Raw genomic sequence first — 57671 nt, forward strand, 5'->3', positions numbered from 1 at the left:
TGAACGCCTTCGCCATCACCTTCGCAGACCGCATGCCAGCCGCCGAGGACCGCTGACATGGAAACCGCCACTTACACCGTTCGTCGGACAGTCCCACGACTGCGTGAAGCTGATCTTCGTCCGTTCCGGTTCGGCGGTGTTGTTCAGCGAGTTCGGGCAGAAGCCCGTCAACGTGGGCGACGCGGTGATTCTCGGGGCGAACGTGTTGTGTGGCTCGGAGCCCGATGGGCATATCACGGTCACCACCATCTACCTGGACACCGACTATGTGATCGATCAGGTGTTCTGGCAGCACGCCGGGCTGTTGCAGGACCGGCTCGAAGCCCAGGGACTCGCCGAGACGGTCTACTCAGAGCCCGCGCAGATACTCCGCCTGGGTGAGGATCGCGCGGGGATGCTGATGCCGTGGCTGGATGAGCTGGTCGAGCGGAGCATCGACGGCGGCTTCGCCCGGAACTTCTACCGGATGCAGGCGGTGTGGTTCAGCATCGCCCACGTGATCGCCCCGTTCGTCAAGGTCTCCCCGGTGCGGATATCGGCGTCGCAGCGTGCGCATATCCGGCCCACGCTGCCGCGGCATCGTCAGTTCGCGCCGTTGCGAGCGGAAGCTCGCCAGGCCGCCGAGCTACTGCGCAACGCGCCCGCGGAACAGTGGACCCTCGACGCCCTGGCCGCGAGGGTGCATCTGTCGCCGTCGCAGCTCAGCCGGGTGTTCACCGATGCCTACGGCAAGACGCCGTTGGCGTATCTGACCATGCTGCGCGCCGAGCACCTTGCCAAGTCGTTGCGGGAGACCGATCTGCCGATCGAGGCTGCGATGCGGCGGGTCGGTTGGCGCAGCCGCGGACACGCCGCCCAGCAGTTCCGCAAGTACGTCGGGCTCACGCCTACCCGGTATCGGCAACTGACCTTTCGCGCGACCTGAACGCCGCTCCCGATCTGAGCATCACGAGCGGGATATCGGGAGCATCCCGGCACCGAACCCCACCGGGCTGGAGATTCCCGGTAGGCCGGTATGTCCTACGTCAGGCGCACCACGAGTTCTCCTGACGGCCAACCTACCGACCTCGTAGTTCGCTGACCGTCTCGACATACCTGCTGGATCTCCTGGCGCACCTCGTTGGTGCACCCGCCGCTCCCGACCGGAGCGCGTGGTCGATGCCGGGAGGAGGCCAGAGCAGATGGCGACGAGGCAGGAAGCTCGCGAAGCACGCGAGGCGAAGCTCGATGAGCTGCACGAGCGCCTGACCGGCGCCGTGGAACAGCTCGTGTCGGGGCCGGATTGGGCGCGGGCGTTGGCGTTCGCGGCGCGGTTCCGGTCGAGGAGCTTCAACAACACGCTGCTGATCTGGGTGCAGCATCAGGGTGCCTATGCGCAGGGCCGGGTGCCGGAGCCGTTCCCGTCGTATGTGGCCGGCTACAAGCAGTGGCAGGCCCTCGGACGGCAGGTGGAGAAGGGCCAGCCCGGCTACCAGATTCTGGCACCGGTGACCGGCAGGTTCGCCTCTGCCAACCCGGCGGATGCGGAGTCCTGGCGCCGTCTCGGGAAGGGTGAGAAGCCGCGTGCCGGTGAGGTGGTGCGCTCCAAGATGGTCGGCGTCCGGCCGGCGTATGTGTGGGACGCGAGCCAGACCACCGGTGACCCGATCCCCGAACCCCCGGCACCGCGGCTGCTGGAAGGCCAGGCGCCCGTCGGGTTGTGGGACGGCCTGGCGGCGCAGGTAGAGGCGACCGGGTTCTCGGTGCTGCGGGTGCCGCACGAGGGGATGATCCACGGCGCGAACGGGATGACCGACTACACCGCGAACACCGTCGCGGTGCGGGAGAACATGGACCCCGCCGCGCAGGTCAAGACCCTCGCCCACGAACTCGGCCACGTCCTCCTGCACGGCCCCGACGCCGACGAGGCCCGTCAGCACCGCGGCATCGGAGAAGTCGAAGCCGAATCCGTCGCGCTGATGATCGGCGCCGCCCACGGGATGGACACGTCCGGGTACACGATCCCGTACGTCTCCACCTGGGCAGCCCGCGTCGACGGCAAAGAGCCGGTCGAGGTCGTCAAGGCCACCGGTGAGCGGGTCCGCAAGACCGCCCTGGCGATCCTGGACCAGCTCGACACCGCGCAGGTCGGTGACGGCACTCCACCGAGTCTGGAGCGGGACGCGACCCACCGCGAGACACCCGCACATGCGCGACCGGCAGCCGAGCCGACTGCTCCGCGGCGGGTGGCGTCGTTGCCTGAACCAGGTGCGCGACCCTGCCCGGTGCCGGCGTTCGAGGGGCGGGGGCTGTGATGGTCGAGCACGGCGCCGTCTCCTCAGTGCTGTTGCGGATGAACGGGGCATGGCCGCTGTCGGCGGCCGCGCGCGAGTTCGCCCGTGCCGGAGTGCCGGTGTTCCCGTGCGCCCCGTATGGGAAGCGGCCGGCGACCGGGCATGGCTTCCACGACGCCACCACCAACCTGGATCAGATCGAGGCGTGGTGGCGGCAGTCGCCGGGCGCGAACATCGGCGTGCCCACCGGCGCCGCCGCGGGCGCAGTCGTGGTGGATGTCGATGTCCACGGTCCGGTCGATGGCCGCGCCAGCTTTGACCGCGCCGCCCGCGCCGGGCTGGTGAAGGGTTGGGAGCTGCTGGTGCGCACGCCCACCGGCGGGATACACGCCTATTACCCGGCCACGCCCGGCCAGGAGCAACGGTCGTGGCAGGCGGCCCGCGCGGGGATCGACTTCCGTGGCGACGGCGGCTACATCATCGTCCCGCCCTCGCTCCGCTCGATCGAGGGCACCACAAGCGGGTACCAGGTCGAGCAGGTCAACACCGGCCCTACGCGGACTCTGGATGCGCAGGGTTTGCGGGATTTCCTCGACCCCCGCCCGACACCGAGCCGTGCTGCTTCTGGCGGTGTGGATCGGGACGTCGATGTGTCTCGGCTGGCGGCGTGGGTGGCGGCCCGTGGCGAGGGTGAGCGGAACCGCGGCCTGTTCTGGGCGGCGTGCCGACTCGCGGAGAACGGGCTCCCGGCGTCGGATGCGCTCGATGTGCTGACCGCGGCCGCCGGTCACGCCGGGCTCGGAGACCGCGAAGTCGCCACCACGGTCCGCTCCGCCTACCGCACCGTCCACCCCGCACCCGCCCGACGTGGCGCACGCGATGGGTCGTCGCGGGTGCGGGGTTCCTCGCCGCTGGCCGCGGACGGTTGGTTCAGCCGCGATGTCAATCCGACTCCGGGGCCGTCGAGGGTGCGGGGGCTGTGATGACCACCCCGATCACGAGCAGCACGGTCGCGGGCAGGACCGCGGGGCGCCGGTGGGCGGTGGTGACGGCGGTGTCGGGGACGGTGTTCATCGCCGCCGGCGCGTTCTGGCTGTCCTTCACCGCGCTGGCCGACCTCGCGGCGCGGTCGGGTGTGGGTGCGGGTCAGGCGTGGGCGTGGCCGCTGATCGTGGACGGCATCATCGTCGTCGCGACCGTCGCGGTCGTCGCCCTCGCAGGTCAACGGTCGGCGTGGTATCCGTGGGTGCTGCTGATCGGCGGCGCCGCGGTGTCGGTGACAGCGAATGCGATCCACGCCGTGGTCGCCGCCGACGCCGACGTGCCCGGCGTGCTCGCCGCGTCGGTGGCGGCGGTACCGCCGGTGGTGCTGCTGGCGATCACCCACTTGACCGTCATCCTCACCCGCCCCACACCCGGCACCGGCGGCCCCGCGGTCTCGGGCGGGACACCGGCAGCGATGAGCACCCACCCCACACCCGGCACGGGCGGCCCCGATGAAGCAGTCGGCCTCGCGGCGTCGAACCGTTCGGTCCTCGACGCACCGCCGCCGTCACAGCCGCGGGAGCTGACCGCACCGCACACCGCGGGCGAGCCAGCTCATAGGGCGGGCAGGAACGTGCCCGACACGTCTACGTCCGCACCGGCACCGGAGCGCAGGGACCGGGCGGCTGAGCTGCGGGATGAGGGCTGGTCGAACAAGCGCATCGCCCGCGAACTCGGTGTGCATCCGTCCACGGTCGGGCGCTGGTTCACGGCTGCGCACCTTCCTGACAGAAGCGATGGTGAGGAGGAGACCCGATGAACGGGAACCCACACGAACAACACGAACAGCACGAGCGGCGACGGGCGATCCCCGAGCCAGTGGACGAGCGACCGGCACCGGTCGAGAGGACGGGCACGCCGGATGCGGTGGAAGCCGCGACGGTGGCCCGCGAGGACCAGGACAGCGCGCCCGCGCATCAGAGGCGGGCGCGGGGTGTGGAGTGGGTGCGGCCCACGGACCTGATCGCCCGGCACGGGGCGACGCTGTCGGGGCGGGGTATCGACTTCGAGGCCGAGCTGGGCCGCCGCGCCCGCGCCCCGATCGCGAACCGGATGCACGACCTCGCCGACCGGGCGCGGCGGTTGCCGCCGCTGTCCGCGTTCGGCCGCAGCGGTGCTACTCCCGAGGGGCCGGTGCGCTCGGGTGTCGGGATGACCAGGTGACCGGCCATGACCACCACGACACATCACGACCACGGCGGTGAGCCGGTGGAGGACTTCACCACGGGTGAGGGCCTGCGTGCCCTGCTGGACCGGCTGTACGAGGCGGGCGAGGGCGCATGGGCGTCCGACCCCGTGGCGCGGGAGCTGATGGCCTACGTGGCGCAGAAGTACACCCCTTTGGCGCGCAAGCACGGCCTCGATCCGTGGGAGGCCGCGACGGCGGCGTTCGATGCGATGCAGTACGCCTCTACCAGGCGCGCGGACGATCCGTGGGCGATGGTCACCCACGGGGTGCGGATCACCTGCATCTTCGAGGAACGCGCCCAAGGACTGCTCTGCTCGGTCCACCAAGCCCGCCGCCCGCACGTGTCCGCGTTCCACGACCCCGAGCGGTTCGGCGACCGGGACAACCCGCTGACCGACTATCACCCGGCCTTCCACGTCACCGACCCCACCTCGGCGGACACCGAGACCGACGCCCGCACCGATGCGGACGACAACGGCGGTTCCGGCGGCGGGTCGGATCGGGCGTGCATGTCCGCGGGATCGGCGGCCGAGGACGCCATCGCCTTGCTGTGCCTGCTGGGCTGGGCGCCGGAGACCGCGCGGGCCTCGGTCGAGCACGTGTGCGGGGCGCTGATGCGGGCCGGCACCCGGCAGTCGGCGTACGAGGGGCTGCGGCGGGACCGGCACGCCCGCGTCCTACTGGACCTGCCCGGCCGATCCTGGACCGTGCTGCTGCGGGCACTGCTCGGCAACCCCCACCCCGCCTACGCCGCCACGAACGCCGGGAAGGGCGTGCTGCTGCGGCTGCTGATCGGCGAGACGCTGCCGGTGCTGCTACGCGACGACGACCTGGTGCTGGCCCTGTCTCTGGCCGCCCCAGCCCATCGCGACCGGAAGCGCGACCGTGATCGTGGCGGGGGTGATGGGGTGTGAGTGAGGTGCAGGCCGGCGGAGTCCAGCTCGACCGGGTGGTGGACTCCATCATCGTCGGGACACGGCACCGGGCCGACCTGGGCGACATCGACGCCCTGGCCGCCTCCATCGCACGCGAGGGCCTGCTGCAACCGCTGACGGTCACCATCGACGGAGTGCTGGTGTGCGGGGCACGGCGGTTGGCGGCGATCAAGCAGCTCGGTTGGCGCACCGTCAACGTGTGGGTGAGGAGCGGCTTGTCGGATCGTCTCGGGCAGTTGCTGGGCGAGCAGGACGACAACATGCTGCACAAGCCGCTGACTCAGCTCGAAGCCGCCGCCCTGTACCGGGAGCTGAAACAGGAGATGGCCCAGGACGCCGCCCGCCGGCAGGCCGCGACCCGCTTCACCAGCGACCATCAGCCCGGAAGCGACGGTGGTGGACAATGTCCACCACCGTCAACCGGGTCAGACAAGCAGTTCGGTAAGACCCGCGAGCAGGCCGCCGCCATGATCGGCGGCGGCGCCTCGTACAAGACCTTCGAGCGGATCGGCTACCTCGAACGCATCGCCGCCGACCCCGCCCAACCCGAACCCCTGCGCGCGCAAGCCACTGCGGGGTTGGAGCAGATCGAGGCCGGCGCCCCAGTGCACCCGATCTTCCAAGCCGTCCGCGACGCCGCGACCATCGCGCAGGACGTGAGGGAGGCCGACCTGCACCAGATGGCCGACGAGGCCGTCGCCCGCGCCACTGCCGCCAAGAAGCAGAAGGGCAAGACGCCGGTACCGCGTCCGGTGCCGCTGATCGGCGGGGATGGTGAGCCGGTGCGGTATCCGGTGCGGGCGTTCATCCACACCTGGGGCGAGCTGACCGAGTGGTGGACCCACTACGACGTCGCTCAGCTCGCCGCCGAGCTGAGCGAGGAGCAGATCGCGGGCTTCCTGGACACGGCCGAGGGCACAAGCGGGTTCGCCGAGGAGCTGCGCGCCGCCCGCGACCGCGAACCGGCCGACGACGCGCCCTCGGTCAGAGGGCACCTGCGCGCCCTCTGACCATCCCGTCCGCCTGCCCGGTCCTCCGGGTGGCGCGAGTGCACCTCTCGGGTATGAAGAACCCCTTGGCCTCGTCTGATACTCGTTCCCGTCACCGGATCATCGCACTCATCGCTGCTCTCGTGGTGATCGTGGTGCTGGCCGGGGTGGGCGTCTACGGCCTCCTGACCGGACCGCCCACGAGCGATCGCGACCACGACCACGACCACGACGGCGACACACCATCGGGTCCGGTGGTCACCACTCCTGGTGAGCCGACGCCGACCTGGACACCGCGGCTACCGACCGTGGAGGCGTCGGATGACCCGGAGACCTTCGCCCGCAACGTCGCCGAGGCGTTGTTCGCCTGGGACACCGCCTCGGGGTTGATGCCCTTGGACTACAGCGCAGTGGTCCTCGCCGTGGGCGACCCTTCGGGTGCGGAGCAGGCCGGACTCGCCTCCGACGTCGCCGCCTACCTCCCCTCGCGGGAGGCCTGGCTGGAGCTGCGCCAGTACGCCACCACCCAGCACCTCACGATCCAGAACGCCTTCGTCCCCGAGGCGTGGGACACGGCAGTGGAACAGGCCCAACCCGGACAGCTCGCCGAAGGCACCAACGCCTACACGATCGAGGGCACCCGCCACCGCACCGGGACCTGGAACGACGAGCAGGTGACCTCCGAGCATGCGGTGGCGTTCACCGTGTTCATCGTCTGCGGCCCCACGTACGACACCTGCCACCTGCTGCGTCTGTCCCAGCTCGACAACCCACTGCGTTGAGAACCAGGGGGCCGTCGTGTTGAAGAAGGTCGCCGTCGCCGCGCTCGTCCTACTGTTCTTCGGACCCGCCCTGGCGTTGCTCTCGGTCGGGGTGCTGATGAACCCCGCCGCGACCGCCACCGCCACCTGCACCGTCAACGGGAGCGGAGTCACGGTCGGGGAAGTCCCCGACGAGCTGGAGGTCACCACCGCCAACGGTGAGACCTTCACCCTGAACCGGCAACAGCTCACCCACGCCGCCACGATCATCGAGACCGGCTCCGGCATCGACGGCGTAAGTCGCGACGGCCTCGTCATCGCGTTGATGGCCGCGCTCACCGAGTCCACCCTGCGGATGCTCTCCAACACCTCCGCCTACCCCGAGAGCGCGAACTACTCCAACGACGGCGACGGCTCAGACAACGACAGCCTGGGCCTGTTCCAGATGCGGCCGCAGTCAGGGTGGGGCACCGTCGCCGAGCTGATGGACCCCGTCTACCAGGCGCAGGCGTTCTTCGGCGGCCCCACCGGACCCAACCACCCGAGCCCCAGGGGGCTGCTGGACATCCCCGGCTGGGAGGAGATGGACAAGGGCGAGGCCGCCCAAGCCGTCGAAGTGTCCGCCTACCCGGACCGGTACCGGAACTACGAGCCGGTCGCCGAGACCATCCTCACCACCCTCACCACCACGCCGAACGGCACTGGTGACGGCGCGGTTGTTCCGGTCGCGCAGACCGGCGGGCCGGAGTCGGCACGGGTGGTGTTCCCCGTCCCGGAGGGCACCTGGGTGCTCACCTCCGAGTACGGGCCGCGAGTGCATCCGATCACCGGGGAGGACTCCTTCCACACCGGCACCGACTTCGCCGCCCCGGACGGCACCCCGCTGCTCGCGGCAGCCGATGGCACCGTCACGGTGGCGGAGTTCTCCGGCGGATACGGCGGGCTCATCGTCATCGAGCACACCATCGGCGGCCAGACGGTCGCGACGGCGTATGCGCACATGTGGGAGCACGGCATCCACGTCCAAGCCGGCGACACCATGACCGCCGGGCAGCACATCGGCGACATCGGCTCCTCCGGCAACTCCACGGGTCCGCACTTGCATTTCGAGGTCCGCATCGGCGGCACTGATGGGGAGCACACCGACCCCGCCGCCTGGCTCAACTCCCATGACGCGGCCGACCTGCGCGAACCCGAGACCGGCACGCCGGGCCAGGACTGTGAGCCCGAGAACGGAGGTGCGCCTGGTGGGGCGCCGGAGCCGTTCGAGGGCGACCCGAACCAGATGGTCGACGACCCCACCACAGGCGGGCAGATCACCGCCCGGATGCTGCACCTGTACACCCAGACCATCGCCGCGTTCCCCGACACGAGCTGGGCCTGCTACTCACCGCGCCCCGGCACCGTCTCCGAGCACCCCCTCGGCCGCGCCTGCGACGGCACCTTCGGCAACGCCATCGGCTCCCACCCCACCCCGGCACAGCGTGAACTCGGCTGGGACGTCACCAACTGGATGAAGACGCACGCCGAAGCCCTGGGCGTGGAGTACCTGATCTGGGACGGCCGCATCTGGTCGCTCGCCCGCGACAGCGAAGGGTGGCGTCCCTACGACGGCGGCGGGATGCACGACCCCGGCGACGTGACCGGCGGACACTACGACCACCTGCACGTCACCGTGTCTCAGAATCCGTGATTTTCGCTTACATCTGATGCACGAATCATGCATCAGATGTAAGCGCCGGATCGGCCACCGTCCCGGTCACAGCGGCCGCTGAGGCGGTGCTGGCGATCCGCGCGAGTGCCCTGGTCAGGCGTCGTTCCGCAGGACCCGGCGGGTGGTCCCGGAGCGGCTGGGCCCGCGGGTCGCACCTCCCGGTATGAGGGCTATTCCGGCAGTTCGATCATCGGACACCACCAGCATCACGTCTGCCCGCTGCGCCCGCGAAGGGCGCGCCCGTGGTGATGCGGCATGAACGTGTTCCCGGACTTCGACGGGCTCGGCGGCATCGGCGACCTCCGGGCCGTGATCGGTGCGCTGCTCACGTTCGTGCTGATCGTCGCGGTGCTGATGCTGATCGTGTCCGCGATCGTGTGGGCCATCGCCGCCGCGAACGGCAACCATGCGATGGCCGGCAAGGGCCGCACCGGCGTCCTCGTCGCCCTCGGCGCCGCCGTGCTGGCCGGCGGCGGAGTGGCGTGGATGAACTGGCTGCTCGCCCTCGGCGACCAGCTCTGACGTCACTCCATCACCACCACTGATGCCGTCTCGGCCCTTGCCGGGCGGGGCGGCATCCGTCTGTTGCGGGCCTCTGAGCGGTGGGACTCGGCGAGTGGATGTGTGGGCGCACCTGACACGTGAACCCGTCCGTGTTCCCCGCCCTCGCCGGCGGGTCCGCATCTGTCAGGAGCCCATCGTGTTCGACCTTGCCGCCACCCTTCTCACCGCACCGCTCGTGCTGCCGATGGATATCGACATCGACCCCAACAGCGACGGCCTGCCCGGTATCGCGCAGTTGCGCACCATCGTTGGCGCCATCATGACCGTCGGCCTCATCCTCTCCGTCCTCGCTCTCATCGTCAGCGCGATCGTGTGGGGCTTCGGCGCCAACTCCTCCAACCCCCACCTCGCCGGTAGGGGCAAGGTCGGCGTCCTCGTCTCCTGCGGCGCCGCGGTGATCTGCGGCGCGAGCGTGACGCTCATCAACTTCTTCTGGAACGTCGGCCAGCAGGTCTGAACACCTATCCATCGAGCTAGGAAGCAGGTTCTGTGATGGGTGTCTGCGACGTCCCTGTCATCTCTTCCGTCTGCGACGCGGTCGGCGAGGGCGCCGCGTCGCTGGTGGCGGCGCCGTTCGATTGGCTCGCCCAAGCGATGGGCGCCGCCGCCGGCTGGCTGTTCGAGGCCGTCTGGACGGTCTTCGACACCACCACCCTCGTGGACGTCACCAGCCCGGAGTACGTGAGCGTCTACAACATCCTGTTCGGCATCGCCGTGTTCGTGATGCTGATCTTCTTCTGCCTCCAGCTCATCACCGGACTCATCCGACGTGACCCCACCGCGCTCTCCCGAGCCGCGTTGGGGTTGGCGAAATCGGTGCTCGGCAGCTTCGTGGTCATCACCCTCACCGCCCTGCTGCTGGAGATCGTGGACCAGCTCTGCGTCGGGATCATCCAGGCCGCCGGGGAGACCACCGAGAGCATGGGTGACAAGATCGCCCTGCTCGCTGCCGGCCTGGTCGGGATCAACATCGCCGCCCCCGGTGTCGGGGCGATCATCACGATCTTCCTCGCCGGTCTCGCTATCGCCGCCGCCGCGATCGTGTGGCTGTCGTTGCTGGTGCGGAAGGCGTTGCTGTTGGTGGCGATCGTGTTCGCGCCGCTGGCGTTCTCCGGTGCGTCGTGGGACGCCTCGCGGGGGTGGATCAGCAAGTGGGCGATGTTCGTGATCGCGCTGATCGTGTCCAAGCTCGTGCTGGTCGTGATGTTCCTGGTCGCGATCACCCAAGTCAGTGCCCCGATCGATGGAGACCTGGCCTCGATCAGTGATCCCATCGCGGGGATCGTGCTGATGGCGATGGCCGCGTTCGCGCCCTATCTGACCTACAAGTTCATCGCGTTCGTCGGGTTCGACATGTACCACGCCATCGGCTCCGAACAAGACGCCAAGAACGCCCTCAACCGCCCCGTCCCCACCCCCTCGAAGCCGCAGGGCGGCGCGGAGCCGAACAAGGTCCTCGAAGGCAACGACGACGGCGGTGGTCCTGGAGGTGGCGGGGGTGGTGGGAAGAAGCCACCGGAGCCGAAGAACGCTGCACCAGCGTCCTCCAGCGGCACCGCTGGCGCAGGCGGCAAGACCGCCGGCGGCAGCTCGTCAGGAGCCGGCGCGGGTGGCGGGGCGGGCGCTGGGGCTGGCGCTGGTGCGGCGGCGGCTGGTCCGGCGGCGGCCGCGGTGGTGGCCGCGAAGGTCGCCAAGGACGCCGCCACCGCCGGACCGAAGGCCGGCAAGGCCCTCGGCAACCAAGGTGAGAGCGCCGCCGATGCCGCGGGCCAGACCGGCAGCACCCCGCCGCCCGCGCAGGCACCACCGCCCTCGACGCCGGCTCCCAAGACGCCCACAGGCGGGTCGTCCGGATCGTCGCAGGCGGAGTCGCGTCCGCCGAGGCAGCCCCCGCCGCCGTCGCCGAAGCCGACCGGAAAGCAGTGAGCTGCCATGCCTGCGAAGCAGAACGAGCCCACGGGGTCGTCGGGCGAGCTGGTGCCGGTGAAGTTCTCCCGTCTCACCCGCCGTGGCGTGCTGCTGGGGCTGTCGCTGGCGCAGCTCATCACCCTCGCCATCGGCATCCTGTCCATCGTCGGTGCCCTGTACGCCGGGGGCGGCATCCTGCTCGCCTACACCGCGCCCATCTGGGTCATCGCCGCCTGCTTGACGTGGATACCCATCGCGGGGCGGCCGGCGGTCGAGTGGTTGCCGGTCGCGTGCTGGTGGCTCTGGCGCACTACCGGCGGACAGCTCCTCTACCGACGCCGGATCGTGAAACCGCGGCCGGTGGGCACACTTGCGCTGCCCGGCGACCAGGCCAGGCTGCGGGAGTACACCGACCCCGAAACGAACGCCGGGATGATCCACGACCCCACCGCCAGCACGCTGACCGTCGTGTGCGAGGTGACGCATCCCGCGTTCGTGCTCCTCGATCCGGGCGAGCAGGAACGGCGGGTGACCTCGTGGGGTCGTGTCCTGGCCACCGTGTGCCGCTCCGGGCGCATCGCGACCTTGCAGGTGCTGGAACGCACCTTGCCGGACTCCGGCACCGGGCTCGCCGAATGGTGGGCCAGCCACGGCACGGCCGACGACTCCTGGGCCGCCCAGACATACGCCGAGCTGATCGAGCGGGCCGGTCCCGCCGGCGAACGGCACGCGACCACGCTGTCGCTGGCGTTGGACATGAACGCGAGCGCGCGGCAGATCAGGACCGCCGGCGGCGGCCTGCGTGGTGCGGCCGCGGTCCTGCGGCAGGAGATGAACACCCTGGTCGCGGCGTTGCGCTCGGCCGACCTGTCACCGTCCGGCTGGCTCAGTCCGGGGCAGATCGCGGTGATCCTGCGCAGCGCGTATGACCCGGCGATCGCCGCCACCCTGGAGCGCCACGGGCAGCTCGGCCAGGACTTGGCGACCGCCGGCCCGGTGGCGGTCAACGAGTCCTGGGGTCGCATCCGCACCGACTCGGCGCACCACGCGGTGCTGTGGGTCTCCGAGTGGCCCCGCTCGCTGGTCTATCCCGGCTTCCTCTCTCCGGTCCTGCTCTCGACGGGCATCCAGCGCAGCTTCTCGTTGCTGTGCACGCCGATGCGCTCCGACGCCGCGGCCCGCGACATCCGGAAGAAGAAGGTCGAGCACATCTCCGATCAGGCTCAGCGGGCCAAGATCGGGCAGATCGAGGACGCCGCCCAGACCGCGGAATACCACGACGTTCTCCAACAGGAGGCCGACCTGACCGCCGGCCACGGCGTGCTCCGCTATACCGGCCTCATCTCCGTCTCCGCCCCCACCGTCGAAGAACTCGACGCCGGGGTGGCGGCGATCGCACAGGCCGCCATCCAAGCTTCCTGCGAGACCCGCCTCCTGGTCGGGCAGCAGGCCGCCGCGTTCACCGCCGCCGCGCTCCCGCTCTGCCGCCGTATCTGACCCCGGCCCGTGCGTGGGTGGGCGGGTGCACCTGACCGGTGGCCCCCGAATCACCGGGGGTTCTCGCCCACGTTGCCAGGGAGGCCGTCATGCCCACGTTCCACGACCCGCTCGCCGATCCCGCCGAGGCATCTGAGGCGATGCGCGGTCTCGCCCACGCCAGTCGCGTGTTCGATGACCCGGCCGACACCTACACCGTGTTCGGCGACCTCACCGCTGCCATGCGATCGCTGAGGCAGGTGCTCGACCAGCTCGCCGCCACCCACCTCGCCCACCGGGACAGCGCGCACCACGACGACGGCGACCACCTCGCCGGGGACCGCTCAGCCCTCGCCGCCGCGGACGAGCTGCACCAGGCCGGCACCCTACTCGACCAGGCCCACGACCACCTCAACGCCGCGTTCTCCCACTCGGGTCGCATCGCCTGGCACCCCGCACCCCCACAGACCGGCCTCGATCATGACGCCCCCGTGCCCACGACGGTTACCGCTGGGACGCTGCGGCTGACGGTCTGGCCGGACACCCCGGTGGGCGAGCATCAGCGCTACGCCTACCGGATCACCGACACCACCACCGGGCAGGAGCTGGAGGGCCGGGACCTGTTCACCGGCATCGGCCAGCCCGTCGACCCCGACCACGCGATCCGCGACCTCGCGACCTTCCTCGGCGCCGCCGGTGAAGCCCGTCAGTACGCCCTCGACCACCCCGACAGCACTACCGAGCACGCGGGGCTATTCCCGGAATGGGTGGCCGAGGGAGCCCGCACCAACACCGACGCCCTCACCGAACTCACCGAGCTGGTCGAACCCACCGAACGGACGGCTCCGGCCGAGGTGTCCAGGCCCGAGCGGCAGTGGATCAGCGTGGTGTTCCTCCAAGGCGAGGAAGCCGACGAAGTGCTGGACCTAATCGACCGGGACGGCACCGCCGCGGGCATCGAGCACCTGAAGGGCTGGGACTACGGGGAGGAGACCACTCAGGCGGCGCTGGAGAACGGCTACGTCTACGACGAGCCTCCGACCGGGGCGCTGGATCGGGTGGTCACCGGCGAGGATGGCTACGCCTTGACCTATAACCCGTTCGCCGGACACGTCAGCCTCCTGCGCGAGCACCACGCCCCGCCAGCCGACGCGCTCGGCGACGCCGGTGTGGTGTCAGCGCGCGAGGCGGTCGACGGGCTCGGCGGCCCCACCTCCGAGCCGGCGCCATCGCCGGCGCCGAAGCAGCGGGCGGCGTCCGAGCGGTCGCGCAGGGCACCTGATCCGTCCTGGTTCGCGCATCCCGGCGTCGCCGCGGTGAAGCAGTCCCGAGGACTCTCGCTATGACCGAGAGTGAGCCCGAGCGGCTGCACACCTCCGTCCTGGTCGCTCCCGCCGCCGAGCGCCGTCGGCTGCGCAAGCAACGCCGACAGGCCGCCGCCCGCCTCCAAGCCGAACAACGCCAGGCCGAGAAGCAGGCGGCGCGAGCGAGAGCCGAAGCCGAGAAGGTCGAGCGGCGCGCGACGACCTATCTGCCGGCGGCCGGCGAGCCCGGCCCGGCCGCGCTCCGGTCACCGGGCCGGTTCCGGCTACCCCGGCACCAGGACACCAGCGCGACGTTGGCCGGGGCGTATCCGTTCGTCGCCGAAGGCGGCCTCGGCTCCGATGGGGTGTTCGTGGGACAAGACCTCTACTCCGGCGGCAGCTTCGTCTACGACCCGTGGGTGCTGTATGCCCGCGGGATCATCACGGCACCCAACATCGTCCTGGCCGGGATCGTCGGCTCCGGCAAGTCCTCCCTCGCCAAGTCCCTCTACACCCGGTCCCTGCCGTTCGGGCGCCGCGTCTACATGCCCGGTGACCCGAAGGGCGAGCACACCGCCGTCGCCGAAGCGGTCGGCGGACGGGCGATCGTCCTTGGCCATGGTCTGAATACGAGACTGAACCCGCTCGATGAAGGCCACCGGCCCTCCGGTCTCTCGGATGAGCAATGGACCTCCACGGTCGCCTCTCGGCGTCGTGACCTGATCGGCGCCCTCGCCGAGACCGTGCTCGCACGGGGGTTGACGCCGTTGGAGCACACCGCGATCGACCTCGCCCTGACCCAGGCGGTGCGGGAGAACGACGTGCCGATCCTGCCCACCGTGGTCGACCACATCCTCAACCCCACCCACGACGACCACGATGGCGGGCGCCTGGCCGAGGACGGCCGGCTCGTCGGCCACGCCCTACGCCGCCTCGTCGCCGGAGACCTCGGCGGGCTCTTCGACGGCCCGAGCACCGTCGCCTTCGACCCGTCGCTGCCGATGATCAGCCTCGACCTGTCCCGGGTCACCGAGAACTCCACGCTCATCAGCGTGTTGATGACGTGTTCGTCGGCGTGGATGGAGTCCGCGCTGCTGGACCCGGCCGGCGGGCAACGGTGGGTGATCTACGACGAAGCCTGGCGGCTCATGTCCCACCCCGCGCTGCTCAGGCGCATGGACGCGCACTGGAGGCTCGCCCGCCATTACGGGATCGCGAACATGCTGATCTTCCACAAGCTCACCGACCTCGACAACGTGGGCGATCAGGGCTCAGCCATGCGATCCCTCGCCAACTCTTTGTTGGCGAACGCGGAAACCCGGATCGTCTACCGGCAAGAGTCCGACCAACTCGGCCCCACCGCGAAGGCCCTCGGGCTGACCGGGACCGAACAGAAGCTCCTCCCCACCCTCAGCGTCGGCCAAGGGTTGTGGAAGATCAAGTCCAGAAGCTTCATCTCGCAGCACCAACTCCATCCCGTCGAACTGGACCTGTTCGACACTCGGCAACGCATGGAGACGTAGCCGAACGCTGAAGGCGCCGTGGCGCCGGCATGGGGCCGGTGCGCGCACCTGCCTGGCATGAGCAGCGAGCACCCACACCGGCAGAACAGGCATAGTCGGAACGACCAGGACACGAGCCGCAAGGCCACCGGCAGGACCGGGGGATCGCGGCCCGAGGCTGCGGGCGGCACCTCGGATCAGGCGCCGGTGGTACTGCCGCACCTAGTGGTCACCGTCCACGAGCCCGGCACCCTGAGCGCCATCCTCGACGGCACCGAGGTCCCACCACCCACCGGGCAGGGCGAGTGGACGCGCGGAGACCTCGGTGTCCTGCTCGACACCGTGACCCAGGACCGCACCATCGCGGTGCGGATCGAAGTCCGCGAAGTCGACGGGACCGTGTTCACCGACCTCATCCACACCCGCCGACGCCCCGCTCCCGAGCCCGAACCGGACAGCACTGCGGCACCGACGCGCCGTGGCCGCCGCGCCCGCCAGAAGCAGCCGGTGCTGGTCGAGGTCACCGGGGACGGGTTCGTGCCGGGCGAGGACATCGCCGTCGCCGTGATCGTCTCCCACACCGCCGCTGCCGGCACCGGGGCGGCGCGCGCACTGCTCGACCAACGCCAGCTCGACTCCCTGGCCGAGAGCCCGCACGAGGTGGTGCTGTATGGGCGCGTCTCCGGCACCACCGTGGTCAGGCGGGTGTCGTGAGCAGCCCACAGGGGCGGCAGACCGGCTCGTTCGGGGACGAGCTGACCAACGCCGCCCTCATCGGCCTGGTCGGCATGTTCGGTGGCGCGCTCATCCTGCGCGCCGCCGGCAGCGTGGCCGCGTTCCTCACCGGCAGCACCCAACCCGCCGCAGGGCCGGCGTCGGGGCTCGGGGTGCTGTTCGACCCCGCCGACCCCGCTGCCGTGCTCGACGCCGCCGGGCTGAACCCGGTCGTCTACTGGATCGTCACAGCCCTCCTGCTCGCGGGGCTGTGCGTCGGTGGCGGGTGGGTGTGGGTGCGGCTGCGCCGCCACACCCGCAAGACCGAGACCGACCCCCGCCGCCTCGCCGGCACCGCCACCGGCCACGAGGTCAGCCAGACCGCCTCCAGCAAGGCGCTGCTGCGCCGCGCCGGCACACTCCGACCCTCGGTGGAGCAGCCCGCGGCCTCCGATGTGGGCTACCTGCTTGGCACCAGCCGCGGCAAACAGGTCTGGGCATCGGTCGAAGACTCGATCCTGCTGCTCGGGCCGCCCCGCTCCGGCAAGGGCCTGCATGTGGTCATCAACGCCATCTTGGACGCGCCGGGTGCCGTGGTCACCACCTCGACGCGGCCAGACAACCTCACCGCCACCCTCCGCGCCCGACAGCGGGACGGGCGGCCGGTGGGAGTGTTCGATCCCCAGCATCTCGCCGAAGGCGTCCCCGCCGGACTGCGGTGGTCCCCGGTCCGCGGCTGCGAGGACCCGCTGACGGCGATGATCCGCGCCACCGGCCTCGCCTCCGCCACCGGACTCAGCAGCGGTGGTGTGGAGTCGGGCGGGTTCTGGGAAGGCAAGACCCGCACCGCGCTGCAAGCGCTGCTGCACGCCGCCGCCCTCGACGGGCGGCCACCGGCTGAGCTGTTCCGGTGGACCCTGGACCCATCCATCGCCGCCGAAGCCGTCGCCGTCCTCACCAACCACCCGAACGCAGCGACAGGCTGGGCCGACTCCCTCGGGGCGATGATCGACTCCGACCCCAAGACCCGCGACTCCATCTGGCAAGGCGTCTCCCTCGCCCTCTCCGCCCTCGCCGACCCCCGCGTCCTCGACGCGGTGACCCCGCGCGACGGCGAGCATTTCGACCCCGAAGCCTTCCTCACCCAACGAGGCACGCTGTATCTGCTCGCGACCGGTGCCGGGGCCGGCGCGTCCGCGGCCCTGGTAGCCGCGTTCGTGGAAGACCTCGTGGAAGCCGCCCGCCGCCTCGCCGCCCGCTCACCTGGTGCCCGGCTCGACCCGCCGCTGCTGCTGGCCCTGGACGAGATCGGCAACCTCTCACCGTTGCCGTCGCTGCCGACGCTGATGGCCGAGGGCGGCGGCACCGGCATCACCTGCCTCCCCGTGCTCCAGTCCTTGGCGCAGGCCAGAGAGAAGTGGGGCGACAACGCCGCCGGTGCCATCTGGGACGCGAGCATCGTCAAGATCATCCTCGGCGGCGCCTCCAACTCCCGCGACCTCCAAGACCTGTCCTCCCTGATCGGCGAACGCGACGAGTACACCGATTCGGTGACCCTGGGCGATCACGGCACCAGATCGAACCAGCGCTCCATCAGGCGGGTGCCGATCCTGCCGCCGGACCGTATCCGCACCTTGCCTTTCGGGACCGGCGTCACCCTGCTGCGCTCCGCGCCGCCGATCGTGACCGACCTGCGCGCCTGGCCGACCCGTCCCGACGCGACTCAACTCGGCAACGACCGCGGCGAGGTTGAGGCGCTGCTGCGCCGCCCTGCGGACACCTGACCTGGTCTGCCGTCTGTGGGCGCGGGTGTGCACCTGCCTGACACGAGCGGCCCGGTACTCGGTGGCCGCCAGATGTCCAGGAAGGCACGGTCATGGCTATTCACACGCAGGAGTCGTTGTCGGGGTTCATCGCCTCGGACCCGCAACTCACTCAGACCTCGAAGGGCGACGCGAGGTTCTACGCCCGGATCGGCAAGGAGCACTTCCGCCGCGAGGAGGACGGGTCGTTCACCCAGACCGAGACGACCTACCACCACATGGTGATGTTCGGCCGCTCGGCCGAGCACGCCCACGCCCGGTTCGCCAAGGGTGACAACTTCATCGCCGAGGGCTACACCCGCGAGGTCAACTACGAGCGGGGCGGGCAGAACGTCGAGGGTGAGGAGTTCGTCGCCAAGAAGCTGGGCCACGACACCGCCCGCACCCGCTACGAGGTGGACCGTAGCCCGCGCCGTCCGGCGGCCGAGCGGGAAGCGGCCGGGTTCGAGGCACCGCAGCGGCCGGCGCCGGCGGCGCAGTCGGCGTCGCTGAGTCTGTGAGCGAAGGGGCCGCGACGATGAGCGATCAAGACGACCCCAACGCCAACGTGGACGAGCCGGAGGTGGACGATGAGCCGGATGTCTTCGACGGCCCGCCGCGGGTGAGCGCGGCGGATGTGGCCGAGCCGCCGCATCCGGTGAACTGGAACCTGCTGACGGCGCACGAGTTGGAGACCGAATGGCTCGCGCTGAACCGGTGGGTGGACTGGCTCCGGCACACCTACGGCCTCCCCGCCTCGGTGGTCCCGCCGTTCTGGCACCACCACCCCGAACTCATGTGGGAACTCAGCGCCTTGCATCTGCACTGGCTGTGCGCCTACGACCCCGAACAGAACGGGTCAGCCCCGAGCGGCTGGCACCGAGACTTCGCTGAGACCCGCAACCGGCTCCGCGAATGGGTCGCCGCCTGCGGCACCCGCCTGGACCGCGACCGACCCACCCGCCAGACCACCTGGCCCGGCGAGGATGCAGCAACCCCGGTGGAGGACATCGTCATCGCCGACCGAGACGCCGAGTTCGTGGAATGGGTACAGGCCGAGGTACGCCGCCGCCAGGAAGCCGAGGACGAGTTCTACGCCCACCTCGACACCAGCGCCGACTTCGACGCCGATCTGGACGTCGATCCGGTAACCGGGGAGGTGCGCGACTGATGGGTGCGTATGTGAAGAAGACCGACCGGCGCCGCTACGAGGACCGATCGTTCTCCGTGCGTGCGGTGCACCGAGACCGGCCCGACCTACACAAGCTCGCCGAAGTGCTGATCCGGCTGACCTTGCAGGAGACCGGCCGCACCCGCGCCGAAAACCGCGCCACCGAACCACCCGACACCTACCGGCCCGGCCCCGGCGACACAGCCGCCACCTCCACCGACAAGCGTCAGGCCGCTTCGGTAGAATGAGCAGACAAGCCTCGCGCACCGCGTGGGGTGTTGTGGTCCTCAACCCCGCCGATTGGCGGGCAACACGCAACGCGGCCCGTCTGGGTCGCCACTACAGCCCTCGGGCTGCTCTCACGATCAACACCACCGCTCCGAACCAACCGGTTCACGGGACGCGAGGGTCGATCCGCGTGAGAGAAGGACCACGATGACCACCGCGCCCACCACCGACGCCGACCAGGACGGGTCGGCCCGCACCGATCCGGTGTCCAGCCTGATCGACCCACCCGAGAGTGCCGCCCTCGCGGTGTCCTATCTGCGGGTCTCGACCAAAGAGCAGGCGGAGAAAGGCGGCCGCGACGAGGGCTTCTCCATCCCCGCCCAACGCGAGGCCAACCGCCGCAAGGCCGAAGCCCTCGGCGCAGTGATCACCGAGGAGTTCATCGACGCCGGGGAGTCGGCCCGCACAGCCGACCGTCCCGAGCTGATGCGGATGATCCGCTACGTCAAGGCCAACAAGGTCGCCTACTGCATCGTGCACAAGGTCGACCGTCTCGCCCGCAACCGCGCCGACGACGTGACCATCCACCTCGCCCTCCAACAAGCCGGCGTGCTCCTGGTCTCCGCGACCGAGAACATCGATGAGACCCCCTCGGGGATGCTGCTGCACGGGATCATGTCCACCATCGCGGAGTTCTACTCCCGCAACCTCGCCACCGAGGTCACCAAAGGCATGACGCAGAAGGCCACCAACGGCGGCACCCTCGGCAAAGCACCCATCGGCTACCTCAACGTCCGCGAACGCGACCCCAACGGCCGCGAGGTCCGCACCGTGCAGCTCGACCCCGAACGCGCCCCGCTGATCGAGTGGGCGTTCAAGGCCTACGCATCGGGGAACTGGACCGTCAGCCAGCTCCACGACGAACTCACCTCCCGCGGCCTGCTCAGCCTGCCCACCCCGAAACGCCCATCCAAGCCGCTCGCGGTGTCCTCGGTACACCGGCTGCTGACGAACCCGTACTACAAGGGCGACGTCACCTATCGCGGCGTGAACTACAGGGGCGCCCACGCACCGCTCGTGCCAGCCGAGGTCTGGTACCAGGTGCAGGCGGTGCTCACCGCGCACAAGTCAGCCGCCGAGGCCACCCAGGTCCACGACCACTACCTCAAAGGCACCATCCACTGCGGGCTGTGCGGGTCCCGGCTGATCGTGTCCAACGCCAAGAACCGGCACGGCAACGTCTACTGCTACTTCGTCTGCTCCGGCCGGCACTCCAAGCGCACCGACTGCGCCCGCGGGGCGATCCTGATCGCCGACGTGGAGAAACTGATCGAGGACTACTACCAGCGCATCCAGATCACCCCCGCCCACCGCGAAGCCCTCGCCGGGATGCTGCACCACGAGTTCGACCAGCTCATGGCCGCCGAGACCGACGAACTCGCCCGCCTCACCACCCGTCGCGACCGGCTCCAGCACGAACAAGAACGACTGCTGCAAGCCCACTACGCCGACGCGATCCCGCTGTCCCTGCTCAAACGAGAACAAGACCGCATCCTCGCCGAACTCGACAGCATCAACCGCCGCATCGACGCCCACCACGGCGAGTACGTCGACGCCCGCGCCCACCTGGACGACGCCCTGAACCTGCTGGAGAACTGCGCCGACATCTACCACCGGTGCGACGACGCCAACCGGCGCCTGTGCAACCAGGCCTTCTTCACCAAGGTCTACATCGACGAAGACGACGAACTGCGCGTCGAGAACAACCGGCCCTTCGAGATGCTGCTCGACCCCGAGATCAACGCCAACGCCCTCAACTGGACCCAGAACGCCGACAAGGCTCGAACCCCGGCCAACGATTCCATTGGCAAGGGTTCGAGCCTTGTGCGCGGGGTGGAGCTAAGGGGATTCGAACCCCTGACCTCTTCCATGCCATGGAAGCGCGCTACCAACTGCGCCATAGCCCCGCGCTCGTCTCCGAGCAACCAGAGAAATATAGCGTGGTCACCGGGTACCGGACAAATCGGAAACCCGGCACCCACATGCCGGTGCCGGGTGGCATGCTCGGAGCGTGAACTTCGATGAACGCGCCGCCACCTGGGACGACGATCCCGCCAAGATCGAACGGGCGCAGCGGGTCGCCGCCCTGCTCCGCGAACACCTGCCCCTCACCGGCTCGGAGCGGATCCTCGACATCGGCGGCGGGACCGGGCAGCTCAGCTTCAACCTGGCCGGCGACGTCGCCGACGTGACCATCTCCGATGCCTCCGCCGGCATGATCGAGGTCGCGACCCGCGGCATCGAAACGCTCGGGCTCGGCGACCGGTACCGCGCCGTCCAGCTGGATCTCACCACCGACACTCCCCCGGCCGAGGACTTCGACGGCGCGTGGAGCCATCTCGCCCTGCACCACGTGCCCGACGTCGACCTGCTGCTGGGCAAGGTGTACGCCCTGCTGCGGCCGGGTGGATGGTTCGCGGTGGTCGACCTCGATCACGACGCGCACGGCGCCTTCCACGAACACCTGCATTCGCAGCAGGAGAAGCACGAGCACGGCCGGGGTGAGCACGGCGACGAGTTCCTGGTGCACGACGGGTTCGACCGGGAGGGGTTCGCCGAGCGGCTCCGGGCCGCTGGCTTCACCCGGGTCGATATCACCGACGGCGGGGTGGTGACCCGGGAGGTCGAGGACCAGCAGGCCGACTTCCCGATGTTCCTGGCGGTCGGTTTCCGCGAGTGAATCCCGTGCGCTGGGACATGCAGTAGTCGCGACGTTCCATGATCAAACCCAGTGGGACTGGGTTTGGCAACGGGTCGGATTCGACTAGTGCATGTCCTGGCGTTCGGCCCTTGGCTTCGACTCGCTCGTACCTCGCTCGCTCAGCCGGCGTGGTACCCGGCTCATCTCGACTCGCTCGTACCTCGCTCGCTCAGCCGGCGTGAATGGGGCTCCGCATGGTCGGCTACTCGATGAGCGTCAGGCGGTCTCGTTGTAATGCGTGATGCGCCAGGGGTGGGCCGGCTGATGGCTGCGGTCGATGGTGATCCAGCCGCAGTTGTCCAAGGAGCCAAAGGATTCCTTCAGCTCGGGCGGGATGCCGACCATCTCCAGCGCGCCGACCTTCCCGGCCAAACCGTGCATCACCACCGCGACCACGGCGTCATCGGGGGCCTGCTCGCCGATCTCGCGCAGCGCCTCGGCCACCCGCGCCTCGACCTGGCGTACCGATTCCCCGGTCACCCCGCGGACCACGTCCTCACCGCGGGCCTCGCGCTCCAGCACCGCACCGAACTCATCCAGCAGCTCGGTCAGCACCCGGCCCGACCACTGCCCCACGCTGATCTCCCGCAACCGCTGATCGGTGCGGATCGGCAACCCGGTCAGCTCGGCCAGCGCACCCGCGGTGGCGTACGCCCGCTGCAGATCCGAGGACCAGATCTCGGTGATGCCCAGCTCGGCCAGCCTCGGCGCGGCCTCGCGCGCCTGCGCCAACCCGGTCTCGTTCAACGGGATGTCGGCCTCGCCCTGCCAGCGGCGGTGCAGATTCCAGTCGGTCTGGCCGTGCCGCCAGACCACCAGCCGCCGAGCGGTCACCGCTTCTCCTGCGCTTCCTCGATCCCCAGGCCGTCGAGCGACAGGCGCGGGCAGTCCGCCCAGAGCCGGTCCAGGGCATAGAAGGTGCGCTCCTCGGCATGCATCACGTGCACCACCAGATCCAGGTAGTCGAGCAGCACCCAGCGATTCTCCCGATCGCCCTCGCGGCGGGTCGGTTTCTCGTCGAACTCATCGCGCAACCGCTCCTCGATCGCATCCACCACCGCACCGACCTGCCGGTCGTTCGCGGCGGAGACGATCAGGAAGACATCGGCGATGCCGAACTGATCCCCCACGTCGAAGGCGGCGATCTCGGTACCGAGCTTGTCGGCGGCCGCCTGCGCGGCGGCCCGGGTGATGGCCAGCGAGTGCTCCGAAGCGCTCATGAAGTCCTTTCCCGATCTGCGGAGGGTGACTGGGCGTAGAGCCCGCGTTTGCTGATGTACTGCACGATCCCGTCCGGCACCAGATACCAGATCGGCTCCCCCTGGCTGACCCGGGCGCGACAGGCGGTGGAGGAGATCGCCATCGCCGGCACCTCCATCAGGGTCACCCGGTCCGGCGGCAGATGGTCCACCGCGGGCGAGTTCAGCTCCACCCCGGGCCGGGACACCCCGACGAAGTGCGCCAGATCGAACAGCTCGTCGGCACCGCGCCAGGTGAGGATCTGGGCCAGCGCGTCGGCACCGGTGATGAAGAAGAGGTCGACATCGTCGCCGCGTTCGGCGCGCAGATCCTTCAACGTGTCAACGGTGTAGGTGTCACCCTGCCGGTCGATGTCCACCCGGCTCACGGTGAAGCGGGGGTTCGAGGCCGTCGCGATCACCGTCATCAGATAGCGGTCCTCGGCGGCGGATACCTTGCGATCCTTCTTCTGCCACGGTACGCCGGTGGGCACGAAGACCACCTCGTCCAGGCCGTAGCGGCTGCCGACCTCGGAGGCGGCGACCAGGTGGCCGTGGTGGATCGGATCGAAGGTGCCGCCCATCACGCCGAGCCGATAGCGGGAACCCGCCACGTCGTCGCGGCGGCTCAGCCCGGGCTTGTCACTCATCGAGGAGTACGCCTCAGGAGTGCGGTCGGCTGCCCCCGACGGCGGTCACGATGGCCAACAGCGCCATGAGCAGTCCGAAGGCGATCAGGCCGAAACCCCAGGCAGGGATTGGCAGTTCGTTCAGGCCCTCGGCGGCCACGGTCTCGAGCAGCAACAGCATGGCGGCATGCTACCGGAACAGTTGGGGGCTCCGCGCGTCAGCCGCGTACCTGGCCCGCACCCGTCACCAGGTATTTCGTCGAGGTCATCTCCGGCAGGCCCATCGGCCCGCGGGCATGCAGCTTCTGGGTGGAGATGCCGATCTCGGCGCCGAACCCGAACTCCTCACCGTCCACGAACCGGCTGGAGGCATTCACCAGGACCGCGGCGGCATCCACCTCGGCCTGCCAGCGCCGGGCGCTGGTCTGGTCGTCGGTGATGATGGTCTCCGAGTGCCCGGTGGAGTGTTCGCGGACGTGGGCCAGCGCATCGTCGATCGAGTCGACGATCCGAGCCGACAGATCCAACGACAGCCACTCCCCGGTGAAGTCGTCCTCGACGGCCGCGACCACCTCGTCCCGGTCGGCGACCGCGGCGAATCCGGGCTCGGCGTGCACGGTGACCCCGTGTTCGACCAGTGCCGCGATCGCCTTCGGCACAAAGGAATCCGCGATATCGCGATGCACCAGCAGGGTCTCCACGGCATTGCAGACACTGGGCCGCTGGGTCTTGGCGTTCAGCAGCACCGCGAGCGCGGTCTGCTCGTCGGCGCGGGCATCGACATAGAGGTGGCAGTTGCCGGTGCCGGTCTCGATCACCGGCACCTTCGACCCCTCGACGACGGCGTTGATCAACCCGGCGCCACCGCGCGGGATCAGCACGTCGACCACCCCGCGGGCGGCCATCAGCTCGGCGGTCACCTCGCGGCCACCGGTGACCAGCTGGACCGCGTCTTCGGGCAGGCCCGCCTCGGCCAGCCCTGTGCGCAGCGCGGCGACGATCGCGGCGTTGGAGTTCGCCGCCGAGGACGAGCCGCGCAGCAGCACCGCATTGCCGGACTTGAGCGCGATCCCGGCGGCATCGGCGGTCACGTTCGGCCGGGCCTCGTAGATGATCGCGACCACCCCGAACGGCACCCGGACCTGGCGCACCTCGACGCCGTTGGCATTGGTCCAGCCGCGGACCACGTCACCGACCGGGTCGGGCAGGCCGGCGAGCTGCCGCAGCCCGGAGGCCATCCCGTCCAGCCGGTCGTCGGTGAGCCGCAGCCGGTCGACCAGCGAGGCGGCGGTGTCGGCGGCCTCGGCGGCGTCGGTATCGGCCCGGTTGGCGGTCAACACCTCACCCCGCGCGGCGAGCAGCGCGTCGGCCATCGCGTGCAGTGCGCGGTCCTTGTCGGCCCGTCTGGCGGTGGCCAGCACGCGACTGGCCTCCCGGGCGCGTACGCCCTGCTCGGCGAAGGTCGTCTGCTCGGTCGTGGTCATGGGCCGAGGATACGCGGCTCAGCCTCGGGGTTCGACGGGTTCTGCCACCTGGGAGGCGCGCGGGGCGATCTCCCCGGAGAGGATCTCACCGGCCCAGTGGCAGGCGACCCTGCGGCCGGGCTGGATCTCGGTCAGTTCCGGCACCTCGGTATCGCAGCGGGTCTCCTGCCGCCACGGGCAGCGGGTGTGGAAGCGGCACCCCGAGGGCGGATTCGCCGGCGAGGGCAGATCGCCCTGCAGCAGGATCCGCTCGCGGTTGTCCTCCAGTTCCGGGTCCGGCACCGGGATCGCCGACATCAGCGCGATCGTGTAGGGGTGCAGCGGCTGGGCATAGAGATCGTCGGCCGGCGCCTCCTCGACCAGCTTGCCGAGATACATCACGCCGATGGTGTCGGAGATGTGTCGCACCACCGCCAGGTCGTGCGCGATCACCACATAGGTGAGCCCGAACATCTCCTGCAGCTGTTCGAGCAGGTTGATCACCTGCGCCTGCACCGACACGTCGAGCGCCGAGACCGGTTCGTCGGCGATCACCAGCTCCGGGTTCAGGATCACCGCGCGGGCGATCCCGATCCGCTGCCGCTGCCCACCGGAGAACTCGTGCGGATACTTCGCCAGCGCCGAGCGTGGGAGGCCGACCAGTTCCAGCATCCGCACGGCCTTGGCGAGGTAGGCCTTCTCCGAGTTGGCGCCGAATTCTTCCTTGTCCTGCTGGGAAAGCCCGTGCACCTTGAGCGGTTCGACGAGCAGCGACTGGATCGACTGCCGCGGATCCAGCGACGACATCGGGTCCTGGAAGACCATCTGCATCCGGCGGCGCAGCTTGCGCAGCTGCTCACCCTTCATCGCGGTGATGTCGGTGCCGTCGAAGACGATCGACCCGCCGGCGGTGTCCTCCAACCGCAGCAGCGCCCGGCCCAGGGTGGACTTGCCGCAACCGGACTCCCCCACCAGGCCGTAGGTACGCCCCCGCGGGATCCGTAGGTCGACCCCGTCGACGGCCTTCACGTGCCCGACGGTGCGGTCGAAGATCAGCCCGCTGCGGATCGGGTAGTGGACCTTGAGATCGTCGACGACCAGCACCTCGTCGACCTCGGCCGGGGCGCCCGCATCGGGCTGGTCACCGGTGATGGCGGTGCTCATCGCATTACCTCCTGCCGCTCGTCGGCGCCGGCGGGATGCACGCAGCGCACGCGGTGTTCGTGGGCCACCTCGTCGAGGGAGATCGCATCGGTGACGCAGGCGTCGGTGGCGTGCCGACAGCGTGGTGCGAACGCACACGCCTTGGACCAGGAGATGGTGTCGCGCGGCGTACCGGGGATCGGGGTGAGCTTCTCGTTCCGGTCGGAATCCAACCGAGGAATGGAATCCAGCAACCCCTCGGTGTAGCGGTGCCGGGGTGAGCCGAAGAGTTCCTTGCGTGGCGCGTATTCCACGATCCGGCCGGCATACATCACGTTGACGTGGTCGCAGAGTCCGGCGACCACACCCAGGTCGTGGGTGATCATGATCATCGCCGTGCCGAGGTCGCGGACCAGTTCGGCCAGCAGCTCCAGCACCTGGGCCTGGATGGTGACGTCCAGGGCGGTGGTCGGCTCGTCGCAGATCAGCAGCTTCGGCTTGCAGGCAAGGGCCACCGCGATCAGCGCGCGCTGCCGCATGCCGCCGGAGAGCTGGAACGGGTATTCCCCGAATCGGCGGGCCGGATCGGGGATACCGCAGCGATCGAGCAGCTCGATCGCCTCCTTGCGGGCCCGGTCGCGGGACATCTTCTCGTGCGCGTGCAGCACCTCGGTGATCTGGGTGCCGACGGTGACCACCGGGTTCAGCGAGCTCATCGGATCCTGGAACACCATCGCCAGTTCGTCACCACGCAGGCGATTCAGCTCCTTGTCCGACAGCTTCAACAGGTTCCGGCCGCGATAGTTGGCCTCCCCGGAGATCTGTACGCCGCGGCGCGGCAACAGTCCCATCACCGCCATCGAGGACACCGACTTGCCGGAGCCGGACTCCCCCACGATGCCGACCACCTCACCGGGGCGGACGTCGAAGGAGACCCCGTCGACGGCGGCGAACGGGGTCTGTCCGCGGCGGGCGAAGCTGACCCGCAGGTCCTTCACATCGAGCAGCGCCTCGGCGCGCTGCCTGGGGTCATCAGTGGTCGGGGTCATCGGTGCCTCCTGGCCCGTCATCGGCGGGACTTGGGGTCGAGGGCCTCGCGCAGGGATTCGCCCAGCAGGGTGAAACCGAGCGCGGTGACCGCGATGCACAGACCGGGCAGCACGGTCAGCAGCGGATAGGACTCGAGGCGTTCCTGACCCTTGACCAGCATCCGGCCCCATTCGGCCACGGTCGGATCGGGGGCGCCCAGGCCCAGATAGGACAGCGCCGCGACCTCGATGATCGCGGTCGCCAGCATCAGCGTGGCCTGCACGATCACCGGGCCGAGCGAGTTCGGCACCACATGGCTCATCACGATGGTGCGCGGCCGCAATCCCAACGAGGCCGAGGCGAGCACATAGTCCTGGCGGCGCTGCTTCATCATCGAGGCCCGCAGCAGGCGGGCGAAGATCGGCACCTGGGCGGCGGCGATCGCGACCATCAGCGCCTCCGGCCGGCGGCCCATGATCGCGGCCACCGAGACCGCCAGCAGCAGCGCCGGGATGGAGAGCAGGATGTCCACGATCCGCATCACCAGGGTGTCCACCCAGCCGCCGATCGCACCGGCCAGGCCGCCGAGCACGGCGCCGCCGGCCAACCCGAGCAGGGTGGAGACGACGCCGATGATCAGCGACTGCCGGGCGCCATAGATCAGCTGGGTGAGGAAGTCCGAACCGAAGGAATCCAACCCCAGTGGATGTTCCGGGCTGAACGGCGGCAGCGTGGAGGGGGTGATCTGGTTGGCCCACTCGGTGGTCGATGGTTTGTAGGGGGCCAGCAGCGGGGCGAAGACCGCGACCACGATGAAGGCGAGCACGATGATCCCGCCGATGATCGCCGACGGGTTGCGCCGCAATCGCTGGAAGGCGCCCTTCCACAGGCTGGTGCCGGTCTCGTCCTCGGCCAGCTGCGGGCCCATCGCCGCGACCAGGGCCGGCGGCCAGTTCGGGTGCTCCTCGGTGATCGTGTCGGCTTCGACCGCGGTGGCACCCGCGGTCTGCTGCTTGTCGGTCTTCACGGTCTTCTCGCTCACGTGACACGCATCCTCGGGTCGAACACCCCGTAGAGCAGGTCGACCACCAGGTTGACCAGGGCGTAGATGATCGCGATGAACAGGATGAATCCCTGCAGCACTGCGTAATCCAGGCTGGAGATCGCCTCGAACAGATAGGAGCCGATGCCGTTGAAGGCGAACACGCCCTCGGTGAGCACCGCACCGGACAGCAGCGCCCCGGTCTGCAGGCCGATCAGGGTGACGATCGGCAGCATCGCGTTCTTCAGCACGTGCCGACGGGTGATCAGGCCCTGCGGGAGGCCCTTGGCGGTGGCGGTGCGCACATAGTCCTCGTTGAGCACATCCAGCACCGAGGCCCGGGTCATCCGGGTGATCGCGGCCAGCGGGATCGAACCGAGGGCGATCGCCGGCAGGATCAGGTGCTTGATGGCATCCCAGGAGGCGTCCCATTCCCTGGTGAGCAAGCCGTCCAGCACATAGAAGTTGGTGATGTGGGTGGCGTCCAGGCGGACGTTCTGCCGGCCGGAGGTGGGCAGCACCGCCAGGAACTCCAGGCCGGGGATGCCGACCGCGAAGACCAGCTTCAGCAGGTATGCGAGCACGAAGACCGGGATCACCACGCCGATCAACGAGTTGGTCACCGCGATGGTGTCCAGGATGCCGCCGGCCCGCTTGGCGGCGAAGTAACCGAGCGGAATCCCCACCACGATGGCGAAGATCAGCGCCGCCACCGACAGCTCGACGGTGGCCGGGAAGCGTTCCAGGAAGGTGCCGACGACCGGCTGGCCGGTGCGCGGTGAGCTGCCGAAGTCACCGCGGATCAGTTGTCCGAGCCAGGTGACGTACTGCACCGGGATGGGCTGGTCGAAGCCGTACTGGGCGTTGATCCGGGCCACCGCCTCGGGGGTGGCCTTGTCACCCAGCAGTGCCGAGGCCGGATCCCCGGGCAGCGCCCGCAGCCAGGCGAACAGCAGCAGGCTCAACCCCAGCAGCACCGGGATCATCAACAGCAGCCGGCGTACCACGAATCTCAGCATCGGCGGTCTCTCAACATCGGCGGTCTTGGCATCGGGGGGTCCTCACACGCGCGCCGTGGATGGGGCGGCATCCGCCCCATCCACGGCAACGATCAGATCGGTCGAATCAGCTCCACGCGGGACTCAGCGTTCGACGGTGACGTTGTTCCAGACCTCGTCGTTCACCGGGCTCGGCGTGTAACCCTTGACCCCCTTGCCGAAGGCCAGCGACGGCGCCGGGTGCGCGAGCGGCACGCCCGGGACGAACTCAGCGATCTGCTCGTTGATCTTCTTGTACGCCTCGGCCTGTGCCTCCTTGGTGGGCAGCTGGCGGGCGTCCTGCAGGGCCTTGAACAGCTCCGGGTTGTCGAAGCCCCACTCGATGCCCTTCTTGCCGAAGAACACACCGACGAAGTTGTCCGGGTCGTTGTAGTCACCGGTCCAACCGAGGAAGTGGATGTCCCGCTTCGGGATGCCCTCCGGCTTGCGGGTCATGTCCAGGTAGTCCGGGCTCCACTTGGCGGTGACCGGCTCGACCTTGATGCCGACCTGCTCCAGCTGACCCTTGATGGTCACGAAGGAGTTCTCCGGAGTCGGCATGTAGGGCCGGGAGACACCGGTCGGGTAGGCGAATTTCAGGGTGAGGTTCTCCTGACCGGCCTCCTTCAGCAGCTGCCGCGCCTTCTCCGGGTCGTACTTGTAGTCGGTGACCCCGGGGTTGTAGCCGACGACGTTGTCCGGCATGAACTCGATCGCGGTCTTCGTGCCCTCGGGCAGGCTCTGCTTGACCAGCGCGTCCTTGTCGATCGCATACGAGATCGCCTCGCGGACGCGCTTGTCCTGCAGCACCGGGTTGGCCTGGTTGAACGCCAGGTAGAAGATCGTGAACGGCTGGCGCTGCATCACCTGCAGGCCCTTGTCCTTCAGCGACTGGACATCGGCGGGCGCGACCAGGTCGTAACCGTCGATGTTGCCGGCCTCGAGCTCCTGGGTGCGGGCCTTGGGATCGGAGATGATCCGCACGACGGCCTTGCTGACCTTGGCCTTGTCGCCCCAGTACTCCTCGTTGCGGTCCATCACGACCTGCTGGCCGCGGTCCCACTGGGCGAACTTGAACGGCCCGGTACCGGTCGGGTGCTGGGTGGCGTACGCCGAGAACCGCGGGTCCTTCGCGTCACCCTGCACGTCGTCGGCGTTGTACTGCTTCATCGCGGTCGGCGACTGCATCGCGAACGCCGGCAGCGTCATCGCGTCGATGAAGGCGGCGAACGGCTTGTTCAGGTTGATCGTGACCTCGCTGTCGGACTTCGCGTTGCAGGAGTCGTAGATCGTCTGCCCGGCACCGGCCTCCGGGTTCTTGAAGCCCTGGAAGAGCTTTCCGTAGTAGTAGGAGATGTTCTCGTTCTGGTTCAGGCCCTTCCAGTTGGCCCACCGGTCGAAGTTCGCGCAGACGGCGGCGGCGTTGAAGTCGGTGCCGTCGTGGAACTTCACGCCCTTGCGCAGCTGGAAGGTGTGGGACTTGCCGTCGGGCGCGGAGGACCAGCTCTCGGCCAGCAGCGGTTCCAGCTCGGTGGTGCCCGGCTTGGTGGAGACCAGACCCTCGAACAGGTTGCGCGAGATCCGGAACGACTCACCATCGGAAGCGAAGGCCGGGTCGAGCATCACCGGATCCGAGGAGCCGGCGAAGATGAAGGTGTCGTTGGCGCCACCGCTGCTGCCGCTGTTGTTGTCGCGCTGGCTCTCCGCGCACGCGGCCATCGTCGCGGTCAGCGTCAGCACGGCCGTCGCGGCGAGCACCCGGCGGATGTTGGATTTCTGCACTGTCCCTACCTCGTTGTGTGAACGGGGATCCCCAGGCCCGGATATGGGCTTGCCCGACCCTAACGCAGCCGTGCCCGGTGAAGCAGCATTCCACTGGTCACGATTGGGTCAACCGCTCAGTGGGTTGCGCAATGGGCCCATCGATCCGCGAGGAGGGTGAGACAAACTGTCTTGTCCGCTGGGATTCGGGTGGGCTCGCGCGTCCGGGTCACCGGGAGGCGAGCAGGGTGGGATGCATGGACATCGCCAACGACGCCGATCCGGACACCGACCTCTCCCCCACCCTGGCCATCAACGAGGAGATCGACCGCCGCCGCCGGCTCGGTCTGCCGGTGGTGCCGCTCGGCTTCGGCGAGGCCAACGTGCCGGTGCTGCCCGAGCTGCGGCAGCGGTTGGCCGAGGCGGCCGATCAGGGTGGGTACGGTCCGGTGGCCGGCGTACCGGAGCTGCGGGAGGCCGCCGCGGGCTATCTGGTACGCCGGGGTGCGCCGGCGACCGCGGACCGGGTGATCGCCGGACCGGGCAGCAAGCCGTTGCTGTTCGCGGTGCTGCGGGCCCTCGACCTGCCGGTCGTGCTCCCCGCGCCCAGCTGGGTGAGTTACGCCGCCCAGGCCCGGATCGCCGGGATCGAGACCCACTGGGTCCCCCCGCGCCCCGGCCAGGGCGGCGTACCCGATCCGGACCGGGTGGTCGAACTCGCCAGTGCTCCGAACCGGCCGCGGTTCGCGGTGCTGCTCACCCTGGTGGACAATCCCACCGGCGCGGTCGCCGATCCGGGCACCATCGCCGAGCTGGCCCAGGTGGCACGGCGCCACGATCTGCCGCTGATCAGCGATGAGATCTATCGGGATCTGGTGCACGATCCCGATCGCCGGCTGGTCGGGCCGGCCGAACTCGCCCCGGAACGCACCTTCGTCACCACCGGGTTGAGCAAGAACCTGGCCGTCGGTGGCTGGCGGATCGGTGTCCTCGGGCTCCCGGACGGTCCGCTCGGCGCCCGGGTCGCCGGACGGGTTCTCGGGCTGGCCAGTGAGCTCTGGTCGGTGCCGCCGATGCCGGTGCAGCGCGCGGCCACCTGGGCCTTCACCGAGCCACCGGAGGTGACCGCGCGCTTCGCCGACAGCGCCCGGCTGCACGGCCGGATCGTCGGCGCGGTCGCCGAACGACTGACCGCACTGGGGGTGGGGTTCGTGCCACCGGGTGGTGGCTTCTATCTCTATCCCGACTTCGAGGCGCATCGGGAATCGCTGCTGCACAAGGGAATCAGCGATTCGACAAGCCTTGCGACAGGCCTCTTGGAGGAGCACGGCGTGGCCACCCTGCCCGGGGTCGCGTTCGGCGACCGACCGGAGCGACTGACCCTTCGGCTGGCCACCTCGATGCTGTTCGGGCGTACGCCGACCGAACGCCAGCAGGCGATCGAGACCGCCGACCCGCTCGAACTCGGCTGGGTGCAGGACAACCTGGCCCGGCTCGATGCCGCGCTCAGCGGGTTGCTGCGCGGCTGAGTCAGAGCCCCACCCGCCTCACAGCATCGCCAGGCTGCGGAACTGGCTGCCGTGGAAGACCAGCGGCTCCCGGCCGGCGAAACTGGTGATCGCACCGATCTCCAGCAGCACGATCTCGTGGTCGCCGGCGGTCACCTCCTGCCTCACCGCACAGTCCAACCACAGGCAGGATCCGCCGATGAAGACCGCCCCCTCGCGGGTGGCGCTCCAGTCCAGGCCGGTGAACCGATCCGCCGCTTTCGCGGCCAACTGCCGACTCACCCCGCCCTGCTCCGCGGCCAGCACGCTCACCCCGAGGCGGGTGGCGCCGCGCAGCTTCGGCCAGGTCGAGGAGGAGTGCGCGATGCAGATCGAGACCAGCGCCGGCTCCAGCGAGACCGAGGTGAAACTGCTGGCTGCCAGGCCGATCGGCTGGGCATCGCCGCCGGAACCGAGCGCACACAGCGCGGTGACACCGCTCGGGAAGTGACCGAAGGCCTCGCGCAGTTCGGGCTGCCCGAAGGGTGCAGTGCGCTGGGGATGGATCAACTCCACCGCCCTCTCCATCACGGTCTGGTTCATGGTGTCCTCCAGGGTCTGCTCCATTGCTTGGCATCGACTCTGCGCCGCCGCCGGCGCGATGACCATGTGCCCGAGGACAAACTTCGCGCGGGCTTTTGTGATGGCCGACCCCACGCGCAGCACCTGTGCCAACAGCCCAAAGGTCGACCACCGGTTTGGGCCGGGTGTCGGCGGGGGTTCCCAGGCGGCCGAGCGCGATTACGTTGATCCCACGACCGCGACGGGGCGGATCGGCACTGGTCACCGGAGCCGATCGAGGATCCGTCTGCGGAAACGTCGATCGACAAGGGGATCCAACGATGAATCCTGCGCCCCGGGCCGCGTCGCCTGACCGCGATCGGGTGACCGCGCGGTCCAGAGCCATGGGGGTGGTCGCCTATGGCCGTCCCATCCAACCCATCGAATTGCCGGTGGTCCCACCGAAGGACGATGAGGTCGCGGTCTCGGTCACCTACTGCGGGGTCTGCGGCACCGACGTGAAGATCGCCGAGGGCGGATTGGGATTCTCCGCCGACCTGCCACTGCCGCACGTGCCGGGCCATGAGGTCGTCGGCGTGGTCACCGAGGCCGGCAACGACTCCCCCGTCGCCGTCGGCAGCCGGGTGCTGGTCTACGACTTCCTCGGCTGCGGGGTCTGTGCACCGTGCCGCGACGGCCACGAGAACGTGTGCACCGATCTGCGGCGCCGGGTCGGGTTCACCAGCCAGGGTGGTTTCGCCGAACGATTGGTGCTGCCCCACCAACTGGTGGCCGTGCTGCCGGACACCGTCAGCGATCGGTCCGCCTCCGCGCTCGGCTGCGCGATGGCCACCGCCTACCGTGCCGTGGTCCGGCAGGCCGACGCGCGGGCCGGTGACCGGGTGCTGGTCAGCGGCGCCGGCGGTGTCGGGCTGCACGCCGCCCAGATCGCCGTGGCCTGTGGTGCCGAGGTGGTGGCCGCCGACGTCTCCCAGGCCGCCCTGGCGGCCGTGGAACTGTTCGGCGTCCGCACCATCGACGCCGGGGACCTCCCGGAGCTGACCCCGGCGGCGTTCGACACGGTCATCGAGACCTCGGGCCACCTCACCGATCTGGGCGTGCTGTCCCGACTGCTGCGCCCACGCGGACGGATCGTGCTGGTCGGTTATGACCCCTCTCGACCGATGACGCTTCCGACCTTGGAGATCGTCAACAACGAGATCGAGATCGTCGGCAGTCGGTACGCCACCCGGTCCGACCTGCTCGGCGGCCTCGATCTGGTCGCCCGCGGACTCGTCACACCGGTGATCAGCCGGGTCCTCGACCTCGACGATGCCGCCGCCGCCCTGGCCGCGGTCAAGGCCGGTCGCGTCACCGGCCGGATCAGTCTGCGCATCCACCCGGAACAGCAATCGCAGCAACCGCAGCACCCGTAGCACCAGAGGAGAACACCATGTCGATCGATACGATTTCAGCCAACTCAGTGCCCGACCAGAAGTGGCTCGAACGGGCCCGGGCACTGCAGCCGCAGCTGCGGGCCAACGCCAAGGACGGTGAGCAGCAACGACAACTGCCGGAGGTCGACGCCAAGGCCCTGCAGGAATCCGGACTGCTCTCGTTCTGGGTGCCGCGCCGGTTCGGCGGCCCGGAGGTGAACTTCCGGACCGGTGTGGACATGATCTCCGAGGTCGCCTACGGCAACGGTGCCGCCGGTTGGGTCACCGCACTGATCAACACCAGCAACTGGATGGCCGCGCTCTTCCCGGAACAGGCGCAGCAGGAGATCTGGGGATCGGACCCGAGCACCCTCGTCTCGACCGTCTTCGACGCGAATGCGACCGCCGAACCGGTCGCCGGTGGCTACCGGTTCTCCGGCAAGTGGGGTTTCGCCTCCGGCTCGGCCCTCTCCCAATGGGCAAACCTGGGTGTCCTCATCCCCAGCGCCGACGGCACGATGAGCCACGCGCTGGCCGTGGTGCCCACCTCCGAACTGAGCTACCAGGACACCTGGTACACCACCGGGATGCGGGCCACCGGCAGCAACACCTGGGTCGCTGAGGACGTCGTCGTGCCGGAACACCGGCTGCACCACTTCGATGACCTGATGGAGCGGCGCTACCGCACCGAGTTCGGCGAGGAGATCGTCTACCGCGGTCACTTCATGCCGGTGGCCACCATGATCATCGTCGCGCCCCATCTCGGCATGGCCCGCGCGGCGCTGGATCTGACCCTGGAGACCGTGCCGAAGCGCCGGGTGAAGTACACGGTCTATGAGAAGTCTGCCGATGCGCCGTTCGTGCAGACCCTGGTTGCGGAGGCGGCCAGCATGATCGATGCGGCGACCATGCTCGTCCACCGGCTCGCGACGACGATCGACGACGCGGCCGCGGAGAACAGGGATCACACCGCGATCGAGCGAGCCCGCGCGCGGATGGATGCCGGGCACGCGGCCACCTTGTGCCGGGAGGCGATCGACAAACTGATGAGCGTCAACGGCGCCTCCGCCTTCGCCGAGTTCAACTACCTGCAGCAGATCTGGCGGGATTCGCACACCGGCAGCCGACACGCATTCGCCGAACCCGTTCTCGGGATGGAGATCTATGGCCGCGAACTGCTCGGTCGGGACCGGGTGATGCCGATCTGATGAGCACCGCGATGGAACGGGACGAGGCGACCGGCCTGACCTGGGTCCGGGCGATCACGATCGACGCGGCCTCGGTGGGGTCGCCGGAACCCACCTCCGATCTGCCCACCCGGATCTGGGCCGAGGAGCAGCTCGGCGCAGATCCGGTGTGCTGGGCGCTGGTGACCGCCCAGCGGATGGCCGACCAGATCGTCGAATCGGTGCCCATCTTCGGCTCCGATGCCGGGGTGCATCTGCTGCTCCGCCGAGCGGTCGAGGGCACCACCCTGCGGTTGCTGATCACCCTGCTGACGGACGACACCGATGCGGTCTGGCCAGCACCGGAACCCGCCGACGCCGTCACCTCCTATGTCCGCCGACAGATTCCGCTGGAGGATGTGCTGCGTTCGATCAGCGTGAGCCAGGAGGTGTTCACCCGCTTGTTGCTGGAGCAGGTCTCGGTGCTGGTGCCGACCGAGCGGATCAACGAGGAGACCCGCGCCACGCTGAGCCTGGTGTTCCGGACCTATGACCTGTTCAGCTCGGCGATCGCCTCCTACTACCTGCGCGATGCCGAGCGCTGGGCGCAGACCACCGCCGCGGTGCAGACACGCCACATCGAACGGGCCCTGCAGGCGACCGCCACCGCGGAGGTGGCCGAGCTCAGCAGGGAGCTCGATTACGACCTGACCGGCTCCCATCTGGCAGCGGTGTTCTGGATGCGGGCCCCGCGGTTGGTGAGGCGGGCCCCGGAAGCGATCGAAGCCGCGATCCATCACCTGCTGGCAGCCACCGGACGGCCCGCTCACCTGGTGCGGTGGGTCGGCCCGGCGACCGCACAGGTGTGGCTGCAGGTCGATGATCCGGCGGCGGCCGACGGATTGGATCTCGAGCTGGCGCATGTCCAGAACCTGCATCTGGCGGTGGGCAGCGTCGCCGCGGGTATCTCAGGCTTCCGCAGCAGCCACGAGTCCGCGAGAGCGACCGAGCGGTTGGCGCACCTGGCGGGGCCCCGATTGCCCTGGCTGGTCACCCACCGGTCGGTGCAGGCGATCACCCTGCTGCTGCACGACCTGCCGGGACTGCAGGCATTCGTCATCCGCACCCTCGGCGCGTTGGCCGCGGACGAGCCACGGGCCGAGGAACTACGGACGTCACTGGAGGCCTATCTGGCCGCCGGCCGCAGCTCCCGCAAGGCCGCGGCGACGCTGCCGGCCCATCGCAACACCGTCGTCTACCGGGTGCGGAGCGCGGAACAACTGCTGCCCCCGGGCAGTGCTCTGGATTCGATGGAGCTGCGCCTGGCGCTGCGGGTCTGCGAGTTGCTGGGGCCGCGCTTCAGCGAGAGCTGATCGGCGTACGCCGGCTGGGCCGCAGCACCACCAGCACGTCGCGGTGCACGGCCACGCCCTGCAACTCCTCGCCCAGGTCGGCGAGCAGGCCGGCGCTGTCCTTGCCGCGCATCCGGCGCAGGTCCGCGGCATCGTAGCCGGCCAGCCCGCGGGCCACCACCACACCGTCCGGATCCACCAGATTCAGCGGCTCGCCGGCGGTGAAATCCCCTTCCACGGCAGTGATTCCGACCGGCAGCAGGGAGGCATTGCGCTGCACCACCGCACGGGCCGCACCGGCGTCGAGGTGCAGCTGACCGGCGGTGTAGGAGGCGTGCTCCAGCCAGAGCAGCCGGGTCGGGCGCCGTTTGCCGGTGGGTGCGAACCGGGTCCCGACATCGGCACCGCGGAGCGCCGCATCGGCGTTCTCGGCCGAGGTGAGCAGGCACGGAATCCCCGCCGAGGTGGCGATTCCGGCCGCCTCGATCTTGGTGACCATGCCACCGGTACCGACCTTGGAGCCGGTCCGGGTGATGTCCACCCCGGCCAGATCGTCCGGACCGTTCACCGCATCGATCCGGCGGGCGCCGGGGCGGGCGGGGTGATCGGTGTAGACGGCGTCGACATCGCTGAGCAGGATCAGCGCGTCGGCGTGCACCAGATGTGCGACCAGCGCCGCCAGCCGGTCGTTGTCACCGAAGCGGACCTTGTGGGTGGCGACGGTGTCGTTCTCGTTGACGATCGGGATCACCCCGAACTCGAGCAGCTTGGCCATCGTCCGATACGCGTTGCGGTAGAGACCCTGCCGGGTCACGTCATCGACGGTGAGCAGCACCTGGCCGACCTGCCAACCGTGTTCGGCGAAGCCGCGGGTGTAGTGCGCCACCAGCAGCCCCTGCCCCACCGAGGCGGCCGCCTGCCGGGTCGCCAGGTCGCGCGGGGCGGTCTTCAGCCCGAGCGGGGAAATCCCGGCGGCGACCGCACCGGAGGAGACCAGCACCACCTCCCGCCCCGCCTGGCGGGCGGCCGAGATGGCCTCGACCAGCGGTTCGATCCGTTCCGGGTCGATCGCCCCGGCCGGTGTGGTCAGCGAGGAGGAGCCGACCTTCACCACGACCCGATGGGCCGAACCGAACTCTGAGGCGTCGTTCACATCAGTCATCATGGTCGGCGTCGCCCGGTGCCGCACCCTCGTTCCGGGGCGTGGACCGGTTGCGAGCCGACCGTTCGGCGGTCTCCCGGGTCCGGTTCGCGTAACCGCGGCGCATCCCCTGGGTCTCCGGTTCCGCCTCGGCCCGCTCGGCCTGGTACTCGGCGTCCCGGGCCCGGCGCCGGGCCACCGCCGGGCGTTCGTCCAGCACCCGGTCGTCCTCACCGCGCCGGGAGAGGATCTCCGCACCGATGTCGATCTGCGGGGAGAAGTCGAAGACCACCGCATCCTCACCGCCGATGGCCACCGCATCACCGGGGCGGCCACCCAGTTCGAGCAAGCGGTCCTCGATGCCGATCCGGTTCAGCCGATCGGCCAGGTAACCGACGGCCTCAGGGTTGTTGAAGTCGGTCTGGCGCACCCAGCGTTCGGGCTTGGCGCCGCGGACCCGCCACATGTGCCCGCCCTCGCCGTCACCGATCCGCTTGATAGTGAACTCCGCACCGGAGCCGGTGACCGGCTCGGGGCGCAGCACGATCCGCGGGGCGGCCGGCGCGGGCTGGGTCTCGCGGCGGCGGCGTACCAGATCGGCCATCGCGAAGGTGAGGGATTGCAGACCGGTGCCGGACTTGGTGGAGATCTCGAAGACCGGCCAGCCTCGGGCCTCGACGTCGGCACGGACGATCTCGGCGAGCTCGCCGGCGTCGGGGACGTCGACCTTGTTCAGGGCGACCAGCCGCGGCCGGTCCTCCAGCCCGCCGTGCGCGGCGAGTTCGGCCTCGATCACATCGAGGTCGGAGAGCGGGTCGCGACCCGGTTCGAAGGTCGCGGTGTCGATGACGTGCACCAGCGCGGCGCAGCGTTCCACGTGCCGCAGGAAGTCGTGGCCCAGGCCGCGGCCCTCGGAGGCGCCCTCGATCAGGCCGGGTACGTCGGCGACGGTGAAGGTGGTGTCACCGGCGACGACGACACCGAGGTTGGGCACCAGGGTGGTGAACGGATAGTCGGCGATCTTGGGCCGGGCGCGGGAGATCGCGGCCACCAGGCTGGATTTGCCGGCGCTGGGGAAGCCGACCAGGCCGACATCGGCGACCACCTTGAGCTCCAGGGTGACCCGGTGCTGCTCCCCCTCCTCGCCGAGCAGTGCGAAGCCGGGTGCCTTGCGGGCCGCGCTGGCCAGGGCGGCGTTGCCGAGCCCGCCCTTGCCGCCGGCGGCGATCACGAACTCGGCGCCGACCCCGGTCAGGTCGGCGAGCTGCTGGCCGGTGTCGGCGTCGGTGACCACGGTGCCGTCCGGGACGGAGAGCACCACATCCTCACCGCGGGCGCCGTTCTGGTTGTCCCCCTTGCCGGGTTGGCCGTTGGTGGCCCGGCGGCGGGAGGCGCGATGGAACTCGACCAGGGTGGTCAGCCCCGGGTCGACGCGCAGGATCACCGAACCGCCGTCACCGCCGTTGCCACCGTCGGGGCCGCCGAGGGGCTTGAACTTCTCCCGGTGGACCGAGGCGCAGCCGTGGCCGCCGTTGCCGCCGGCCACGTCGAGGGTGACCTGGTCGACGAAGGAGGGAATGGCCATGATTGGGTGCTTTCTCTCGGGGACGATCCAGTCTATCCGGCGTACGCGAAGAGCCCTTGTCCTTATCGGGCTGGACATGAAATGGTGTTCCACGCGTAATCCGATGTCCAACGATTCCACTGGAGTGGTCCCGTCATGAAGATCATGACCTGTTTCGCCCATCCCGCCGACACCGTCACCAACTGTGGCGGCACGCTCGCCCGGCATGCGGATGCCGGTGATGAGATCGTCGCGGTGATCCTGACCCACGGTGGCCGGATCCATCCGAACAAGTACGCCGAGGAGTGGCGCCGGGAGAATCCCGACGACCAGATCACCGCGGCGAGCATTCTGGAGATCGCAGAGAACAAGAAGCGGGAGCTGGAGCGGGCCGCCGACGTGCTCGGCATCGGCGAGCTGGTGCTGCTGGATCACGACGACACGATGGCGACCGTGCACGAGGACGTGGTGGAACAGGTCGCCGAGCAGATCGCGATCCACGCCCCCGACGTGATCATCGCCGACTACCCGCAGAATCCGGTGGTCACCCTGTCCAGCCACACGGTCGCGACGATGACGCTGCTGGCCGCGCTGGAGCGGGCACAGACCTTCCTGCGCAACGTCGACGGGCGCGCCGAGGTGAACGTCAAGCAGGTCTTCTTCTCCGGCAATCCGGTGCTGGTCGGCGACTCGTTGTCCGCCTACGGTCAGCGCGCGGACTGCTACATCGACATCACCGGGACCGTCGGCCGCAAGATCGCCGCGATGGACTGCTTCCCCAGCCAGGGCTACGACGGCGACTTCGCGCGCAAGGTGGTGGAGTCCAACAACGGTGAGCATGGCCGGTACGCGGGGGTGAATTTCGCGGAGGCGTACACCCGGTTCCGCAACGAGACCCACACCCTGCTGCCGCTCACCGAGCACGCCCGGTCCCAGGACTATCTGACCCGGCACCGCGACTATTCGGTGATCAACCTGCGGGAGCAGTTCCCGGTGCGCCGGGGCGAGTGACTCGGGGGAGACGCAGCAGGGGCGGCCCAGACGGACCGCCCCTGCTGTGTTGCTGTGGTTAGGTGGGTGTCAGTTGGTGCTGGCCGCGGCCGCGGCGGCAGGCGCCTCGACCGGGTTCACCTTGACGACCCGGCGACCGCGGCGGGTGCCGAACTCGACATTGCCCGCGCGCAGCGCGAACAGGGTGTCATCGCCACCGCGGCCGACGCCGTCGCCCGGGTGGAAGTGGGTACCGCGCTGGCGGACGATGATCTCGCCGGCGTTCACCAGCTGGCCGCCGAAGCGCTTCACGCCGAGCCGCTGGGAGTTGGAATCGCGACCGTTCCGCGTCGAGGACGCGCCCTTCTTGTGTGCCATCTCAGTCAGTCCTCTCAGGCGTTGATGCCGGTGACCTTGACCTGCGTGTAGCGCTGGCGATGGCCCTGGCGCTTGCGGTAGCCGGTCTTGTTCTTGTATTTCATGATGCGGATCTTCGGGCCCTTGGTCTCGGCCAGCACCTCGGCCGTGACCGACGCCTTGTCCAGCGCACCCCGATCCGCGGTGACGGACTCGCCGTCGACCAGCAGCACCGGCTGCAGCTCGACGCTGGAGCCCACCTCGTCGGCGACCTTGTCGATCTCGACGATGTCTCCCACGGCAACCTTGTGCTGGCGGCCGCCACTGCGCACGATCGCGTACACGCCTGACCTACTCTCTGTCCTCGTCTGTGGACCCTGCCCGGTCTGAAACCTCGGGGAGATCCGATCCTGGAAGGCACCGCAGTCGCACGACAGGCATGCGTCCGCTGAGCACCGAGGATCAAGAGTACGCGGGGGTACGCGGGTGGGTCAAACTCGCGCCCACGCTCATCGCCAGGCTCATCTCGACACGGCCGCCATTGCTCCGCTTCGCTCCGCATGGCGGCCTACTCGATGAGCGTACTCAGCGGAGATCACCCGGGTTCGCCAGCCCGGGCGGCAACCCTCCCGGATCGGTGTACCAGTCGGCGTACCGGGTGAACAACTCCGCCGGCAACTGGTCGGCGATCAGGGCGAGCTGGGTGCCCTGGTTCTGGGCGAAGGAGATCGCCGCCCGGGCTGACCCGACCGGCGGACTGGCGACCAGGAAGCGGCCGCGGATCCGCCAGTCGAAGGCGACCTCCTTCATCTGCGCGATCACCGCCGGGGTGAGGAACTCCCGCACGTACTGCTCGGCCTCGGTGCCGGTGTCCCAGCCGGTGACCGTATAGAGCCGGTCGAACTGTTCGTCACCGGTGTCGATGTCACCGCCGCGGTCCTGCTTGCCCTGTTCGCGGGCCACCTGCAGCGGTGGCAACGGGGCGCTCAGCGGGACCAGCAGATGCCAGGAACGGTCGCCCTCGTCGGTGACGTGTTCGAAGGCGGTGAAGGAGGTGGGCTCACCGTTGTTGGCGCGCTTCGCGCCGACGAGCCCGTCGAGCCGGTTCTCGAAGTGACCGCCGGAAAAGTTGGCCGGCGGCACCGTACCGGCCCACAGCTCGGTGACCCCGGCGGCGTACGGGTCGGCGGTCATCCCTTTCGGCAGCTCCGTGGGCAGTGTGATCGGGTCCTGGCGGCGGGTACGCCGGCCGCCCGGTCTGGCCGACCGGTCCCGGCCGAGCAGCCAGACCAGCAACCCGAAGCCGCCGAACACCGCGGTACCGAGGCCGGGCACCCAGAGCCAGCTCCCCGGCTCGACGATCGCGCCGACGATCAGCACCACCGGGCTGGCGAGCATCCAGATGATGAACAGCCACATGCAACCGGCCCGCTCGAGCGGGTTCGGTGGTGAGGTGTCTGACACCCGAGCATCGTGCCATTCCCACCGTCCACCTCACCGGCCGAGCGAGCGCAGCGAGTCGAGGCCCCCTAGGCTCCGCACCATGTCCACCCGGCGGGAGACCGCACACACCCTGCTCGCCGGGGTGATCTGTGCCCTGGTCGGTTTCACCAGTTCCTTCGCGGTGGTGCTGGCCGGCCTGCGGGCCGTCGGCGCGGGCCCCGCCCAGGCCGGGTCGGGTCTGATCGTTGCGCTGGTGACGATGGGGCTGGGCTCGCTGCTGTTCTCCTGGCGGTACCGGATCCCGATCACGATGGCCTGGTCGACCCCGGGGGTCGCGCTGCTGGCGGCGGGGGTGGCACCCGCGGGCGGTTTCGCGGCGGCGGTCGGCGCCTTCGTGCTGACCGGGCTGCTGCTCGCCCTCACCGGCCTGGTACGCCCGTTCGGTGAGCTGGTGCAGCGGATCCCGACGCCGTTGGCGAATGCGATGCTGGCCGGTGTCCTGCTGATGCTCTGCGTGGCGCCGTTCCAGGCGCTGATGCGCTCCCCCGCGGCCATCGCGCCGGTCCTGGTGTGCTGGCTGGTGCTGCTCCGGTTGGCGCCCCGGCTGGCCGTACCGGGCGCGCTGCTGGCGGCGGTCGTGGTGCTCGCGGTCACCGGCGCCCTGGGCCGCTTGGATCAGAGTCATCTGACCCCCGCACTGACCCCGGTCCTGCCGCGTTTCGATCCGGCGACCCTGTTGGCGATCACGGTGCCGCTGTTCCTGGTCACGATGACCAGCCAGAACATCCCCGGCACGGCCGTGCTGGCCGGTTTCGGCTATCGCACCCCCTGGCTGCCGGCGATGGCGTACACCGGTGGGACGACCGCGGCCGGGGCACTGCTCGGCGGCCCCGGGATCAACCTGGCCGCGATCTCCGCGGCCCTGGCCGCCGGACCGGAGGCCGGGCCCGATCCGAACCGGCGCTGGCTGGCCGGGGTCTCCTGTGGGATCACCCACCTGCTGCTGGCCCCGCTGTCCGGAGTGGTCATCGCGGTGGCCCAGGTGGCACCCGATGGCCTGCTGGCGACGATCGCCGGCCTGGCCCTGGTCGGCACCTTCGCCGCCAGCGCGACCGCGGCGCTGGCCGAGCCCGGCTCACGACTGCCGGCGGCACTGACGATCGTGATCGCGGCCAGCGGGTTGTCGGTCGCCGGGATCGGGGCGCCGTTCTGGGCCCTGCTCGGCGGCCTGGTGCTGCATGCGGTGCTCTCGCCGCGTCGGGGTCGCCGAGACCAGTAGGGCGCCACCGATCAGCATCGGTACGCCGTAGCGGACCACCTCACCGAGGCCGAGCATCACCCCCATCGCGAGCAGATAGATCGTGAACAGTCCCGCGGTCACCTTGCCGACCCAGCGGCGCTGCCAGCCGGCGAGCAGCAGGACGCCGAGGGCGACCTCCAGCAGCGTCGCGGCGACCGCGGCCACGGTGGCGAGGCTGCCCAGCGGCCCGGGCAACAGGCTCGCGGTGTAGGCGACGAAGGCGGGCCAGCTCCCCCACGACACCCCGCTGGCCCCGGCCGGGCCGAACAGGCCGAAGCGGTCGGCGACCGCGCCGAGCAGGGATAGTGCGAGCAGCACCGCGACGACCGTGCCCAGCACCCGCACGATGCCCGGGAGGCGTGCGGCGAGCGGGGGCAGGCTGCACACGGCCAGCAGGGTGATCGCAACCAGCAGCGCCCCGGTGATCACCCCGGGCCAGACGGCGTACCCGATCCCCCACCCCAGTTGCAGCAACAGGCCGGCGACAACCCAGATCCAGCCACCCGTCCGACGGGCCCCATCCATCCAGCGCATTGCACGCCTCCTTTTAGTAAGGTTCCTGATGAAACCCTAGGGAGGAGATCGCAGATGGTCAAGCGCCTTACTAATCCGTTCGTCGGCGGCCCGACACCGCTCGGCACCCTGCTGACCGCGGCCGGTCGGCGCATCTCGGGCGAGTTGGATGCCGCGCTGCGGACGGCCGGGTTCACCGATGTCCGGGCCGCGCACGCGCCGCTGTTCATGGCGATCGAGGCGGACGGTTGCAGCGTGACCACGCTCGCCGAGCGCACCCGGATGACCAAGCAGGCGGTCGGCGAACTGATCCGCCACCTCGCCGAGCGGGGCTATCTGCAGGTCGCGCCGGATCCGGACGACAAGCGGGTACGCCGGGTCACCCTGACGACGCGGGGTTGGCAGGTGGTCGAGGCCGGCCAGCGGGTGGTCGCCGACTTCGATGCCTGGCTGGCCGCCGAGGTCGGTGCGGACCGGGTGCAGCAGCTGCGCGAGACGCTGACGATGATCGCCGACACCGAGCCGGCCGAACGCTGAGCGCGGGCCCGGCGGACTCCCTCCCCACCCACGCCGCGATCCATCGAACCAAGAAGCCATCCCCCTGGCCCTGTAGGAGGAGGGGGATGGCTGTTGGATTCGCTGGATCGCGGAGTGATCAGCCCTGGGACTGCTGGGACGGCTCCGGGGCCTGCAGCGGCGCGTCGGCGGGCTCGGCCGCGGGGACCGGATCCGGTACCGGCGGGGGCTGCACGATCGTCTGACCGGTGACCTGGGCCGGCTGCTGATCGGGCTGCTCGGTCCGGTCGGACTGGCCGTTGTGCGCGTGCGCCGGGGTCTCCGGCTGCTCCGGTTCCTTGTGCTCCGGCGCCTTGTGCTCCTGCTGCTGCGGCTGGCCGTTCTGCCGCGAGCGGTCCTGACCGTTCTTGTCACCGCGATCATTCGACTCATCGCGGTCGTTCTTCTCCGAACGATCCTTCTTCTCACCCCGGCCGGACTTGTCGTTCTTGTCGTTCTTCTCCGACTTGTCCTTGCCGCGCCGGTTCTGATCGCCACCGCGGTTGCGGCCACCACGACCACCACGGCCACCGTGCCGGTCACCGCCGTCGGACGGCGCCTGGGTCTCCACCGGCATGTCGTGGATCAGGTAGCCGCGGCCCTTGCAGGTCTCGCAGGACTCGGTGAACGCCTCGGCGAGCCCGGTACCGATCTTCTTGCGGGTCATCTGCACCAGACCGAGGCTGGTCACCTCGGCCACCTGGTGCCGGGTCCGGTCGCGGCCCAGGCACTCCACCAGGCGGCGCAGCAGCAGCTCCCGGTTGCTCGGCAGCACCATGTCGATGAAGTCGACCACGATGATCCCGCCGATGTCGCGCAACCGCAGCTGGCGTACCACCTCTTCGGCGGCCTCCAGGTTGTTGCTGGTGACGGTCGCCTCGAGGTTGCCACCGGAGCCGGTGAACTTGCCGGTGTTGACATCGATCACCGTCATCGCCTCGGTGCGGTCGATGATCAGCGAACCACCCGAGGGCAGGAACACCTTGCGCTCCAGCGCCTTGGCGATCTGCTCGTCGACCCGGTGCGCGGCGAAGATGTCACCCTGATCGCGGTCCCACTTCTCGATCCGCTCCGACAGGTGCGGGGCGACGTGCGAGACATAGGCGGTGACGGTGTCGTACGCATCGTTCTGGGCCTGGTTGCCGTCGATGACCAGCTTGCTGAAGTCCTCGGTGAACAGGTCCCGGACGATCCGCACGGTGGCGTCGGGCTCGGCGTAGAGCTGCTGCGGCGCGGACCCACCGGTCTTCTTCTCGATGGCCTCCCACTGGGCCTTCAACCGGTTCACATCGCGCACCAGCTCCTCGGTCGAGGCGCCCTCGGCGGCGGTCCGGACGATCACCGAGGCGTCGTCGCCGACCAGCTCGGCCAGGATGTCCTTGAGCCGCTTGCGCTCGTTGTCGGGCAGCTTGCGCGAGATCCCGGAGAGGTGACCGCCGGGGGCGTACACGATGTAACGCCCGGGCAGCGAGATGTGGTTGGTCAACCGGGCGCCCTTGGCGCCGACCGGGTCCTTGGTGACCTGCACCAGGATCGACTGACCCGACTTGAGCACCTTCTCCATCTTGCGGTTCTGGCCGTCGGCGCCGAAGGAGTCCCAGTCGACCTCGCCGGCGTAGAGCACGGCGTTGCGGCCGCGGCCGATGTCGATGAACGCGGCCTCCATCGAGGGCAGCACGTTCTGCACCTTGCCGAGGTAGACGTTGCCGATCAGCGAGGTCGCCGAGGCCCGGTCGACATAGTGTTCGACGAGGACGCCGTCCTCGAGTACGCCGATCTGGGAGAGCTCGTCGTTCTGCCGGATCACCATCGTCCGGTCCACCGATTCGCGGCGGGCCAGGAACTCGGCCTCGGACAGGATCGGTGCGCGGCGCCGACCGGCGGCGCGGCCCTCCTTGCGGCGCTGCCGCTTGGCCTCCATCCGGGTCGAGCCCTCGATCCCGGTGACCTCGTCGGCGGAGCGGCCGGACCGGTTGCGGCGCGGTTCGCGGACCCGGTCGACGACCTCGACGTTCTCGTCGTCGTCGCTGCTGCCGGTCTCACCGCGGCGGCGGCGCCGGCGCCGACGACGCCGTCCACCGGAGGACTGCTCGTCCGCATCATCGGAGCCGGAGTCGGAGTCGGAGTCCTTCGAGTCGTCGTCCTTGGCCTGGTCGTCCTTGGCACCGGAATCGGCGGTGTCGGCACCGTCCCCGGACTCCTGGGCGGTGTTCCCCGAGTCGTCGGAGGCGTTGTCGTTGTCATCCCCCGACCCACCGCGACGGCGGCGGCGACCACCCCGGCGGCGCCGACGCCGGCGGCCGCCATTGGACTGGTCGTCGGCATCGGAGTCCGAGTCGTCCGAATCGGAGTCCTCGGACTCGGAATCGTCGTCCTCGCTGTCGCGGTCCTCGGACTCGGCGTGGTCGCTGCCCTCGGGCTCCTCGCCCTCGGTCTCCTCCTCGTCGCCGTCCTCCGCATCATCCGCCTCGGCGGCGGGGGTCTCGACCGGCTGCGGAGGCTGGAACGGATTGGCCAGCGCCGCCCGGGACCGCTCGGACTGGTCGGCGGCTGCCGGCTGCTCGGCGACGGACGCCTCGGTCGGTTGCTGCTCGGCGGGCTGCTCCTCGGCGGCGGGCTGCTCGACCGTGGGCTCCTCGGCCACCGGTTCGGCGGCGGCGGCCTTCTTGCGGGTGGTGCGCTTGCGGGCCGGGCGGGCCGGTTCGGCGGCGGGCGCCTCGGCCTGGTCACCGGACTCGGCGGGCGCGGGCTCGGCGGTGAGGGCGGCCTGTTGCTCGCCCCCCTCGGGTGCGGGCTCGGCGGTCTTGCGGCTACGCCGCGTTCGGCGCGGCGCCTCGGCAGCGGGCGCCTCCGCCTTCTTGCGGCTGGCGCGCTTGCGGGGGGCGGCCTTCTCGGTGGTCGGCTCGGCGCTCGATCCGGGCACCGGCGCCTCGGTCGCCACCGGCTCCGGGGCCGCTGCGGGGGTCTCGACCGGCGCGGGCTCGGCGGGCTTGCTCTCGATCGGGGCCGGCGGACCGGCGGGGCGGCTGGCGGAACGCCGACCGCTGGGCGGGCGGGGCAGGTCGTCGTCGGCAGCTGTGTTGTTGTTCTGGTCTTCGAGCATTCGCTCTCCTTCGACCGGCCGGGGCCGGCGTACGGCTGCGCACCGCGGGCGCTCACCGAGGTGGCGCAGGCAGACGGCGCTGCAGAAGCTTTCAGTCCGTCCCGGTCGTGGTCGTGTGGTCTGCCGCGGTCGCCAGGCGTCGCGGTCGGGACCGGATCGTGGTCTGTCACCCCACGAGAACACCGATTCCAGGACGAGGAGCACCGGCGGTGCCCCCAAACCTGCGGCCAAGTATCCCACATCGGAGCGCAATGCCCCAGTTCCGCGATCGAAGTGTCGGCGAGCGGCCCGGTTCAGGCCAGCGGGTCGGCCAATCCGTCGGGTCCGAGCTCGCCCTGCGCCAGCCGGGTGATCAGCACCGCCGGCGGCACCTCGAAGCGTTCATCGACCCGGGCCATCGCCTGCAGCACGTCGTCGGGACGGACCAGCGGCACCTGGTGCCGGCTGAGCAGATCGAGCGCACCCTCGCCCACCTCGAGGCGGACCACCGCGGCGCGCGCGTCGAACTCCCGGATGCCGTTCTTGGTGAGCCGTTCGACCAGCACCGAATCGGCCGCCAGCAGCTTCTCGGCCGCCGCGCCCACCACCGCCTCGTCGAATCCTGCCCAGCCGATCCGCCACGCCGACCCGGTGAGCCGGTCGGCCAGCGCACCGGGGCCGGCCTCGACCACCTGCACCAGATCCAGCCCGGGCGGCATCGCCGCGCCCAGTTCGCGGAGCACCGCCTCGGGGTCACAGCGCGCCGCGAGGCCGATCTCCAGGTACTCGGCCTCGGTGGCGGCACCGGTCGGGGAGGCATTCGCGAACGACACCCGCGGATGCGGATTGAAACCCGAGGAGTAGGCCATCGGGATCGCGGCGCGGCGCAGCGCCCGCTCGAAGGCGCGGGAGAAGTCGCGGTGGCTGGTGAAGCGCGCCCGGCCGCGCTTGGCGTACCGGATCCGCAGCTTCTGCACCGGGGGTGCCTGCTGTTCGGGTTGTCTGCGCTTCGTCCCTGCCACGACAGAGCAGCGTAGCCCGATGCGGTGCGGATCACGCTTCCCGCTCCCGACTGTCCCCGAGGTCGCCGGGGGAACTAGAGTCGCGTCCGTGGCACGTCAATTCAGCTTTCATTCCGACGAGAACGGCGAAAAGGTCGAGATCGCGATCCGCGGTCGCCAGATCCTGGACCGGCCGATGATCAACTTCGGCACCGCGTACCCCCATGAGGAGCGCAACGCGCTGGGCCTGACCGGCCTCCTGCCACCCGCGGTGAGCTCCATCGACACCCAGGTCGCCCGGACCTACCAGCAGTACTCCGCGCAGCCCGACGACCTGAGCAAGAACATCTATCTGACCCAGTTGCAGGACCGCAACGAGATCCTCTTCTACCGCCTGCTGGCGGCGCACCTGGAGGAGATGCTGCCGATCATCTACACCCCGACCATCGGTGAGGCGATCCAGCAGTACTCGACCTGGTTCGGCCGTCCCCGCGGGATCTTCCTGTCCATCGACGACCCGGACGGCATCGAGCAGGCCCTGCAGGCCGGCGGCCAGAGCGCCGAGGACGTCGACCTGATCGTGGTCACCGACTCCGAGGGCATCCTCGGCATCGGCGACCAGGGTGTCGGCGGGATCCGCATCTGCGTCGGCAAGCTGTCGGTCTACACCGCCGCGGCCGGGATCCATCCGCTGCGGGTGATGCCGGTGGTGCTCGACGTCGGCACCGACAACATGGAACTGCTCAACGACGAGGCCTACCTCGGCGTCCGGCACGCCCGGGTCCGCGGTGAGCAGTACGACCAGTTCGTCGAGCGCTTCGTCAGCACCGCGAACCGGATGTTCCCCAAGGCACTGCTGCACTGGGAGGATCTCGGCGCCTCGAACGCGCACCGGATCCTGCAGACCTACCGCGAGGACTACCTGACCTTCAACGACGACATCCAGGGCACCGCCGCCGTCGTGGTGGCCGCCCTGCTGGCCTCGGTGCAGGCCAAGGGCGAGAAGCTGGCCGACCAGAAGTTCGTGATCCACGGTGCCGGCACCGCCGGGATCGGGGTGGCGGATCTGCTGGTGGACATCATGGTGCGCGACGGGCTGAGCGAGGACGAGGCCCGCAGGCGGTTCTGGTGCCTGGGTTCGCGCGGCCTGCTGCACACCGGGATGAAGCTGCGGCCCTTCCAGGAGCCGTACGCCCGGGCGGCGGCCGAGCTGTCCGACTGGGGCCTCACCGGGGAGACCGCGGATCTGGCGACCACCGTGGACCGGGTGCAGCCGACCGTGCTGATCGGCACCTCGGCCCAGCCCGGTGCGTTCTCCGAGCCGATCGTTCGCAGCATGTACGCCCATTGCCCGCGGCCGGTGATCATGCCGCTGTCGAACCCGACCAGGCTCTCCGAGGCACTGCCGGTCGATCTGCTGACCTGGACCGACGGCAACGTGCTGATGGCCACCGGCTCCCCGTTCCAGCCCGTCACCCTGGACGGCACCACCTACCAGATCGCGCAGGCCAACAACGCGCTGGTCTTCCCCGGCATCGGGCTGGGTGCGATCGTCGCGGAGGCCAGCCGGGTCACCGACCACATGATCGCCGCCGCGGCCGAAGCGGTCGCGGAGATCACCGATGCCAGCAAGCGCGGCGCCCCGGTGCTGCCGCCGATGACCGACCTGCGCGCGGTCTCCGCCGAGGTCGCGGTCAGGGTCGCCGGGGCCGCGGTCAAGGACGGCGTGGCCCAGAAGACCCTCGAGAACCCGGTTCAGGACATCTACGCCCGGATGTGGAAGCCGCAGTACCCGACGATCGAGGTCGTCACCAACGAGTTCACCCCGACCCGGCGGAACTGAGCCCGGGCTCGACTCACAGATAGTTGCCGATCGGGCCCGGGTCGCTCTGCCGACCCGGGTCCGAGGGCAGATCCTCCGGCAGCAGCGTACGGACCTGCTCCGGTGTCGGCTGGCCGAGCCCGACCAGGCGTACCCCCTGCAGGGAAATGGCTTCCTCGAACAGATTCCGGACGTGGCGCCCGTTGCCGAACCCCTGCGGCCGCGGCGACGGCAGCCCGACCCGGATCGCTTCCAGCAACCCGGGCCCGGCGACGAAGGAGTTCGCCCGCAGCAGCCGGCCGAAGATCTCCATCAGCTCGTCATCCCCGTAACCGGGGAACTCGATGGTGACCGGGAACCGGCTCGCCAGCCCCGAGTTGGCCTGCAGGAAGTGCCGCAGTTCGACCGGATAGCCGGCGACGATCACCACCACCTCGTCGCGGTGGTCCTCCATCAGCTTCAGCAGGGTCGCGACCGCCTCGTGGCCGAAGTCGCGCGGTGAATCCTTCGGGATCAGCGAGTACGCCTCGTCGATGAACAGCACCCCGCCGCGGGCCTGTTCGAAGACCGCCTCCACCTTCGGCGCGGTCTGCCCGATGTATTCCCCCACCAGGTCGCTGCGGGCCGCCTCGACCAGGTGACCGCGCTCCAACACGCCCAGCTCGGCGTACAACCGCGCCAGGATCCGGGCCACCGTGGTCTTGGCGGTCCCCGGGTCACCGATGAAGACCATGTGTCGGGACCGGGCCGGGACCTGCATCCCGGCCTGGATCCGGATCCGGTCGGCCTGGATCTCGGCCACCAGCCGGTTCACCCGGTCCTTCACCGTGGCCAGCCCGACCAGGTTGTCCAGCTCGGTCCGCGGGTCGAGGTCGCTGACCGGTTCGACCGTCAGCGGGGCGGGTGCCGCCGCGCCCTCGTCGACGGCCCGGACGGCGAGCGGTGCCGCGCGCCGCTCGTTGGCGCGGCGCTGCCACGCCGGTTCGCGGGTACGCCGGGCGGCGGCGCTGTCGAACACCGAGCGGAAGTCCTGCAGGAAACCGTCGGTGACCGATGCCTTGGCGAAGACGAGTGCGTTGTCCGCACCGCTGGCGGCGTCCAGGGCCGAGTACGCCCCCACCCAGGCACGGCAGGCGTCGACCTGCCCGTTGACCATCGCCCGGACCAGCCAGCGCCGCAGCCGACCCGACCAGGTCGAGTGGTCGTAGTCCGCCAGCCGCGTCAACCGGTCGTCGGCCTCGGTGACGACACCGACACCGGCGGCGCGGAGGAAGGCCGGGCTCAGCTCCGCGCGCCCGTGCGCCTTCGCCAGGGTGGCCAGCACCTCCCCGGTCTCCGGGCCGCCGTCGACCTCGGCGTGCAGATGCTCGTGCACCTGCACGAACCGCTGCCAGATGTCGGCGGTGACCTGCGGGTGCAGGAAGTCGGGCAGCGCGTGGTGGTCCTCCGGTCCCAGCAGGGTGTTGGCGAACCAGATACCGCGGCCCTCGGGCACGAAGATCTGCTCGTCGGCCAACGCGCGGTCCAGGAAGCCACCGGCGATCCGCATCCGCTCGCTCAGTTGTGGGATCTCGGCATAGAGGTCGAGCACCGCATGGGTGATCTCGGCCGCCTGCCGGCACTCCTCGGGACCCGGCGTACCGTCGATCCACGGCAGGCTGGCGATCGGCCAGGACTGGTAGCTGGTGCTCAGATAGTTCATCGAGGGGCCCGGACCGGGGCGCTTGTCGGCGATCGCCCAGTCGGTCACCAGTTCATAGCGCAGCAGCCGCAGCGGCCCGGTCCAGGTCGAGTAGGCACCACCGACGTGGACCTGCAGGTTGAACAGGGTGACGATCGACAGCGGCACCGCACCGGGGCCGAGCAGCTCGGAGCTGCGCGAGACCAGCTGCGGGTGCAGCTCGCGGGCCATCGTCGCGACCCGTTCCCGGGCGTCATCGAGCCACCCGGGCGGCAGCACCCACGGGTCGTGGTCACCGAGGATGTCGACGTAGAGGTCGTCGGTGAACAGCACCTTCAGGTGATCCGGCAGCTCCAGCTCGCTCAACTCATCCCTCACTCCCGGTGGCGTCGCGCGGTCAGGCTAACCGGTGCCGGGGCCAGCGACTCAGGTCGCTTCGGAGTCGGCGAGCACGCTGGGGCGAACCGTGGGCAGCGGCAGCAGCACCTGGCCGGTGGGGCCGATCTGGATCTCGGTGTCCATCTGCGGACAGACCCCGCAGTCGAAGCACGGTGTCCACCGGCAGTCGTCGACCTCGACCTCATCGAGCGCGTCCTGCCAGTCCTCCCAGAGCCAGTCGCGGTCCAGGCCGGAGTCGAGGTGGTCCCAGGGCAGCACCTCGTCGTAGTCGCGTTCGCGGGTGGTGTACCAGTCGACATCGATCCCGTACGCCGAAAGCTCGGCCTCGGCGCAGGCCATCCAGCGGTCGTAGGAGAAGTGCTCGGACCAGCCGTCGAAGCGGCCGCCGTCACGCCAGACCGCCTCGATGACCTTGCCGACGCGCCGGTCACCGCGGGACAGCAGGCCCTCGACGATGCCCGGTTTTCCATCGTGGTAACGGAATCCGATCGCCTTGGCGAACTGCTTGTCGGAGCGGATGGCGTCCTTCAGCTTCGCCAGCCGGGCATCGGTGGTCTCGGTGTCCAGCTGCGCCGCCCACTGGAACGGGGTGTGTGGCTTGGGCACGAAGCCGCCGATCGACACGGTGCAACGGATATCGCGGGTGCCGGCCTCCTTGCGGCCGGTCTCGATGACCCGCTTGGCCAGGTCGGCGATCGCCAACACGTCCTCATCGGTCTCGGTCGGCAGACCGCACATGAAATAGAGCTTCACCTGCCGCCAGCCGTTGGCGTACGCCGTCGCGACCGTGCGGATCAGATCGTCCTCGTCCACGGTCTTGTTGATCACCCGGCGCATCCGCTCCGAGCCGCCCTCGGGGGCGAAGGTGAGCCCGGAGCGGCGGCCGTTGCGGGTGAGTTCGTTGGCCAGGGTGATGTTGAACGCGTCCACCCGGGTGGAGGGCAGCGAGAGCGAGACATTGCTGCCCTCGTAGCGATCCGCGAGCTGTTTGGCGACCTCGGAGATCTCGGTGTGGTCGGCGCTGGACAGCGACAACAGGCCGACCTCCTCCAGCCCGGTGGCCTTCAACCCATCCTCGACCATCGAGCCGATCGTGGTGATGTTGCGTTCGCGGACCGGGCGGGTGATCATCCCGGCCTGGCAGAAGCGGCAACCGCGCGTACACCCCCGGAAGATCTCCACCGAGTAGCGCTCGTGCACGGTCTCGGCGAGCGGTACCAGCGGCTTCTTCGGATACGGCCAGGCGTCCAGATCCATCACGGTGTGCTTGGCGATCCGGAAGGGTACGCCGGAGCGGTTCGGCGCGACCTGCTGGATCCGGCCGTCGTCGAGATGGCTGACGTCATAGAACTTCGGCACATAGACCCCACCGGAGGCGGCGAGCCGGAGCAGCAGCCCGTCGCGACCCTCGGGGCGACTCTCGGCCTTCCACTCGCGGATCACCTCGGAGATCTTCAGCGAGATCTCCTCCCCGTCGCCGAGCACGGCGGCGTCGATGAAGTCGGCGATCGGTTCGGGGTTGAACGCGGCATGGCCGCCGGCCAGCACGATCGGGTCGTACTCGCGCCGGTCGGCCGCATGGATCGGCAGCTGGGCCAGGTCGAGCGCGTTCAGCAGATTGGTGTAGCCGAGCTCGGTGGCGAAGGAGACGCCGAGCACGTCGAAGGCGCCGACCGGGCGGTGCGCGTCGAGGGTGAACTGCGGCAGGTCGTTGTCCCGCATCACCTGCTCCATGTCCGGCCAGACCGAGTAGGTCCGCTCGGCCAGGATCCAGTCCCGCTCGTTGAGCACCTCGTAGAGGATCGCGACGCCCTGGTTGGGCTGGCCGACCTCGTAGGCGTCGGGGTACATCAGGCACCAGCGCACCTCGGCGGCGTCCCAGTCCTTGACGACGCTGTTGTGTTCGCCGCCGACGTACTGGATCGGCTTGCTCACCCGGGCGAGCAGCGGTTCCAGCCGGTCGAAGATCGACTGGTGCGAGGGAGCGGTCAGCTGGTCGCTGTGGTCTGGACGTGGGCTCATAAGGCACACCAGCTTACGGGCCTTCGCCGCGGGATCTAGCATTGCGGGGCATGTACACCTGCAGCGAGTGCGGTTTCGAGCATCGGTTCGACGAGCCGGCCGACGTCGCGGCGCAGTTGCGCGCCGACACGGCCGCGCTGGCCGACCTGGTCGGCGAGGCCGGTGACCGGGTCGCGGTCCGACCGGCCGCCGAGACCTGGTCGCCGCTGGAGTACGCCTGCCATGTCCGGGACGTGCTGCTCACCAAACGGGAGCAGGTGTTGGAGGCGCTGCTCGCCGGCGACGCCGAGGAGCCGCCGGTGGCGCGGACGATGCACCGCGACGCCCGGGTCCTGCTCGAGGGGTACGCCGAGTCCGATCCGGTCGCGGTCCACCGGCAGCTGCGCGATGCCGCCGAGCTGCTGGCCGGTGTCCTGGAGCGGGTGCCGCCGACCGGTTGGGACGCCCGGCTGCGGTACGGCTGGCCGACCGAGGAGGTACGGGATCTGCGCTGGCTCGCCCTGCACACCTGGCACGAGGTCAGCCACCACACCCGCGACGTGGCCGCCCAGTCGGAGCGCTGAGCCGGACTATCGGCGTACCACCCGCTCCCCCTCGCCCGGGCGCCAGATGGTGATCTCCAGCTGCTCGGCCACCGCGACCGAGGAGGCGCCGGTGAGGTCGACGACCAGGAAGTCGCCGAACCGCTGCCCGCGCAGGTCGAACCCGGTCCGGGCGTACAGATCTTCCGCGTAGCGCTGGTGCCGTTCGGTGTCCGGGTCGTGGCTGACCCGGCCGAAGATCTTGGCGTCGCCGTCGCTGACCTGGGTATCGATGGTCGCGGTGTGCAGGCAGATCCGCGGATCGCGTTTCAGGTCGTCGAATTTGCGGGTGTGCGGCATCCCGCCGATCAGCAGGTCGCCCTCGAAGAACTGCGGTTCCATCGGGCTGATCCGTGGCGAACCGTCGGCCCGGGTGGTACCGAGGAAACACAGCGCCCCGGTGGCCTTGTGCCGGCGAGTGAAGACCTCGGCGATCGTCGGAGCCTCGGCGGCGAACTCGTCCCAGTTGGTCATGTCCTCGACGCTAACCCCGATGACGCCGATCGGACCCGGCCGATCTTGCGCACTCCACGCCGGTTGAGCGAGCGCCAGCGAGTCGAAGCCAACCCCGTTCACCTCTTCGACACCTGGCCGCCCTAGCGTGCCGCCATGACCGGAGCCGCCGACGCCTTCGCCGCGATCGAACGCACCCAACTGCCCGACATCCTCGACTGCACCACCGACGACTCGAAGCCGATCCTGTTCACCCGGGCGGCCATCGAGGGCAGCGATGACGAGCTGCTCGCCTGCAACCGGGGCATCGTGAACCGGGTGATCGACTACGTGGACCGGCCCGAGGAGATCTCCGCCGACGCGCTGCGCTCGATGTATGTGGAGTTGTACGCCCGGGCGGCTGCCGAGCTGGGCTGGTCGGCGTACCGGACCCGGGTGCCGCGCGAGGTGCAGGTGCTCGCCCTGCAGGGCCTCGCGCTGATGGACGCCCCGGAACACCTGGCGCTGGCCAAGCGCGCCGTCGCCGGTGAGGTCGACGACGCCGAGTTCGCCCGGCTGTTCGCCGCCGCCGAGGCCGCGCACCCGCTGGCGCACGCGAACGCCGAGTTCCTGCGCGGGCTGTCGGCCAAGCAGATCATCTCCGAGCGCAACTTCGAGGTCGCGTTCTCCCTCGCCCTGGGCCGCGAGCGCGGCGCCGGTACCGGGTTGCTGAAGTGGACCGGGGACCTGGCCGACCTGCCTGCTTGAGCACACCCGCCCCGTTGGCCGGCCGAATAATCGGTGGTGGGCGACGGCGCCGATTCGGTAGGAATGCCCGGTGACCTCCCCCGCAGTCCACTGGCCGCGCCGCACGGCCCGCCTCACACTTCGTCCGGTGAGAGACGAGGATGTGGACGCGCTCCTCGGCTACCGCAACACCCCGGACGTGTATCGCTGGCTGATGCGGACCGAGGTCGACCCACAGCGGTTCCGGGACGCGTGGCTCTCCTCGACCGCCGACGAATGGGACCATTCGTGCGCCGCGCTCGCTGGGGACACGCTGATCGGCACCGGGATGCTCGAGGTGGTCGACGGAACCGGTCAGGACG

53 protein-coding genes, 1 tRNA gene and 1 pseudogene (1 of these 55 running past the window's edge) are annotated in these 57671 nt (G+C 69.8%); 33 read left to right on the forward strand and 22 right to left on the reverse strand.

Going from position 1 to position 57671, the window contains the following annotated elements:
- Window positions 1-103 precede the first annotated feature (103 nt).
- From C8D81_RS14625 to C8D81_RS14730, 21 genes and pseudogenes are all read left to right on the forward strand, one after another.
- A complete protein-coding gene (locus tag C8D81_RS14625; protein WP_229237969.1) occupies window positions 104-925 on the forward strand; it encodes an AraC family transcriptional regulator in 822 nt (273 codons plus the stop codon).
- A gap of 256 nt (window positions 926-1181) precedes the next feature.
- Window positions 1182-2294, forward strand: a complete 1113-nt coding sequence (locus tag C8D81_RS14630; protein ID WP_133626320.1) for an ArdC-like ssDNA-binding domain-containing protein — start codon at window positions 1182-1184, stop codon at window positions 2292-2294.
- On the forward strand, window positions 2294-3256 hold the full coding sequence (locus C8D81_RS14635) for a bifunctional DNA primase/polymerase (RefSeq protein WP_133626321.1): 963 nt from the start codon (window positions 2294-2296) through the stop codon (window positions 3254-3256). The genes C8D81_RS14630 and C8D81_RS14635 overlap by 1 nt, the downstream gene beginning before the upstream one ends.
- Window positions 3256-4077: a DUF2637 domain-containing protein gene (locus tag C8D81_RS14640; protein ID WP_208109314.1), complete on the forward strand. Its 822-nt coding sequence runs from the start codon at window positions 3256-3258 to the stop codon at window positions 4075-4077. The genes C8D81_RS14635 and C8D81_RS14640 overlap by 1 nt, the downstream gene beginning before the upstream one ends.
- A complete protein-coding gene (locus C8D81_RS14645; RefSeq protein ID WP_133626322.1) occupies window positions 4074-4481 on the forward strand; it encodes a hypothetical protein in 408 nt (135 codons plus the stop codon). The genes C8D81_RS14640 and C8D81_RS14645 overlap by 4 nt, the downstream gene beginning before the upstream one ends.
- Before the next feature lie 6 nt (window positions 4482-4487).
- Complete coding sequence (locus tag C8D81_RS14650; protein ID WP_133626323.1) at window positions 4488-5420, forward strand: hypothetical protein; 933 nt, start codon at window positions 4488-4490, stop codon at window positions 5418-5420.
- The gene (locus C8D81_RS14655) at window positions 5417-6451 is read left to right on the forward strand and encodes a ParB N-terminal domain-containing protein (RefSeq protein ID WP_133626324.1); all 1035 of its coding nucleotides are present in this window, start codon (window positions 5417-5419) and stop codon (window positions 6449-6451) included. The genes C8D81_RS14650 and C8D81_RS14655 overlap by 4 nt, the downstream gene beginning before the upstream one ends.
- A 122-nt stretch (window positions 6452-6573) precedes the next feature.
- Entirely contained in the window at window positions 6574-7212 is a 639-nt protein-coding gene (locus C8D81_RS14660; RefSeq protein ID WP_229237970.1) for a hypothetical protein, read from the forward strand.
- A gap of 16 nt (window positions 7213-7228) precedes the next feature.
- Window positions 7229-8884, forward strand: coding sequence for a M23 family metallopeptidase (locus C8D81_RS14665; RefSeq protein WP_133626326.1), 1656 nt, complete (start codon window positions 7229-7231; stop codon window positions 8882-8884).
- A 276-nt stretch (window positions 8885-9160) separates the two neighbouring features.
- Window positions 9161-9427 (forward strand): DUF6112 family protein, encoded by a 267-nt coding sequence (locus C8D81_RS14670; protein WP_133626327.1) that lies wholly within the window; start codon window positions 9161-9163, stop codon window positions 9425-9427.
- A 226-nt stretch (window positions 9428-9653) separates the two neighbouring features.
- Window positions 9654-9926 (forward strand): DUF6112 family protein, encoded by a 273-nt coding sequence (locus C8D81_RS14675; RefSeq protein WP_208109339.1) that lies wholly within the window; start codon window positions 9654-9656, stop codon window positions 9924-9926.
- Window positions 9927-9961: 35 nt separating this feature from the next.
- Window positions 9962-11395, forward strand: coding sequence for a conjugal transfer protein TrbL (locus C8D81_RS14680; RefSeq protein WP_133626329.1), 1434 nt, complete (start codon window positions 9962-9964; stop codon window positions 11393-11395).
- A 6-nt stretch (window positions 11396-11401) separates the two neighbouring features.
- A complete protein-coding gene (locus C8D81_RS14685; RefSeq protein ID WP_133626330.1) occupies window positions 11402-12874 on the forward strand; it encodes an SCO6880 family protein in 1473 nt (490 codons plus the stop codon).
- Between the two features lie 89 nt (window positions 12875-12963).
- A complete protein-coding gene (locus C8D81_RS21320; RefSeq protein ID WP_208109315.1) occupies window positions 12964-14199 on the forward strand; it encodes a hypothetical protein in 1236 nt (411 codons plus the stop codon).
- The gene (locus C8D81_RS14700; RefSeq protein WP_133626331.1) at window positions 14196-15680 is read left to right on the forward strand and encodes an ATP-binding protein; all 1485 of its coding nucleotides are present in this window, start codon (window positions 14196-14198) and stop codon (window positions 15678-15680) included. Before C8D81_RS21320 ends, C8D81_RS14700 begins: the two co-directional genes overlap by 4 nt.
- Before the next feature lie 57 nt (window positions 15681-15737).
- Window positions 15738-16373, forward strand: a complete 636-nt coding sequence (locus C8D81_RS14705) for a hypothetical protein (RefSeq protein WP_229237971.1) — start codon at window positions 15738-15740, stop codon at window positions 16371-16373.
- Window positions 16370-18157 carry a type IV secretory system conjugative DNA transfer family protein gene (locus tag C8D81_RS14710; RefSeq protein WP_133626332.1) on the forward strand — a complete coding sequence of 596 codons (1788 nt, stop codon included), beginning with the start codon at window positions 16370-16372 and terminating at the stop codon, window positions 18155-18157. Before C8D81_RS14705 ends, C8D81_RS14710 begins: the two co-directional genes overlap by 4 nt.
- Window positions 18158-18249: 92 nt before the next feature.
- The gene (locus C8D81_RS14715; protein WP_133626333.1) at window positions 18250-18696 is read left to right on the forward strand and encodes a single-stranded DNA-binding protein; all 447 of its coding nucleotides are present in this window, start codon (window positions 18250-18252) and stop codon (window positions 18694-18696) included.
- A gap of 17 nt (window positions 18697-18713) precedes the next feature.
- The gene (locus C8D81_RS14720) at window positions 18714-19346 is read left to right on the forward strand and encodes a hypothetical protein (protein WP_133626334.1); all 633 of its coding nucleotides are present in this window, start codon (window positions 18714-18716) and stop codon (window positions 19344-19346) included.
- A gap of 11 nt (window positions 19347-19357) precedes the next feature.
- Window positions 19358-19594: a hypothetical protein gene (locus C8D81_RS14725; RefSeq protein ID WP_229237972.1), complete on the forward strand. Its 237-nt coding sequence runs from the start codon at window positions 19358-19360 to the stop codon at window positions 19592-19594.
- A gap of 187 nt (window positions 19595-19781) precedes the next feature.
- Window positions 19782-20858, forward strand: a pseudogene (locus C8D81_RS14730) (recombinase family protein); the annotation flags it as partial.
- 610 nt (window positions 20859-21468) lie between these two features.
- Here C8D81_RS14730 and C8D81_RS14735 read toward each other — a convergent pair.
- Window positions 21469-21541, reverse strand: a tRNA-Ala gene (locus C8D81_RS14735).
- Between the two features lie 104 nt (window positions 21542-21645).
- Here C8D81_RS14735 and C8D81_RS14740 point away from each other — a divergent pair.
- On the forward strand, window positions 21646-22314 hold the full coding sequence (locus C8D81_RS14740) for a class I SAM-dependent methyltransferase (protein ID WP_133626336.1): 669 nt from the start codon (window positions 21646-21648) through the stop codon (window positions 22312-22314).
- 237 nt (window positions 22315-22551) lie between these two features.
- Here the strand turns inward: C8D81_RS14740 and C8D81_RS14745 are convergent, their stop codons facing one another.
- The 10 genes from C8D81_RS14745 to C8D81_RS14785 all read right to left on the reverse strand — a co-directional run bounded on the left by C8D81_RS14745 (window position 22552) and on the right by C8D81_RS14785 (window position 31698).
- Window positions 22552-23169 carry a histidine phosphatase family protein gene (locus tag C8D81_RS14745; protein ID WP_166646829.1) on the reverse strand — a complete coding sequence of 206 codons (618 nt, stop codon included), beginning with the start codon at window positions 23167-23169 and terminating at the stop codon, window positions 22552-22554.
- Window positions 23166-23555, reverse strand: coding sequence for a ribosome silencing factor (gene rsfS, locus C8D81_RS14750; RefSeq protein WP_094360215.1), 390 nt, complete (start codon window positions 23553-23555; stop codon window positions 23166-23168). The genes C8D81_RS14745 and rsfS overlap by 4 nt, the downstream gene beginning before the upstream one ends.
- On the reverse strand, window positions 23552-24223 hold the full coding sequence (gene nadD / locus C8D81_RS14755; protein ID WP_094360213.1) for a nicotinate-nucleotide adenylyltransferase: 672 nt from the start codon (window positions 24221-24223) through the stop codon (window positions 23552-23554). The genes rsfS and nadD overlap by 4 nt, the downstream gene beginning before the upstream one ends.
- A gap of 13 nt (window positions 24224-24236) precedes the next feature.
- Window positions 24237-24383 carry a hypothetical protein gene (locus C8D81_RS21020; RefSeq protein WP_166646830.1) on the reverse strand — a complete coding sequence of 49 codons (147 nt, stop codon included), beginning with the start codon at window positions 24381-24383 and terminating at the stop codon, window positions 24237-24239.
- A gap of 37 nt (window positions 24384-24420) precedes the next feature.
- Entirely contained in the window at window positions 24421-25686 is a 1266-nt protein-coding gene (locus C8D81_RS14760) for a glutamate-5-semialdehyde dehydrogenase (RefSeq protein ID WP_133626337.1), read from the reverse strand.
- An 18-nt stretch (window positions 25687-25704) separates the two neighbouring features.
- Window positions 25705-26829 carry an ABC transporter ATP-binding protein gene (locus C8D81_RS14765; RefSeq protein ID WP_094403944.1) on the reverse strand — a complete coding sequence of 375 codons (1125 nt, stop codon included), beginning with the start codon at window positions 26827-26829 and terminating at the stop codon, window positions 25705-25707.
- Window positions 26826-27857 (reverse strand): ABC transporter ATP-binding protein, encoded by a 1032-nt coding sequence (locus C8D81_RS14770; RefSeq protein ID WP_229119635.1) that lies wholly within the window; start codon window positions 27855-27857, stop codon window positions 26826-26828. Before C8D81_RS14770 ends, C8D81_RS14765 begins: the two co-directional genes overlap by 4 nt.
- Window positions 27858-27874: 17 nt before the next feature.
- Window positions 27875-28879 carry an ABC transporter permease gene (locus tag C8D81_RS14775; RefSeq protein ID WP_229118150.1) on the reverse strand — a complete coding sequence of 335 codons (1005 nt, stop codon included), beginning with the start codon at window positions 28877-28879 and terminating at the stop codon, window positions 27875-27877.
- Entirely contained in the window at window positions 28876-29898 is a 1023-nt protein-coding gene (locus C8D81_RS14780; RefSeq protein WP_094360205.1) for an ABC transporter permease, read from the reverse strand. The genes C8D81_RS14775 and C8D81_RS14780 overlap by 4 nt, the downstream gene beginning before the upstream one ends.
- Window positions 29899-30021: 123 nt before the next feature.
- A complete protein-coding gene (locus C8D81_RS14785; RefSeq protein WP_166646831.1) occupies window positions 30022-31698 on the reverse strand; it encodes an ABC transporter substrate-binding protein in 1677 nt (558 codons plus the stop codon).
- 236 nt (window positions 31699-31934) lie between these two features.
- On the opposite strand from C8D81_RS14785, the gene C8D81_RS14790 reads away from it, so the two are divergent.
- Complete coding sequence (locus tag C8D81_RS14790; RefSeq protein ID WP_094432031.1) at window positions 31935-33206, forward strand: pyridoxal phosphate-dependent aminotransferase; 1272 nt, start codon at window positions 31935-31937, stop codon at window positions 33204-33206.
- A gap of 18 nt (window positions 33207-33224) precedes the next feature.
- On the opposite strand, the gene C8D81_RS14795 is transcribed toward C8D81_RS14790, so the two are convergent.
- Window positions 33225-33791: a flavin reductase family protein gene (locus C8D81_RS14795; RefSeq protein WP_229119636.1), complete on the reverse strand. Its 567-nt coding sequence runs from the start codon at window positions 33789-33791 to the stop codon at window positions 33225-33227.
- Window positions 33792-34177: 386 nt separating this feature from the next.
- Here C8D81_RS14795 and C8D81_RS14800 point away from each other — a divergent pair, with 386 nt between their 5' ends.
- From C8D81_RS14800 to C8D81_RS14810, 3 genes are read left to right on the forward strand one after another with little or no spacing between them, the layout of a single operon-like run.
- Window positions 34178-35161, forward strand: a complete 984-nt coding sequence (locus C8D81_RS14800) for an alcohol dehydrogenase catalytic domain-containing protein (RefSeq protein ID WP_166646832.1) — start codon at window positions 34178-34180, stop codon at window positions 35159-35161.
- A gap of 47 nt (window positions 35162-35208) precedes the next feature.
- Entirely contained in the window at window positions 35209-36369 is a 1161-nt protein-coding gene (locus tag C8D81_RS14805; RefSeq protein WP_133626338.1) for an acyl-CoA dehydrogenase family protein, read from the forward strand.
- Entirely contained in the window at window positions 36369-37700 is a 1332-nt protein-coding gene (locus C8D81_RS14810; protein WP_094403940.1) for a PucR family transcriptional regulator, read from the forward strand. Before C8D81_RS14805 ends, C8D81_RS14810 begins: the two co-directional genes overlap by 1 nt.
- Here the strand turns inward: C8D81_RS14810 and proB are convergent.
- Together proB and obgE are read right to left on the reverse strand one after the other, a co-directional pair.
- Window positions 37687-38841, reverse strand: coding sequence for a glutamate 5-kinase (gene proB, locus C8D81_RS14815; protein WP_094432371.1), 1155 nt, complete (start codon window positions 38839-38841; stop codon window positions 37687-37689). The two genes, C8D81_RS14810 and proB, sit on opposite strands and share 14 nt — an antisense overlap.
- Window positions 38834-40405: a GTPase ObgE gene (gene obgE, locus C8D81_RS14820; RefSeq protein WP_094432037.1), complete on the reverse strand. Its 1572-nt coding sequence runs from the start codon at window positions 40403-40405 to the stop codon at window positions 38834-38836. Before obgE ends, proB begins: the two co-directional genes overlap by 8 nt.
- Before the next feature lie 135 nt (window positions 40406-40540).
- Here obgE and C8D81_RS14825 point away from each other — a divergent pair, with 135 nt between their 5' ends.
- Window positions 40541-41395, forward strand: coding sequence for a PIG-L deacetylase family protein (locus tag C8D81_RS14825; protein ID WP_094360185.1), 855 nt, complete (start codon window positions 40541-40543; stop codon window positions 41393-41395).
- Between the two features lie 69 nt (window positions 41396-41464).
- Here C8D81_RS14825 and rpmA read toward each other — a convergent pair whose 3' ends face one another.
- The 3 genes from rpmA to C8D81_RS14840 form a co-directional block, all read right to left on the reverse strand.
- Window positions 41465-41752, reverse strand: coding sequence for a 50S ribosomal protein L27 (gene rpmA, locus C8D81_RS14830; protein WP_094360183.1), 288 nt, complete (start codon window positions 41750-41752; stop codon window positions 41465-41467).
- Window positions 41753-41766: 14 nt separating this feature from the next.
- Entirely contained in the window at window positions 41767-42075 is a 309-nt protein-coding gene (gene rplU, locus C8D81_RS14835) for a 50S ribosomal protein L21 (protein ID WP_094360181.1), read from the reverse strand.
- A 241-nt stretch (window positions 42076-42316) separates the two neighbouring features.
- Window positions 42317-43195, reverse strand: a complete 879-nt coding sequence (locus C8D81_RS14840) for a hypothetical protein (RefSeq protein ID WP_133626339.1) — start codon at window positions 43193-43195, stop codon at window positions 42317-42319.
- A gap of 79 nt (window positions 43196-43274) precedes the next feature.
- Between C8D81_RS14840 and C8D81_RS14845 the strand changes: the two genes are divergently transcribed.
- Window positions 43275-44453, forward strand: coding sequence for a benzoate/H(+) symporter BenE family transporter (locus tag C8D81_RS14845; protein WP_094428838.1), 1179 nt, complete (start codon window positions 43275-43277; stop codon window positions 44451-44453).
- 609 nt (window positions 44454-45062) lie between these two features.
- The gene (locus C8D81_RS14850) at window positions 45063-45524 is read left to right on the forward strand and encodes a MarR family winged helix-turn-helix transcriptional regulator (RefSeq protein WP_094407011.1); all 462 of its coding nucleotides are present in this window, start codon (window positions 45063-45065) and stop codon (window positions 45522-45524) included.
- 118 nt (window positions 45525-45642) lie between these two features.
- On the opposite strand, the gene C8D81_RS14855 is transcribed toward C8D81_RS14850, so the two are convergent.
- The gene (locus C8D81_RS14855) at window positions 45643-48645 is read right to left on the reverse strand and encodes an Rne/Rng family ribonuclease (protein ID WP_133626340.1); all 3003 of its coding nucleotides are present in this window, start codon (window positions 48643-48645) and stop codon (window positions 45643-45645) included.
- Between the two features lie 293 nt (window positions 48646-48938).
- Window positions 48939-49646 (reverse strand): TIGR03936 family radical SAM-associated protein, encoded by a 708-nt coding sequence (locus C8D81_RS14860; RefSeq protein ID WP_094432044.1) that lies wholly within the window; start codon window positions 49644-49646, stop codon window positions 48939-48941.
- 88 nt (window positions 49647-49734) lie between these two features.
- On the opposite strand from C8D81_RS14860, the gene C8D81_RS14865 reads away from it, so the two are divergent.
- Window positions 49735-51468, forward strand: coding sequence for an NAD-dependent malic enzyme (locus C8D81_RS14865; RefSeq protein ID WP_267489560.1), 1734 nt, complete (start codon window positions 49735-49737; stop codon window positions 51466-51468).
- Between the two features lie 13 nt (window positions 51469-51481).
- Here C8D81_RS14865 and C8D81_RS14870 read toward each other — a convergent pair whose 3' ends face one another.
- Entirely contained in the window at window positions 51482-53494 is a 2013-nt protein-coding gene (locus C8D81_RS14870) for an AAA family ATPase (protein ID WP_094428830.1), read from the reverse strand.
- A 60-nt stretch (window positions 53495-53554) separates the two neighbouring features.
- The gene (locus C8D81_RS14875) at window positions 53555-55549 is read right to left on the reverse strand and encodes a TIGR03960 family B12-binding radical SAM protein (protein WP_133626341.1); all 1995 of its coding nucleotides are present in this window, start codon (window positions 55547-55549) and stop codon (window positions 53555-53557) included.
- Between the two features lie 50 nt (window positions 55550-55599).
- On the opposite strand from C8D81_RS14875, the gene C8D81_RS21325 reads away from it, so the two are divergent.
- Window positions 55600-56112: a DinB family protein gene (locus C8D81_RS21325; RefSeq protein WP_208109316.1), complete on the forward strand. Its 513-nt coding sequence runs from the start codon at window positions 55600-55602 to the stop codon at window positions 56110-56112.
- 6 nt (window positions 56113-56118) lie between these two features.
- Here C8D81_RS21325 and C8D81_RS14885 read toward each other — a convergent pair whose 3' ends face one another.
- A complete protein-coding gene (locus C8D81_RS14885; RefSeq protein ID WP_133626342.1) occupies window positions 56119-56604 on the reverse strand; it encodes a pyridoxamine 5'-phosphate oxidase family protein in 486 nt (161 codons plus the stop codon).
- A gap of 135 nt (window positions 56605-56739) precedes the next feature.
- Between C8D81_RS14885 and C8D81_RS14890 the strand changes: the two genes are divergently transcribed.
- On the forward strand, window positions 56740-57330 hold the full coding sequence (locus tag C8D81_RS14890) for a hypothetical protein (RefSeq protein ID WP_133626343.1): 591 nt from the start codon (window positions 56740-56742) through the stop codon (window positions 57328-57330).
- Window positions 57331-57400: 70 nt separating this feature from the next.
- A protein-coding gene (locus C8D81_RS14895) for a GNAT family N-acetyltransferase (RefSeq protein WP_133626344.1) crosses the window boundary here: on the forward strand, window positions 57401-57671 show its 5' portion. Its footprint extends 311 nt past the window's final position; the window shows 271 of its 582 coding nt (coding positions 1-271); its start codon is at window positions 57401-57403; its stop codon lies off the right edge, out of view.

It is taken from the genome of Enemella evansiae, assembly GCF_004362375.1.
Classification (GTDB): domain Bacteria; phylum Actinomycetota; class Actinomycetes; order Propionibacteriales; family Propionibacteriaceae; genus Enemella; species Enemella evansiae.

Excerpts from the sequence above, each read along its gene's own strand:
- C8D81_RS21020 (WP_166646830.1), bottom strand. The coding sequence starts at position 24,383 with ATGCTGTTGCTGCTCGAGACCGTGGCCGCCGAGGGCCTGAACGAACTG.
- C8D81_RS14795 (WP_229119636.1), bottom strand. The coding sequence starts at position 33,791 with ATGGAGCAGACCCTGGAGGACACCATGAACCAGACCGTGATGGAGAGG.
- C8D81_RS14670 (WP_133626327.1), top strand. The coding sequence starts at position 9,161 with ATGAACGTGTTCCCGGACTTCGACGGGCTCGGCGGCATCGGCGACCTC.
- C8D81_RS14715 (WP_133626333.1), top strand. The coding sequence starts at position 18,250 with ATGGCTATTCACACGCAGGAGTCGTTGTCGGGGTTCATCGCCTCGGAC.
- C8D81_RS21325 (WP_208109316.1), top strand. The coding sequence starts at position 55,600 with ATGTACACCTGCAGCGAGTGCGGTTTCGAGCATCGGTTCGACGAGCCG.
- C8D81_RS14825 (WP_094360185.1), top strand. The coding sequence starts at position 40,541 with ATGAAGATCATGACCTGTTTCGCCCATCCCGCCGACACCGTCACCAAC.
- C8D81_RS14770 (WP_229119635.1), bottom strand. The coding sequence starts at position 27,857 with ATGACCCCGACCACTGATGACCCCAGGCAGCGCGCCGAGGCGCTGCTC.
- proB (WP_094432371.1), bottom strand. The coding sequence starts at position 38,841 with ATGACTGATGTGAACGACGCCTCAGAGTTCGGTTCGGCCCATCGGGTC.
- nadD (WP_094360213.1), bottom strand. The coding sequence starts at position 24,223 with ATGAGTGACAAGCCCGGGCTGAGCCGCCGCGACGACGTGGCGGGTTCC.
- C8D81_RS14780 (WP_094360205.1), bottom strand. The coding sequence starts at position 29,898 with ATGCTGAGATTCGTGGTACGCCGGCTGCTGTTGATGATCCCGGTGCTG.
- C8D81_RS14855 (WP_133626340.1), bottom strand. The coding sequence starts at position 48,645 with ATGCTCGAAGACCAGAACAACAACACAGCTGCCGACGACGACCTGCCC.
- C8D81_RS14760 (WP_133626337.1), bottom strand. The coding sequence starts at position 25,686 with ATGACCACGACCGAGCAGACGACCTTCGCCGAGCAGGGCGTACGCGCC.
- C8D81_RS14845 (WP_094428838.1), top strand. The coding sequence starts at position 43,275 with ATGTCCACCCGGCGGGAGACCGCACACACCCTGCTCGCCGGGGTGATC.
- C8D81_RS14650 (WP_133626323.1), top strand. The coding sequence starts at position 4,488 with ATGACCACCACGACACATCACGACCACGGCGGTGAGCCGGTGGAGGAC.
- C8D81_RS14630 (WP_133626320.1), top strand. The coding sequence starts at position 1,182 with ATGGCGACGAGGCAGGAAGCTCGCGAAGCACGCGAGGCGAAGCTCGAT.
- C8D81_RS14675 (WP_208109339.1), top strand. The coding sequence starts at position 9,654 with ATGGATATCGACATCGACCCCAACAGCGACGGCCTGCCCGGTATCGCG.
- C8D81_RS14685 (WP_133626330.1), top strand. The coding sequence starts at position 11,402 with ATGCCTGCGAAGCAGAACGAGCCCACGGGGTCGTCGGGCGAGCTGGTG.
- C8D81_RS14705 (WP_229237971.1), top strand. The coding sequence starts at position 15,738 with ATGAGCAGCGAGCACCCACACCGGCAGAACAGGCATAGTCGGAACGAC.
- C8D81_RS14875 (WP_133626341.1), bottom strand. The coding sequence starts at position 55,549 with ATGAGCCCACGTCCAGACCACAGCGACCAGCTGACCGCTCCCTCGCAC.
- C8D81_RS14645 (WP_133626322.1), top strand. The coding sequence starts at position 4,074 with ATGAACGGGAACCCACACGAACAACACGAACAGCACGAGCGGCGACGG.
- obgE (WP_094432037.1), bottom strand. The coding sequence starts at position 40,405 with ATGGCCATTCCCTCCTTCGTCGACCAGGTCACCCTCGACGTGGCCGGC.
- C8D81_RS14635 (WP_133626321.1), top strand. The coding sequence starts at position 2,294 with ATGGTCGAGCACGGCGCCGTCTCCTCAGTGCTGTTGCGGATGAACGGG.
- C8D81_RS14640 (WP_208109314.1), top strand. The coding sequence starts at position 3,256 with ATGACCACCCCGATCACGAGCAGCACGGTCGCGGGCAGGACCGCGGGG.
- C8D81_RS21320 (WP_208109315.1), top strand. The coding sequence starts at position 12,964 with ATGCCCACGTTCCACGACCCGCTCGCCGATCCCGCCGAGGCATCTGAG.
- C8D81_RS14700 (WP_133626331.1), top strand. The coding sequence starts at position 14,196 with ATGACCGAGAGTGAGCCCGAGCGGCTGCACACCTCCGTCCTGGTCGCT.
- C8D81_RS14765 (WP_094403944.1), bottom strand. The coding sequence starts at position 26,829 with ATGAGCACCGCCATCACCGGTGACCAGCCCGATGCGGGCGCCCCGGCC.
- C8D81_RS14720 (WP_133626334.1), top strand. The coding sequence starts at position 18,714 with ATGAGCGATCAAGACGACCCCAACGCCAACGTGGACGAGCCGGAGGTG.
- C8D81_RS14885 (WP_133626342.1), bottom strand. The coding sequence starts at position 56,604 with ATGACCAACTGGGACGAGTTCGCCGCCGAGGCTCCGACGATCGCCGAG.
- C8D81_RS14680 (WP_133626329.1), top strand. The coding sequence starts at position 9,962 with ATGGGTGTCTGCGACGTCCCTGTCATCTCTTCCGTCTGCGACGCGGTC.
- C8D81_RS14810 (WP_094403940.1), top strand. The coding sequence starts at position 36,369 with ATGAGCACCGCGATGGAACGGGACGAGGCGACCGGCCTGACCTGGGTC.
- C8D81_RS14790 (WP_094432031.1), top strand. The coding sequence starts at position 31,935 with ATGGACATCGCCAACGACGCCGATCCGGACACCGACCTCTCCCCCACC.
- C8D81_RS14850 (WP_094407011.1), top strand. The coding sequence starts at position 45,063 with ATGGTCAAGCGCCTTACTAATCCGTTCGTCGGCGGCCCGACACCGCTC.
- rpmA (WP_094360183.1), bottom strand. The coding sequence starts at position 41,752 with ATGGCACACAAGAAGGGCGCGTCCTCGACGCGGAACGGTCGCGATTCC.
- C8D81_RS14890 (WP_133626343.1), top strand. The coding sequence starts at position 56,740 with ATGACCGGAGCCGCCGACGCCTTCGCCGCGATCGAACGCACCCAACTG.
- rsfS (WP_094360215.1), bottom strand. The coding sequence starts at position 23,555 with ATGAGCGCTTCGGAGCACTCGCTGGCCATCACCCGGGCCGCCGCGCAG.